The 57,671-nt window shown below is 38.8% G+C and carries 54 protein-coding genes and 1 pseudogene (1 of these 55 running past the window's edge); 31 read left to right on the forward strand and 24 right to left on the reverse strand.

Translation table 11 applies throughout. The features are described 5' to 3' along the window. The first annotated feature begins 180 nt into the window (after nt 1-180). Nucleotides 181-903 carry an ATP-dependent Clp protease proteolytic subunit gene (locus ACE1CC_RS06970; RefSeq protein WP_413269742.1) on the forward strand — a complete coding sequence of 241 codons (723 nt, stop codon included), beginning with the start codon at nt 181-183 and terminating at the stop codon, nt 901-903. Nucleotides 904-985: 82 nt separating this feature from the next. Next, complete coding sequence (locus ACE1CC_RS06975; protein ID WP_413269743.1) at nt 986-1,624, forward strand: type I restriction endonuclease; 639 nt, start codon at nt 986-988, stop codon at nt 1,622-1,624. A 174-nt stretch (nt 1,625-1,798) separates the two neighbouring features. On the opposite strand, the gene ACE1CC_RS06980 is transcribed toward ACE1CC_RS06975, so the two are convergent. After that, nucleotides 1,799-3,175, reverse strand: coding sequence for an NB-ARC domain-containing protein (locus ACE1CC_RS06980; protein ID WP_413269744.1), 1,377 nt, complete (start codon nt 3,173-3,175; stop codon nt 1,799-1,801). 324 nt (nt 3,176-3,499) lie between these two features. Between ACE1CC_RS06980 and ACE1CC_RS06985 the strand changes: the two genes are divergently transcribed. From ACE1CC_RS06985 to ACE1CC_RS07000, 4 genes are all read left to right on the forward strand, one after another. Further along, nucleotides 3,500-4,483, forward strand: a complete 984-nt coding sequence (locus tag ACE1CC_RS06985; RefSeq protein ID WP_413269745.1) for a methyl-accepting chemotaxis protein — start codon at nt 3,500-3,502, stop codon at nt 4,481-4,483. A gap of 112 nt (nt 4,484-4,595) precedes the next feature. After that, complete coding sequence (locus ACE1CC_RS06990) at nt 4,596-4,979, forward strand: hypothetical protein (protein WP_413269746.1); 384 nt, start codon at nt 4,596-4,598, stop codon at nt 4,977-4,979. 44 nt (nt 4,980-5,023) lie between these two features. After that, nucleotides 5,024-5,335, forward strand: a complete 312-nt coding sequence (locus ACE1CC_RS06995; RefSeq protein ID WP_413269747.1) for a hypothetical protein — start codon at nt 5,024-5,026, stop codon at nt 5,333-5,335. Between the two features lie 27 nt (nt 5,336-5,362). Further along, nucleotides 5,363-5,575: a hypothetical protein gene (locus ACE1CC_RS07000; protein ID WP_413269748.1), complete on the forward strand. Its 213-nt coding sequence runs from the start codon at nt 5,363-5,365 to the stop codon at nt 5,573-5,575. On the opposite strand, the gene ACE1CC_RS07005 is transcribed toward ACE1CC_RS07000, so the two are convergent. The 4 genes from ACE1CC_RS07005 to ACE1CC_RS07020 form a co-directional block, all read right to left on the reverse strand. Continuing rightward, nucleotides 5,576-5,974 carry a type II toxin-antitoxin system VapC family toxin gene (locus ACE1CC_RS07005; protein ID WP_413269749.1) on the reverse strand — a complete coding sequence of 133 codons (399 nt, stop codon included), beginning with the start codon at nt 5,972-5,974 and terminating at the stop codon, nt 5,576-5,578. Further along, entirely contained in the window at nt 5,971-6,216 is a 246-nt protein-coding gene (locus ACE1CC_RS07010) for a type II toxin-antitoxin system Phd/YefM family antitoxin (protein ID WP_413269750.1), read from the reverse strand. The genes ACE1CC_RS07005 and ACE1CC_RS07010 overlap by 4 nt, the downstream gene beginning before the upstream one ends. Before the next feature lie 303 nt (nt 6,217-6,519). Then, a complete protein-coding gene (locus ACE1CC_RS07015) occupies nt 6,520-6,957 on the reverse strand; it encodes a type II toxin-antitoxin system VapC family toxin (RefSeq protein ID WP_413269751.1) in 438 nt (145 codons plus the stop codon). Beyond that, nucleotides 6,957-7,229 carry a hypothetical protein gene (locus tag ACE1CC_RS07020; protein WP_459563815.1) on the reverse strand — a complete coding sequence of 91 codons (273 nt, stop codon included), beginning with the start codon at nt 7,227-7,229 and terminating at the stop codon, nt 6,957-6,959. The genes ACE1CC_RS07015 and ACE1CC_RS07020 overlap by 1 nt, the downstream gene beginning before the upstream one ends. 225 nt (nt 7,230-7,454) lie before the next feature. Between ACE1CC_RS07020 and ACE1CC_RS07025 the strand changes: the two genes are divergently transcribed. The 4 genes and pseudogenes from ACE1CC_RS07025 to ACE1CC_RS36720 all read left to right on the forward strand — a co-directional run bounded on the left by ACE1CC_RS07025 (nt 7,455) and on the right by ACE1CC_RS36720 (nt 8,911). Continuing rightward, entirely contained in the window at nt 7,455-7,793 is a 339-nt protein-coding gene (locus ACE1CC_RS07025) for a flavoredoxin (RefSeq protein ID WP_413269753.1), read from the forward strand. A 4-nt stretch (nt 7,794-7,797) separates the two neighbouring features. Beyond that, entirely contained in the window at nt 7,798-8,091 is a 294-nt protein-coding gene (locus ACE1CC_RS07030) for a hypothetical protein (protein ID WP_413269754.1), read from the forward strand. 243 nt (nt 8,092-8,334) lie between these two features. Further along, nucleotides 8,335-8,598, forward strand: a complete 264-nt coding sequence (locus ACE1CC_RS07035) for a hypothetical protein (protein ID WP_459563816.1) — start codon at nt 8,335-8,337, stop codon at nt 8,596-8,598. After that, nucleotides 8,582-8,911 (forward strand): annotated as a pseudogene (locus ACE1CC_RS36720) (type II toxin-antitoxin system RelE/ParE family toxin). Before ACE1CC_RS07035 ends, ACE1CC_RS36720 begins: the two are co-directional and overlap by 17 nt. 277 nt (nt 8,912-9,188) lie before the next feature. Here ACE1CC_RS36720 and ACE1CC_RS07045 read toward each other — a convergent pair. Further along, on the reverse strand, nt 9,189-9,578 hold the full coding sequence (locus ACE1CC_RS07045; RefSeq protein ID WP_413269757.1) for a type II toxin-antitoxin system VapC family toxin: 390 nt from the start codon (nt 9,576-9,578) through the stop codon (nt 9,189-9,191). Next, complete coding sequence (locus tag ACE1CC_RS07050; RefSeq protein WP_413269758.1) at nt 9,575-9,805, reverse strand: type II toxin-antitoxin system Phd/YefM family antitoxin; 231 nt, start codon at nt 9,803-9,805, stop codon at nt 9,575-9,577. Before ACE1CC_RS07050 ends, ACE1CC_RS07045 begins: the two co-directional genes overlap by 4 nt. A gap of 95 nt (nt 9,806-9,900) precedes the next feature. Between ACE1CC_RS07050 and ACE1CC_RS07055 the strand changes: the two genes are divergently transcribed. Next, nucleotides 9,901-10,035, forward strand: a complete 135-nt coding sequence (locus ACE1CC_RS07055; RefSeq protein WP_413269759.1) for a hypothetical protein — start codon at nt 9,901-9,903, stop codon at nt 10,033-10,035. Nucleotides 10,036-10,242: 207 nt separating this feature from the next. On the opposite strand, the gene ACE1CC_RS07060 is transcribed toward ACE1CC_RS07055, so the two are convergent. Next, on the reverse strand, nt 10,243-11,526 hold the full coding sequence (locus tag ACE1CC_RS07060; protein WP_413269760.1) for a valine--pyruvate transaminase: 1,284 nt from the start codon (nt 11,524-11,526) through the stop codon (nt 10,243-10,245). 573 nt (nt 11,527-12,099) lie between these two features. On the opposite strand from ACE1CC_RS07060, the gene ACE1CC_RS07065 reads away from it, so the two are divergent. Next, nucleotides 12,100-13,152, forward strand: a complete 1,053-nt coding sequence (locus tag ACE1CC_RS07065; RefSeq protein WP_413269761.1) for an AI-2E family transporter — start codon at nt 12,100-12,102, stop codon at nt 13,150-13,152. A gap of 20 nt (nt 13,153-13,172) precedes the next feature. Then, a complete protein-coding gene (locus tag ACE1CC_RS07070; RefSeq protein WP_413269762.1) occupies nt 13,173-14,000 on the forward strand; it encodes a Tab2/Atab2 family RNA-binding protein in 828 nt (275 codons plus the stop codon). Between the two features lie 411 nt (nt 14,001-14,411). On the opposite strand, the gene ACE1CC_RS07075 is transcribed toward ACE1CC_RS07070, so the two are convergent. Continuing rightward, nucleotides 14,412-15,797 (reverse strand): NB-ARC domain-containing protein, encoded by a 1,386-nt coding sequence (locus ACE1CC_RS07075; RefSeq protein ID WP_413269763.1) that lies wholly within the window; start codon nt 15,795-15,797, stop codon nt 14,412-14,414. A 290-nt stretch (nt 15,798-16,087) separates the two neighbouring features. Between ACE1CC_RS07075 and ACE1CC_RS07080 the strand changes: the two genes are divergently transcribed. The 3 genes from ACE1CC_RS07080 to ACE1CC_RS07090 are packed head-to-tail and all read left to right on the forward strand — an operon-like array spanning nt 16,088 to nt 19,484. Further along, a complete protein-coding gene (locus ACE1CC_RS07080; protein WP_413269764.1) occupies nt 16,088-16,840 on the forward strand; it encodes a vWA domain-containing protein in 753 nt (250 codons plus the stop codon). 39 nt (nt 16,841-16,879) lie between these two features. Then, nucleotides 16,880-18,256, forward strand: a complete 1,377-nt coding sequence (locus ACE1CC_RS07085; protein WP_413269765.1) for a hypothetical protein — start codon at nt 16,880-16,882, stop codon at nt 18,254-18,256. Continuing rightward, nucleotides 18,234-19,484, forward strand: coding sequence for a protein kinase domain-containing protein (locus tag ACE1CC_RS07090; RefSeq protein ID WP_413269766.1), 1,251 nt, complete (start codon nt 18,234-18,236; stop codon nt 19,482-19,484). The genes ACE1CC_RS07085 and ACE1CC_RS07090 overlap by 23 nt, the downstream gene beginning before the upstream one ends. A 161-nt stretch (nt 19,485-19,645) precedes the next feature. Here ACE1CC_RS07090 and ACE1CC_RS07095 read toward each other — a convergent pair whose 3' ends face one another. Further along, complete coding sequence (locus tag ACE1CC_RS07095) at nt 19,646-19,771, reverse strand: hypothetical protein (protein WP_413269767.1); 126 nt, start codon at nt 19,769-19,771, stop codon at nt 19,646-19,648. 26 nt (nt 19,772-19,797) lie between these two features. Here ACE1CC_RS07095 and ACE1CC_RS07100 point away from each other — a divergent pair, with 26 nt between their 5' ends. Then, complete coding sequence (locus ACE1CC_RS07100; protein WP_413269768.1) at nt 19,798-20,064, forward strand: hypothetical protein; 267 nt, start codon at nt 19,798-19,800, stop codon at nt 20,062-20,064. Then, nucleotides 20,061-20,381 (forward strand): type II toxin-antitoxin system RelE/ParE family toxin, encoded by a 321-nt coding sequence (locus ACE1CC_RS07105; protein WP_413269769.1) that lies wholly within the window; start codon nt 20,061-20,063, stop codon nt 20,379-20,381. Before ACE1CC_RS07100 ends, ACE1CC_RS07105 begins: the two co-directional genes overlap by 4 nt. A gap of 189 nt (nt 20,382-20,570) precedes the next feature. Here the strand turns inward: ACE1CC_RS07105 and hetR are convergent, their stop codons facing one another. After that, nucleotides 20,571-21,470: a heterocyst differentiation master regulator HetR gene (gene hetR, locus ACE1CC_RS07110; protein ID WP_413269770.1), complete on the reverse strand. Its 900-nt coding sequence runs from the start codon at nt 21,468-21,470 to the stop codon at nt 20,571-20,573. Between the two features lie 1,243 nt (nt 21,471-22,713). Here hetR and ACE1CC_RS07115 point away from each other — a divergent pair. The 7 genes from ACE1CC_RS07115 to ACE1CC_RS07145 all read left to right on the forward strand — a co-directional run bounded on the left by ACE1CC_RS07115 (nt 22,714) and on the right by ACE1CC_RS07145 (nt 30,741). Further along, nucleotides 22,714-23,760, forward strand: coding sequence for a zinc-dependent dehydrogenase (locus ACE1CC_RS07115; protein ID WP_413269771.1), 1,047 nt, complete (start codon nt 22,714-22,716; stop codon nt 23,758-23,760). 387 nt (nt 23,761-24,147) lie between these two features. Beyond that, entirely contained in the window at nt 24,148-25,515 is a 1,368-nt protein-coding gene (locus ACE1CC_RS07120; RefSeq protein ID WP_413269772.1) for an NAD-dependent succinate-semialdehyde dehydrogenase, read from the forward strand. 89 nt (nt 25,516-25,604) lie between these two features. Then, nucleotides 25,605-27,308, forward strand: a complete 1,704-nt coding sequence (locus ACE1CC_RS07125; protein WP_459563814.1) for an acetolactate synthase large subunit — start codon at nt 25,605-25,607, stop codon at nt 27,306-27,308. A 238-nt stretch (nt 27,309-27,546) separates the two neighbouring features. Next, on the forward strand, nt 27,547-28,338 hold the full coding sequence (gene xth, locus ACE1CC_RS07130; protein ID WP_413269774.1) for an exodeoxyribonuclease III: 792 nt from the start codon (nt 27,547-27,549) through the stop codon (nt 28,336-28,338). 2 nt (nt 28,339-28,340) lie between these two features. Next, nucleotides 28,341-29,084: a class I SAM-dependent methyltransferase gene (locus ACE1CC_RS07135; protein WP_413269775.1), complete on the forward strand. Its 744-nt coding sequence runs from the start codon at nt 28,341-28,343 to the stop codon at nt 29,082-29,084. A gap of 43 nt (nt 29,085-29,127) precedes the next feature. After that, nucleotides 29,128-29,913, forward strand: coding sequence for an SGNH/GDSL hydrolase family protein (locus ACE1CC_RS07140; protein WP_413269776.1), 786 nt, complete (start codon nt 29,128-29,130; stop codon nt 29,911-29,913). Nucleotides 29,914-29,943: 30 nt separating this feature from the next. Further along, nucleotides 29,944-30,741 (forward strand): DUF928 domain-containing protein, encoded by a 798-nt coding sequence (locus ACE1CC_RS07145; protein ID WP_413269777.1) that lies wholly within the window; start codon nt 29,944-29,946, stop codon nt 30,739-30,741. Here ACE1CC_RS07145 and ACE1CC_RS07150 read toward each other — a convergent pair. From ACE1CC_RS07150 to ACE1CC_RS07185, 8 genes are all read right to left on the reverse strand, one after another. Continuing rightward, on the reverse strand, nt 30,716-33,349 hold the full coding sequence (locus ACE1CC_RS07150) for a CHAT domain-containing protein (protein WP_413269778.1): 2,634 nt from the start codon (nt 33,347-33,349) through the stop codon (nt 30,716-30,718). The genes ACE1CC_RS07145 and ACE1CC_RS07150 overlap by 26 nt on opposite strands. 12 nt (nt 33,350-33,361) lie before the next feature. Next, nucleotides 33,362-37,342 (reverse strand): filamentous hemagglutinin N-terminal domain-containing protein, encoded by a 3,981-nt coding sequence (locus ACE1CC_RS07155; protein ID WP_413269779.1) that lies wholly within the window; start codon nt 37,340-37,342, stop codon nt 33,362-33,364. A gap of 171 nt (nt 37,343-37,513) precedes the next feature. Next, the gene (locus tag ACE1CC_RS07160; RefSeq protein ID WP_413269780.1) at nt 37,514-39,871 is read right to left on the reverse strand and encodes a two-partner secretion domain-containing protein; all 2,358 of its coding nucleotides are present in this window, start codon (nt 39,869-39,871) and stop codon (nt 37,514-37,516) included. 69 nt (nt 39,872-39,940) lie between these two features. Then, nucleotides 39,941-41,161, reverse strand: a complete 1,221-nt coding sequence (locus ACE1CC_RS07165) for a DUF7453 family protein (RefSeq protein ID WP_413269781.1) — start codon at nt 41,159-41,161, stop codon at nt 39,941-39,943. Between the two features lie 237 nt (nt 41,162-41,398). Further along, nucleotides 41,399-42,616: a DUF7453 family protein gene (locus ACE1CC_RS07170; protein ID WP_413269782.1), complete on the reverse strand. Its 1,218-nt coding sequence runs from the start codon at nt 42,614-42,616 to the stop codon at nt 41,399-41,401. 159 nt (nt 42,617-42,775) lie between these two features. Continuing rightward, on the reverse strand, nt 42,776-42,976 hold the full coding sequence (locus ACE1CC_RS07175) for a hypothetical protein (RefSeq protein ID WP_413269783.1): 201 nt from the start codon (nt 42,974-42,976) through the stop codon (nt 42,776-42,778). A gap of 177 nt (nt 42,977-43,153) precedes the next feature. Next, nucleotides 43,154-46,087, reverse strand: a complete 2,934-nt coding sequence (locus ACE1CC_RS07180) for a CHASE2 domain-containing protein (protein ID WP_413269784.1) — start codon at nt 46,085-46,087, stop codon at nt 43,154-43,156. Continuing rightward, on the reverse strand, nt 46,084-47,457 hold the full coding sequence (locus tag ACE1CC_RS07185; RefSeq protein ID WP_413269785.1) for an AAA-like domain-containing protein: 1,374 nt from the start codon (nt 47,455-47,457) through the stop codon (nt 46,084-46,086). The genes ACE1CC_RS07180 and ACE1CC_RS07185 overlap by 4 nt, the downstream gene beginning before the upstream one ends. Before the next feature lie 229 nt (nt 47,458-47,686). Between ACE1CC_RS07185 and ACE1CC_RS07190 the strand changes: the two genes are divergently transcribed. The 3 genes from ACE1CC_RS07190 to ACE1CC_RS07200 all read left to right on the forward strand — a co-directional run bounded on the left by ACE1CC_RS07190 (nt 47,687) and on the right by ACE1CC_RS07200 (nt 50,122). After that, complete coding sequence (locus ACE1CC_RS07190) at nt 47,687-48,793, forward strand: PEP-CTERM sorting domain-containing protein (protein WP_413269786.1); 1,107 nt, start codon at nt 47,687-47,689, stop codon at nt 48,791-48,793. Between the two features lie 273 nt (nt 48,794-49,066). Further along, on the forward strand, nt 49,067-49,402 hold the full coding sequence (locus tag ACE1CC_RS07195; protein WP_413269787.1) for a late competence development ComFB family protein: 336 nt from the start codon (nt 49,067-49,069) through the stop codon (nt 49,400-49,402). An 81-nt stretch (nt 49,403-49,483) separates the two neighbouring features. After that, entirely contained in the window at nt 49,484-50,122 is a 639-nt protein-coding gene (locus ACE1CC_RS07200) for a sugar transferase (protein WP_413269788.1), read from the forward strand. Between the two features lie 15 nt (nt 50,123-50,137). Here the strand turns inward: ACE1CC_RS07200 and ACE1CC_RS07205 are convergent, their stop codons facing one another. After that, the gene (locus ACE1CC_RS07205) at nt 50,138-50,269 is read right to left on the reverse strand and encodes a hypothetical protein (protein ID WP_413269789.1); all 132 of its coding nucleotides are present in this window, start codon (nt 50,267-50,269) and stop codon (nt 50,138-50,140) included. Nucleotides 50,270-50,333: 64 nt separating this feature from the next. Between ACE1CC_RS07205 and ACE1CC_RS07210 the strand changes: the two genes are divergently transcribed. Together ACE1CC_RS07210 and ACE1CC_RS07215 are read left to right on the forward strand one after the other, a co-directional pair. Next, nucleotides 50,334-50,579 carry a helix-turn-helix domain-containing protein gene (locus ACE1CC_RS07210; protein ID WP_413269790.1) on the forward strand — a complete coding sequence of 82 codons (246 nt, stop codon included), beginning with the start codon at nt 50,334-50,336 and terminating at the stop codon, nt 50,577-50,579. Between the two features lies 1 nt (nt 50,580). Then, entirely contained in the window at nt 50,581-51,453 is an 873-nt protein-coding gene (locus ACE1CC_RS07215) for a Cfr10I/Bse634I family restriction endonuclease (protein WP_413269791.1), read from the forward strand. 16 nt (nt 51,454-51,469) lie between these two features. Here the strand turns inward: ACE1CC_RS07215 and ACE1CC_RS07220 are convergent, their stop codons facing one another. The 4 genes from ACE1CC_RS07220 to ahcY all read right to left on the reverse strand — a co-directional run bounded on the left by ACE1CC_RS07220 (nt 51,470) and on the right by ahcY (nt 57,291). Then, the gene (locus ACE1CC_RS07220) at nt 51,470-52,660 is read right to left on the reverse strand and encodes a DNA cytosine methyltransferase (protein ID WP_413269792.1); all 1,191 of its coding nucleotides are present in this window, start codon (nt 52,658-52,660) and stop codon (nt 51,470-51,472) included. Between the two features lie 28 nt (nt 52,661-52,688). Next, complete coding sequence (locus ACE1CC_RS07225) at nt 52,689-55,310, reverse strand: pentapeptide repeat-containing protein (protein WP_413269793.1); 2,622 nt, start codon at nt 55,308-55,310, stop codon at nt 52,689-52,691. Nucleotides 55,311-55,334: 24 nt separating this feature from the next. Next, a complete protein-coding gene (locus ACE1CC_RS07230) occupies nt 55,335-55,940 on the reverse strand; it encodes a DedA family protein (protein WP_413269794.1) in 606 nt (201 codons plus the stop codon). Between the two features lie 79 nt (nt 55,941-56,019). After that, nucleotides 56,020-57,291 carry an adenosylhomocysteinase gene (gene ahcY / locus ACE1CC_RS07235; protein ID WP_413269795.1) on the reverse strand — a complete coding sequence of 424 codons (1,272 nt, stop codon included), beginning with the start codon at nt 57,289-57,291 and terminating at the stop codon, nt 56,020-56,022. Nucleotides 57,292-57,413: 122 nt separating this feature from the next. Between ahcY and ACE1CC_RS07240 the strand changes: the two genes are divergently transcribed. Further along, nucleotides 57,414-57,671, forward strand: the 5' portion of a protein-coding gene (locus ACE1CC_RS07240; protein ID WP_413269796.1) for a ShlB/FhaC/HecB family hemolysin secretion/activation protein. The gene runs 1,581 nt beyond the window's last position; 258 of the gene's 1,839 nt are visible here — the first part of the coding sequence; it begins with the start codon at nt 57,414-57,416; the stop codon falls past the right edge of the window.

The raw sequence follows: 57,671 nt of genomic DNA on the forward strand, positions 1-57,671 counted from the left end.
TTTTTCTAGAGTGTTCGTTGGCAAAAGTTCCAACGACACACTGAGAACGCCAGTAACTCTGGATACGCTGAGAAATCTTATGGTTTCCTAGCGCAAGAATCCCCAACTATAATCTCCGATTTAGTTGGGGTGCGTTCAAACACTGGATAATGATAAGGTTGCTTGTAAGAAATAAACTACATGAGTCTCAAAATTTTTGTGCCACTTCTATCTTCTATTTCTTTAACTCTTCTCACTACCACTCTTAGTCCGAATGAAGTGATGGGACAAACTTCTAAGGAAATTAGTTCAAAGCTTAGTTTACCTCAAGTTCTGGATGCGATCGATCTATCTTTCAAGAACAAACAAATAGATCCAGAAATTGATCGATGGTTACGCAGTAAAAGAATCGTCCTTCTAACTGGAAGAATAACGCCTGAATTAGCAGAAAGAATTACATCTGAATTAATTTTTCTAGATGCCAAAGCACCTGGGAAAGATATTTATTTGTACATTAACTCTAAGGGTGGTGAGATACAATCGGGGTTGGCAATATACGACACTATAAAATCGCTGAAATCTGACGTGGTGACGGTTAGTGTGGGAGAATGTAGCTCAATGGCAGCTATGTTGTTAGCCAGCGGTACTAAAGGAAAGCGCTTTGCTCTACCTAACTCAAGAATCATGATTCATCAACCTACAAGTGGTGTTGACGGACAAGCAAGTGAGATCGCAATTGAAGCTAAAGAAATCTTGTATTTAAAAAGTTTACTTAACAGCTTACTAGCTCAACTAACAGGTCAACCAATAAAAAAAATCGAGGTTGATAGCGATCGAGATTTTTTCATGTCAGCGCAGGAAGCTAAAGTATATGGAATAGTTGACAAAGTAATTAATCAACTCCCCTCAGCTTCTACCCGCTAAATGAACTATCGGTAGGGTGCGTTAGTGCAACGTAACGCACCATTCACCATAATTAAAATAATCCCCATAACAATTGAAACAAATGGCGAAGTTTGTTGCAGTTACAGAAGCAATAAAAACTCTGACTGAAGCTGAATCAAGGTTTAACTTAAGCCGAACTGAGGATGAAGCTTTTTTTACCGAATGGCAAACTGAATTACCAAGTCTGAGTGATTCTGAACACACTGCTTTAGATACTCTGCGACGTAGATTACTCTATCACAGATCCGATGGAGAATTGCTAGAAGGAGCAGTAACGTTATTGGTAGCATCGCCTTTATTAGAACTAGCAGGATTTTACGATCCACCATTTAAAATGAAAGCGGAAGCTGCAATTGAAATTGCGATCGATGATGGGGAAGAAACCTTACGCGGAAGAATTGATGTTTTGATTTTGCAAAATCAGCTTTGGGTAATGATTTTGGAGTCTAAAAAAACTACTATTTCTGTGCGATCGGCATTACCGCAAGCATTAGCATATATGATGGCAAATCCAGATTTGAATAAACCGCGATTTGGGATGTTAACGAATGGCGATGATGTGTTATTTGTGAAACTTTTAGCTCAACCAATGCCTCAATACGCATTGTCAAGGGCATTTTCAATTTATACTGTGGTGAGTGAATTGCGATCGGCTTTTCAAATCCTCAAACATTTAGGGCAAAGTATCATTAACACCTAAGTCAGATTGGGTATTTTTATCTTAGCAACTTCTCTATAAGTTTGAGCAACCAGATCCCCGACTTCTTCAAGAAGTCGGGGATCTAAAAGACATCTCCAAAAAACATTGTAGAGACGTTTCATGAAACGTCTCTACAAGATTTATAGGCGACGCACCTTTAATTTCTGGAGATGCCTAAAGAATATACTGCTTTAATACATCGGGCAAAATGTAACAGTTTGCTTGTTGTTCTATCAAACAGCGCCGACGTAAAGATTGCACTACATTCACTAAATCTGACGGGGGAATTTTGGTATTTTCTAGTAATTTTACCAATTTAATTCCCTCGCCTTCTCTCGCCATCAAAGAAAGAACTTCTTTTTCCCAATCAGATAAGCGGCTAATAGTTTGTTGTAAATTATCTTGCAATTCTCCCGGCAATAAAATAGTATCATCTTGCAATAACTCAGTTACGCATCCTCCCAACTCTTGAAACAAATTCCCGACGCTTTTTAACCAGAATGGGTTGCCTTGGTAGCGATGAATAATTGCTGAGTAATTCTCCATTTCTCCCAACCCGTAATTTCTGAGTAGTTCCCGTGCAGATTTAATATCTAAACCAGTAATTTGTAAAGTACAAATAGCAGGATTTTGGTTTTTAGCTTGAGTAACTTCTCTGGGTTGTTCCCAACCAATTAACAAAAAGCAACTTTGATGAGATAATGTTTCTATGTTTTTAAATAAATAGCGATATTCTTCATATTCTGGTTTATACTTTCCTGCTAATTCGCCGCTACTGAAAAGGTTGTGAATGTCATCCAAAACTACTAAACAGCGATGTTTTTGTAAATACTTAAGTAACGTTAAAGGTTTTTGGTTAGTTGCAGATGAATCTAGCTGTTCTGGTTGTGAGAAAAACTGGATTAGTTTATCTTGAAATTCAGCTAAGGTGGGAGAAGTTTCTAAATTGCACCAAATAACATACTCAAATTCATCTTTTATTTGTTGTACGAGTTGCGCCGCTAATGTAGTTTTGCCGATACCACTGATACCTGTTAGTGCTATTAAGCGACAGCGTTGTTCTAAGATTAATGTTTTTAGGGTTTCTAGTTGGGGAGTGCGATCGTAAAAAACACCCAACTCCGGCATTTCACTTAAATCTTGATGTGAAGTTTTAGTTTGTTTCGAGTTAGCTGTTTCCTCATTATGTGCGTGTGAGTTTGGTGTATCTGGCGGGTGTCTAGCTTCTGGACAATAATTAACGCAATTTATTCGCACAGACTCTTGTGGTGAAAAATATTTTGAAAATATGGAGACTTGCAATCTCTCGATTGTCGATCGAAAATTCGATTTACTAACCTCTTCCCCTAACTGTTCTGAAAGTATCCGCCATAATTCCGATCCTACTTCCCTAACCCGACTTTCAGAACAATCAAAATCCTTAGCTATTTCCTTATATGTCTCATGTTGTAGAGTACCCCGCAGTATCGCTTCTTGCAAATCATCAAGGTGCTGACCAGTTTTGGCAAACACTATGTCATCAGCGAATTTTAACATTTCTTTAAGATTCATCTGGTTAGGTAGATGGGAGCTTTTTCGGTATTGTAGCGCACATCTGCCAACATTTTCGCACATTTCCGTACATTTTCGTACAAAATTGGATTGACGAGAAGGAAAAGCACGGTAAAATTGGCGGCAAAATTGTACATTTTTTGGCTAGACAAAGTTTTGATTTAAAAAGATCATAAGAGAAGCAAAGCGTAATGTTAAAGATTCAACGCTTGCCATTTTATATCCTGTAATGGCCTTTTAGACCACATTTATGGTCTAAATTAGTAGTTCGACTGCTAATTGTAATTTCACAAATAAGTCTATATAGGTAATCGATTTTTACTTATGAGCCTAGAAAATACATGGACTTGGGCTGATATAGTTCAACTTCTCGCAGGCTTTATCTTGTTTATGGTGGGTACCTGGATAGGTAAGAATCAAGAGAAGTCAATTAAACAAACAAAAGGTCTTACCGAAAAGATAGATCAATCAGTTAGTGAAACACAAACGCTTACCCAAAAGATAAATAAGTCAGTTGGTCTAACAGAAGGTATTGCCCAAAAGATAGATAAGTCAGTTAGTAAAACACAAACGCTTACCCAAGATATAAACGGTCTTACCAAAAAGATAGATCAGTCAGTTAGTGAAACACAAACGCTTACCCAAGATATAAAAGGTCTTACCGAAAAGATAGATCAATCAGTTAGTCAAACACAAACGCTTACCCAAGAGATAAATAAGTCAGTTGGTCTAACAGAAGGTATTGCCCAAAAAATAAATAAGTCAGTTGGTCTAACAGAAGGTATTGCCCAAGAGATTAAATCTCTTCAAACTGGACTATCAGAATTGGAAATGTCTGAAAAAATTGGCGTGATTGAATGGGGATTAAACCGAGTTTCTCAGAGAGAAGCAGGTGCAGCGCCAGCATTACTTTATGATTGCTTAGCTGTATTGCCGATATTGGAGTTTTCTGGTGAACCTCTAGCCAATAAGTATGCCAATCTCTTGCTTAAATCTTTAGAATTATTAACTGAGCATTATTCAGTTGACAACAACCCAATGGCTGCTATTTTGATTGCGGATTCATTAAAAGCCATTGAAAAACTTAAGAGTAGGGGAAGACAAGAAATAGCTGAAAATATGACAGATGCTTTAGCAAGATACTTAGACAGCGTGAAATATAACGATAAACAAAAAGCAGAGGAAATTTGTTCTTACTTATTACAACCAGAAACAGTGAAACTAGTTTTGAATTTAGGAAAGGGTGAGACTCTAAAAATAAGCAGATTACTCGCACCATGTAATCAAATAAAGTTAGATAAATCTTAGTTTTATGATATCTACGAAGATTCCTTTTGTAATATTTAAATCATTTTTTAATGGTTCTATCAGAATTAAACTTGATTGGGAGAGTTTAATAAGTGAGCAAGTTACCATTAATATGAGTTTTTTTGAGGAATTAGAAAATCCTTCAAGTTGGTATTTGCCCTGGTATCTCAATGATGTAGATGAGGAAGTCAGCTACTTAGCGCCAAATGCACGTCAACTTACACTAGCTGATATTCCCAAGGCTATAAATCATCTTAATAGTAAGCGTAGAGACAAAATTCAAGAGCTATTAAGTCGATTCATAAATAGCACTCAACCAGTTCAACTTGTGATTGCAACATACGCATTACCAGATGGCAAACACTTGATAATGGATGGCAATCATCGTTCCTCTGCTCTCATTCTTGCTGGAGTTAAAGCTAGATTAATGGTTTTTGAGATGTTTGGGCCTCTCGACCCCGAATTACTTCCAGATTTGCGCCTCTGGAAAGACTAGAGTTCGTGTTGCTGAACCTAGCATATAGGAAGGAAAGAACAGCAATGTTGGAAACTAGAGTTAATGTTGTATATTCTACTAACTCTGAGCAGGTTGAATCTACATTTGAGGGCTTAATGCTTGATTTGAGATTGGCTGGAATCAATGTTGTTTCAGATGGACGCACATCAGCTTGGAAAGGTTCGACAATTCAGGGGATTAATATTTTTTTGGAACAACCTTCTGACTTAGAATATTCAGAAGAGGAAAATCTTTGGGTAGCACTTATTGATTCGCAGGTTATTAGAGAGGTAGAAGATATTATTCCGAGCAATTCTGGCATATCTGAAAGTGGTATATCTCTGCCAATATCCTAACAATCTAAATTGCAATATGATGATTGGATGGTTGCTGATATAGCAGCTTACATATTGAGCGATATGCAAGAGAGGACGCTTGGCGATACGCAATCTTGGCACGCTACGCGATCGCACTCTCTTTTTTCAGATCAGCGATCGCCTAAAATGAAACAGCGATCGCACTCTTATTTTTCTCAGGTGCGATCGCTGTTTTTTTGGAGTGCGATCGCACCATCTAAACTAAGTTGTAAAATCTAACTAATTGGCTGCCCAAAGAAGAGATAAATCGCTGTATTGTTGGAAGATTGGATCGGCACTCACAAGCGTCATGCCCTCTATTTTAGCTTGGGCAATTAGCATTCGATCAAAAGGATCTCGATGATGTAATGGTAACGCAGCTGCTTGTAAGGCATGAGGCGCTGTAATTTCCAGAAATCGCGCACCTAAATTTACCATGCGCGTCGAAATATAACTATCTATTGGTTCTGGCAATGACAACTTTCCGATCGCAACTTTGATACCGATTTCCCAGATACTAGCAACAGAAAACCATAATTCATTAGTTTCATCAGCAATTTGTGCGATCGCATCCTCACTCAAACGTTCTGGTTGGGCAAACCACCACAACCAACAATGAGTATCTAACAACAATTTCATTCTTCATTTCCCTCGAATGCTGCCAAAATCTCTGTTGGCAAAGGATCGTTAAAGTCCTCTGGCACGATAAATTTGCCTCGATCTTGCCCTAAACTAGATCGGCGATTGGATGAGGTACGAAATGGAACTAACTTTGCGATCGGGATGCCTTGATTTGCAATAATAATTTCTTCTCCAAGTGCCACACGAGACAATAGACGTGATAAATCCGTTGTAGCTTGATGGATATTTACAGTTTCCATGCTGGTTGATCAACTAAGTCCATAAACTTAAGTTTAATATGATTTTGATGGTTGTGTAAGAGTGAGTTCATTAGCCATCACAATACCCACTGGAAATTTGCTTTGCAATTTGATGATTGAATGGATGGCGAAGAGGCAGTAAAACAAAGAGGGTTATGCAAGAGATCCGGCGCAAGCGATACGCAAGAGAGCACACTACGCGATCGCACTCTCTTTTTTCAGATCAGCGATCGCCTAAAATGAAAAAGCGATCGCTCTTTCCATCAACATTTCAGGAAATTCCTCTTTTGAGTTGCATTATTATCAATCTTCTGGATTTATTTCTCCATCAACAACTACCAACTCCACACCACAGCGAGTTGCTGCTTGGGCTAATCTAATATCAAGTGTTGCGATCGGCAATTGTAATCGTAATGCTAACTCTAAATATGCTGCATCATAAGCTGCTAAACCTTCTTGCCTTCCTAACAACAAAGTTGATGAAAGTGCATAGTTATTAGTAGATTCGTCAATGTGAATTAACAGTGATTGTAACAAAGCAATAGCTAACTCCGATTGTTCAGTAGTGATGCGATTACGTCGTTCAGCAACCAGTAAAGTATTAGCAATTTCTAGCGACCAAATTCCCGGTACATAAGCTTCAGAATCCGGCATCATAGCCAATATAGCATTCGCATAATTATCATTTTCATCTACTAAGCACCAACTGATTGCTATCGAACAATCCAAGACAAACCGCATTAAAACCTGCGCCCCTCTTCAATCATTTCGCGAATAGAATTTTTATCTATTCCTACTTCTTGCCTTAGTTGTTGCATTTTGGCAACTGCTTCTTGAATAGATTGTTTAGTAGTTGGTTTTCCCCAAGCATTATACTGTGGTTTAGTTTCTTCAGATGATAACGGCTGTATAACTACCACCACTTCAACAGAAGTATTTTTAAGCTTGGTAGGCATCTGGAGAAGCAATATGCCATCTGTTCCAATTTGCGATCGCAGTTTCATTGTTTCCATATCATAGTAGAGAAGTTTTGCCAAATTATAGCTTACTTGAGAGCAATTTACCGAATAATAAACAACCAAAACTAAGAGCGATACGCAAGAGAACACGCTTCGCGCAATCGCGTAGCGCAGCGCCAAAAGCGATCGCACTCTCTTTTTTCAGATGAGCGATCGCTGTGAGCAGAAATTTTTGGTAAACTGTAGCGCGTACTTAAATCTAATAGCGTACATTTGTGTGTGGAAATAATTCCAAACGAAGCCTTTGTAGTTCGTGGTGGTCGTAATCGCCCAGAAGATATTCAACGTGCCACAGGAACCCACCCCAGCGGCATTACAGGAATTTCTGTAGAATGTGCAGTAAGATTGTCAGTAGCAGAGCTAGCATTAGCAATCCCTCATGGACAAGTTGGCGTAACGACAGTAGGCGAAGTTCGCGTCCAAGGAGGAGATGTGATCCGTACTTCTGGTAGAAGTTTAAATCATGCAACTCTGACTGGCTTAACGCCAGAGCAAGCAAGCTTTCTGCTAACACCAACAATTCCCAATCCAGCAAAGCAATCATCTCGATTAGAGTAAAATTATGAGTCACCCTAAAATTTTTGCAGACTTTCATAATGCCGATGAACAAGGTCGCCTTCGTCTAAATTGTGTGGGAACAATAGAAGACTTAAGTCGCCAAAATATTAAGTTGCAAAATGGTCAATTGCTCACCCTTTATAGCGAAGAATTAGAAGCTGATGGTGTAGTTCAATATTCAGAAGAGGAAAATCTTTGGGTAGCACTCATTGATTGGCAGGTTATTAGAGAAATAGAAGATATTATTCCGAGCAATTCTGGCTTATCTGAAAGTGGTATATCTCTGCCAATATCCTAACAATCTAAATTGCAATATGATGATTGGATAGTTGCTGATATAGCAGCTTGTATATTGAGCGATATGCAAGAGAGTACGCTATGCGATACGTAAGAGAGGCACGCTACACGATCGCACTCTGTTTTTTTCCGATGAGCGATCGCCTAAAATGCAAAAGCGATCGCTCCCTCTACACTTAGCAAGCAAAAAGATAATTTTATAGGATAAAATCTTGTCATATCCATGAATAGATTGCTACCAGCCATGCTCAGAACTATTGAAGGCATTTATCAAAATGGGCAAATCGAACTAAGCGAATTACCGCAGAACATGAGCGATCGCACTCAAGTTCTCGTCACCTTTCTGGAACCGGGCAAAATCGATCCAACTAAACTAAGCCAGCTGATTGAAAAACTAGAAACGATCGCAGGTATTCAGCAAGGTTTTGAGGAACTCAACGCTGGGCAAACTCGCCCGCTCGGGAATTTCATCCAAGAAATGCAACAGAAATATGACATTTCAAGTTGAAATTACCCCAATTGCAGAAAGCCAAATCGAGCAAGCTTACTGCTGGTATCGAGAACGGAATCCTGAGTTTGCCGATCGCTGGTTTCGCGGATTAATGAATGCGATTTCAACACTTCAAGAAAAACCCCAACGTTGTGCCAAAGCCGTCGAACAGGAAATTTTTCCTGAAGAAGTTCGACAACTACTTTAGGGAAAATCTAAAAATATGTACCGAGTGCTATTTACTATTCGAGAGCCGAAAGTTTACGTTTTGTATGTTCGCCATAGCGCACAAGCACCGTTGACTTTAGACGATCTAAAAGAGGAATTATAGAGAAGCTATCACACTACAAAAAAGAGCGATATGCAATCTTGGCACGCTACGCGAACGCACTCTCTTTTTTCCGATGAGCGAGCGCCTAAAATGAAACAGCGATACGCAATCTTGGCACGCTACGCGATCGCACTCTTATTTTTCTCAGGTGCGATCGCTAATTTCTAGCATTACCAATTTGATGATTGGATGGGTGGCAATGTAGCAGACAATATTCGATCTACAATGCAAATTTTTGTAGGCGTTAAAGTTGTCTAGCTGATGGGATATGATTAACCTAACTAAGTGTTTGTACTGCCGACTTGCCTGTAATATTAACATCAACTGTAGCTAAAATTAATCCATAGTAAATAGCTGTAGCGACAATAAATCGATCCGCAGGGTCTTGATGGGGAAGTGCAATTTGGCGACTTAAAATAGCAATGTCGTAATTCATTTTGGCTTCTCGAGTTTCCAGAGTTTTTAAAGCTAAGTTAACCCATGTAATAGGATCGGGCTGTAAAGATAGCCGTCCTTTTTCTGCAAGAATGAGAGTTTCCCAAATACTAATTGGACTAAGCCAAAGTTCAGTATTAGAATCAACGATTGCATTTTGTAGTTGCAGCGAAAGGCGTTGGTCGCCAAGTAAATACCAGAGCCAAATGTGAGTATCGAGTAAAAGTTTCATTGTAAAACTTCCCAAGGTTCAGCTACAGGAGCGATTAAATCTCCTAAGATTTCACCGCTTCCTTTCATCACCCCAAAAGTAGGTCGTGAAGCTTGGGTGGTAGCAGGATAAATAATCACTAATGGTTTTCCTTCATGGATGACGGTTAGCGGGGTTCTGGTACGTTCAACCTCTATAAATAGAGTCTGGAGGTTCTGTGGTAATTCTGTCGTGGTAATTTGTGTCATTTTTTGCTCGTTCACAATCCGATCTATTTCTATTATTATAATCCGATGCTTAGCAAGCAGAATGATAGGTTTTTTCCGATGAGCGATCGCCTAAAATGAAACAGCGATACGCAATTTTGGCACGCTACGCGAACGCACTCTTATTTTTCTCAGGTGCGATCGCTGTTTTTTGTAGTGCGATCGCCCTTTCTCTTAAGCTATTTTTAAACAAAGAAATTAAACATCTTTAATACTCACAAACTTATCCATCTTTATCATTACTATCGCTCTAAGCAGATCTGACTGTATTGTGAAAGATATCTTTAGCGGACATAATTAAATAATTAATGAAAACCTAAGATTAAAATAACTTTAAATACTATAACCTATTTCTGAAGATCGATCGCCCTATTAGCCAGAGATTTAATTCCCTGGCTAAACTGTTAAAGTCACACTAACTAAATCGCCACAGCCGACTTTTGATAAATTTCCGTTACAACTTTAGCTAACCGTCGCATTCCCTCGGCAATATCTCCATCAGTTGCAGTCAAACTAATGCGAATACATTGGTTTTTATGTCCCCATTCTTCTCTTAAACCGGGGAAGAAAGAACTACCAGGAACGACAATTACACCAACTTTTTTCAACAATTGGTACAATTCCCAATCAGTAATCGGTAAGTTTTCTAACCATAACCAAGCGAAAATGGCTCCTTCACCTCTATGTAAAAACCAAGGTAAATCTTGAGGCATTGACTCATCAAGAGTGGCTTCGACTATGACAAACTTTTGTTGATAGTAAGGGCGAACTACTGTTGTCGCGAGTTCTGCTAATTCACCAGATGCGATCGCTTTGGCGGCAATTGCTTGTCCATAGCGAGATGAATGAATACACATATTAGTTTGGAACGATTCCAAAATTTGTATTATCTTTTCATCTCCGATCGCCACACCAATCCTTTCTCCCGGTAATCCCGCTTTCGATAAACTCATACAATGGACAATATTTTCCCCAAATACCGGAGACATTTCCGTAAAATTCAAAGCCGGAAAAGGCGGCCCATAAGCCGAATCAATTAATACTGGAACATCATAAGGTTCTGCTAAAGTCGCAATTTTCCCAACCTCATCTTCACTCAAAACATTACCTGTCGGATTGCAAGGACGAGAAAATAATATACAACCAGTAGTTTCATTAATCTCTAACTGGCTGAAATCTGGGCGATATTTAAACCGATGTGCAGATGCGTCAATCTCTAATTCTGGTTTATAAGATACTAAAGCTTCTGGGATTAAAGTTACACCACCATAACCAGTATAATCTGGGCTTAAAGGCAAAACTATTTGCTTTAATTGACCATTTTTACTATAACCACCAAAAGCATTAGCTGCATAAAAGTAAATACTTTGACTGCCCGGAGTAATCAAAATATTTTGATGAGTTAAATTTAACCCATAGTGACGATTAAATTCATTAGCAATTGCATCAATTAAAGGTTCATAACCTTGAGATTGACCGTAGCGGCAAACTACCTCACCATAATCAGAGCTACTCAACAACTCTTCGGTGTATTTGCGCCATAGCTGCTCAATTTCCGGTAAAATCACCGGATTTCCGGGACTTAAATTAATAAATTGCTCTCCTATATTAGCTTTTAGGGTTTGTGCAATATCTTTCATGATTGCCCGCACGCCTGTAAGCTGGGACATTTGATTACCAAATTGAGTCAGGGCAGGATTCATAGGATTGAACTAAACTAAATTACAAAAGTTTACTAAGGTGCTAAGAAATTGGGAAGGGGTTGACAAGCATGAACAATTAGAAATTAACTATTGTCAATGGGTGAACCTTTAGGGAGTTCTGGGGTAAAAATAGCCTCCTACATCAAAACGACTGGTTTTTCTGTGAAAACTGAGCATCGATGGGTGCTTCCCAATCACTTATTAACCGATGCTAATCGATTACTTGACTTGTAGTACACTTCTATCTGTAGCAGATCGCTTCGGTAAATCGGAAAAAATGTGCTATTTTCTTCAAAATCATTAAATTTAGAGCCATTATAAATTGGGAAAAGTATGATAAAAAGTATTAAGTACAAAAGCGATCGCCCCCCATCCCCCCATTTTTAGCGTCAACGCCTAACGCCCAATAATTTTCTCAGGGCGAAGTTGGGGCACACACAAAAGGTAAAAAGACGAAGTTGGGTCTTGTGAATGCAACTTTGGATTAAACAAGGCTCCTATAGTGTGGTTGATTTGATGGTAATTTACCTCTGGGGACTAGAAAATGTAAAATTTATGGCGAATTAACGAAAGATGGCAGATTATCCTAATAAACATTTTTGGGATCACCTCAGCAATGCTAAATTATTGCGTTCTTCCTTAACCTTTTTAGCGTTATTTTGTTGTGGTTGTGCGATCGTCTTTGTAATTAATTATTTTTACTCATTGATTACCATCTTTACCATTGCTGCTACCTTAGCTGCTTTGTTAAATTATCCCGTCAAATGGCTGAAGAAATTCATCCCACGAGGATGGGCGATTGCGATCGTTTGTTCATTATTTTTACTGATTATTGTCACCCTAATTACCAGTTTGGGATTTGAAGTAATCACACAAGGGCAAGGATTAGCTAATAGCTTATTTAATTTTATTAGAGCCAACGAGATTACCCCAATAAGCAAATTTTTGCAATCTATTCAAATAGACAAATTTATTGCCACCCTGCAAACTGGGTTGCTTACAGGTATCGGATTTTTACAAGGAGTATTTTCCAACTTTTTAACGGCTGTTTTCATTGCCGTAATTTGTGTTTATATGCTCATTGATGGGGAAAAAATTTGGGTAGCTTGTTTAAAACTGTTACCTTTTGATGTGCGCGATCGCTTTAGTGTTACCTTTCAAAAAAGTTTTCTTGGTTTCTTTCGCGCCCAAATTTTACTAGTTCTTTTCCTGTCTGTTTCTTGCTGGATTGTCTTCACTCTAATCGGAGTCAAATACGCTTTATTTTTATGTTTGATTTTAGGGATAATTGATGCAATTCCGGGGATTGGAGGAACCTTGTGTGCGATCGTCGTTACCTTACTGGTACTCGTATCCCAAAACTTTTGGATGGCAGTCAAAGTTTTAATTACCTGTACAATTTTACAACAAATTCAAGATAACTTAATTGCTCCCAAATTGATGAAAGCCAACTTAGAAATTAATCCAGTCCTGCTATTTTTAGCCTTATTTTTGGGGGAACGAGTTGCCGGAATTCTCGGTATATTCTTAGCGGTGCCGATCGCTGCTATGATAGTAAGTTGGATGAAAGAACCAGTCAAATCAGAATCAATAGAACCCTTGGCTGACCAGCCGAAATCCCCATAAAATAAATCCTCATTAAACTTATGCCTTGGCAAGTTGATTTTTATCGTCGTCCCCTGAAAGATTCCACCGGACAAACTTTGTGGGAATTGGTAATTTGTGACCCCAAAAATAACTTGACATATCAAGCATTATGCCCCCAATCAGAAGCTAATGCTAATTGGTTAGTTGCCCAATTCCAAAAAGTAATAACTTCCCCGGAAAATCGACCCGAAAAAATCCAAGTATTTCGCCCCCAATCACTCAGCTTAATTCAAATTGCTGCCGATAAATTAGGGATTGCAGTGGAAGCAACCCGCCGCACCGAGAGTTTAAAAAACTGGTTAAAAGCACGGCAATATTCCCAAAATGGCGAACCTTTTGATCCAATAACTTTAGAAAAACCGCCACCAATTCCTTTACCTGAACAGCTTTGGGGAGAAAAATGGCGCTTTGCCACTTTGATGGCGAGTGATATTGAAGATAGTTTTGCTGGACAACCAATTCCCATTTTAGAAATGCCAGAATTTCTCTTACCAATCAACTTAGGAATAGCTTCAACTTTGCCAGTTCCGGGAGTAGTTATTGATGGAGGGAAACAATCTTTAAGGTTAGCACGTTGGATACAGGAATCTCGACCTGTGGCGCTGAATTATATTCCTGGTGCGCCTGATGGCTTAATTTTAGAAGCTGGGTTAGTAGATAGGTGGGTTGTCGCGACTTTTGCAGATGAAGAAGTTACTGTAGCAGCGAAAATATTTGAACAACGTAAACAAGAATCTAAAGGACTTCATTTTTTATTAGTGCAACCTGATGATTCGGGAATAACTTACAGTGGATTTTGGTTATTACAAAATGTAGCTGAAGGATAGACAACGATAACGCAAAAGTATATTTTATCAGCTAGTTCTCTCGTACTTGTAAGTAGGTAGATATAAATAAAGTGAAAACTAGGGTGGGCAGGGTGCCCACCCCACAAGAAATCTGACTCTTGTGGGGTGGGCATCCTGCCCGCCCCATCCAAAGATAACTATTAAAACTTTATTTATTTACACCTACTTAAGGCTTGCTGAATAAAAGTAAAAAGTAAGAAAGGCAATGGTGAAAGCGCCTTTTTTGCATAAACAAGTGCAAGTTTTCCAGACCTTTTGGTGCAAAATCCTTGCCTTTTTTCAGGAAATTGTAGGGACACGGCATGAAAGAGATAACGTAAGAGTTGCAAATATTAATGATGCCGTGTCCCTACCCCCACCTCAGCTTATTGCCCGCTAGATTAGAAAGAACTATCGATACATTGTTGTTATCATATACTGCTTTAATACCAATGGCAATGTATAAAAACTTTCTTGTGGTTCTATCAAACAGCGCCGCAACAAAGATTGCACTACATTCACTAAATCTGACGAAGGAATTTTGGTGTTTTCTAGTAATTTTGCTAAGTTAATTCCATTGCTTTCTCTCGCCAACAAAGAAAGAACTTGTTTTTCCCAATCAGATAAGCGGCTAACAGTTTGCTGTAAATTATCTTTCAAATCTTCCGGTAATAAAATAGGATCATCTTGTAATAACTCACTCACACATCCTCCCAACTCTTTAATCAGAGTCGCCACGCTTTTTAACCATAAAGGATTGCCTTGATAGATGTGAATCAGTTCTGAGTAGTTATCGATTTCTGCTAAACCTTTATCTTTGAGAATTTGCCATCCAGCAGCAATATCTAAACCAGTGAGTTGTAAAGTACAACTGGGAATATTTTGGCTTTCGATTTGAGAAAATTCTCTTGGTTGTTCCCAACCGATTAACAGAAAGCAGCTTTGATGGAATAATGTTTTTATCTGTTTGAATAAACTGCGATATTCTTCGTATCCTGATTTATATTTTCCTGCCAATTCGCCGCTAATGAAGAGATTTTGAATATCATCTAATATGACTAAGCAGCGATATTTTTGTAAATATTTAATTAGAGGTAATGGTTTTTGGTTAGTTGGAGGTGAATTTAGGTTTTCCGACTGGGAGAAAAACTGGATTAGTTTATGTTGAAATTCGTCTGGGGTGTGAGATTCATCTAGATTGCACCAAATTACATACTCAAATTCGTCTTTAATTTGTGCTACGAGTTGTGTTGCTAATGCAGTTTTGCCGATACCGCTGATGCCTGTGAGTGCGATTAAGCGACAGCGTTGTTGTAAAATCCAGGTTGTGAGGGTGTCGAGTTCGGAAGTGCGATCGTAGAGAACACCCAACTCTGGCATTTCACTTAAATCTTGATGAGATGTTTTAGTTGGTTTTGTATTAGATGTTTCCTCATTAGGTGGATGTGAGTTTGGTATATCTGGCGGTTGTCTACTTCCCGCACAAACGTTAAAAGTACTGCTCACTACAACGTCTTGTGCAAAGTTTACAACATTAGAGTTTTGCAATCTTTGCATTGCCGATCGAAAATTCGATTTACTAACTTCTTCTCCTAATTCTTCTGAAAGTATTTCCCATAATTCTGCTCCCACCTTTCTTACACTACTTTCAGAACAGTCAAAATCTGTAGCTATTTGCTTATATGTCTCCCGTTGTAGAGTTCCTCGCAGTACCGCCTCTTGTAAATCGTCAAGATGTTGACCTGTTTTCTCGAAGACTATTTTATCCGCGAGGTTTAACATTTCTTTAAGATTCATTGAGGTAGGTAGATGGCAGCATTTTTTGTATGATACCGCACTTTTAGCACAATTTTCTACTTTTTTGTACAAAATTAGATTTAAGAGAGTGAAAGTAGGGAAAAAATGGTGACAAAATTGAACATTTTTGGGGTAGACAAAGCTTGGATTTATGAAGGATCATAGGAAAAATATTCCAGCCTATATTTAGGTATTGAACACTATATAGCGTTCACGATTGGTTCATCAAATACGAAAAATTTATGTACTCAGAACTTTTAAGCAGTTCCAAGCCAGGATTGATAATCATAATGATTGATCAATCAACTTCAATGTCTGACAAATATGCAAATTCAACCAAGGCAGAATTTGCTGCTTTAGCAGTTAATCGAATTATAGCCGAAATCATTGAAGCTTGTGCAGTTGGTGATGAAATTAGAGACAGGTGCTATGTGGCTGTAATCGGCTATGGTGCAGGTGTGAATGTACTTTTTCTCGAAAAAGTATCGGATTTAGCAAAGAACCCCAATACAACCACTGTCAAGAAAAAACAATCTGATGGTGCGGGTGGATTAGTCGAGGTGGATGAAGTTATGCGAGTTTTTGCAAATCCTGTTGCAAGTGGAGGAACACCCATGGCACAAGCTTTTCGACAAGCTTATAAGGGAGCAGAAAAATTTGTTTCTAGCCATCCAAATACTTTTCCACCTATTATTATCAATATTACTGATGGAGAACCTGATAGTATTGACGACGCAATTGTTGAAGCTAACAAACTATCACAACTTAAAACTACTGACGGCAATGTAATTATACTCAATGCACATATTTCTACGGCATCAGCAGGTAAAGTAGAGTTGCCAAACAGTAATTCTGCTTTGAGCGCTAATAAGTTTGCCAACTTTTTGTTTGATATTTCAACTGTGCTACCAGATGTTCTTGCTAGTAAAGCTAAAGATGTAGGTTTTAATGTTCAGCCTAATTCCAGAGGATTCGTATTTAATGCAGATGCTGAGACACTTATTAGGATTCTCAATTTTGGTTCTTTAGGGGCATTACGCTAAAGTTCTTTATGCCTGAACATTTTAGGGAGTAATAACACTATGCCAATCATTCCTATTTTTAGGGGTAGGACACCTAAAAAAAATGAAAATATTACCGATTGTCAAGATTGTTTTGAAATTAACGAAGCAGAAAATTGTTTTGCAATTGCTGATGGTGCCAGTCAATCATTTTATCCAAATATATGGGCTGAACTGCTTGTAAACAATTTCTGCCAAAATCCTCAAATAAATGAACAAAATTGGCAGACATGGCTTGCCCCTATTCAAGATGAATGGCTGCAAGAGGTACAACAACGAGTAACAAAAGCTGAAACTGAAAAAAGACCAGTCTGGGTAACTAACAAAAATCGCTTAAATTTTCGGGAAGCGGCAACATCTACATTTATAGGCTTACAATTTCTTGACAATCAAGTAAAAGTATCTATTGTTGGTGACAGTTGCTTGTTTATTCTAAAAGGGAATGAACTAAAACAAACATATCCGCTAAAGAGTTCAAAAGATTTTAATGATAGACCAGCCTATTTTGCTAGTTACTCCAAGGACAATCAATATGTGCCTAGTTTTTTTGACATCCCTTTAGATTCTAAAAAATCTCAGGATTGTTTTTACTTTATTCTGGCAACAGATGCCCTATCTGAATACATCTTTCAGTGTAGAGAACAAGAAAAAAATATTTTTAATACTTTACTCAAAATTTCCTCACAAGAACAGTTTGAGAATTTTGTAGCAGAGGTCAGAAATGCTGAACATATAAGAATGAAAAATGATGATGTTACTTTGATAATATTAAAATTAAGTGATATGAGTTTAGCATTAGGATACACTAAGGTAAAACGAGAAAGTAATGGAGAAAATTTATCGGAAGAACCAAAAACAAAAAAGAGTGTTGAACAATTAAACAAAGAAAATAGAAGGTTGAAACATCAGCGCTTTGCTTTGGGTATTTTAGCTGTAATTCTTTTGGCTTTTGTACTTGTAGATAAAATAATCATTAATAATAACACTTTAGAACAACCAGAAAAAATTAAATCTCAGACTATTCAGCTTCTTCCACTTCCAAAAGGAAGTATTATCTACAAAAATTCTGAGTTGTCAGAGGTTCTGGTAGATTCGTTATCTAATTCATTTGAAGTAAAAATCATAGAACAACAAGGCGGATGGATTAAAGTTGAAATAGATCTGTATGCTTTTACGGAACTCCTCGTCAATAAAGAATGTGCTGATTGTGCCGATGGTGAAATGGAAATACTGTCTAACAAAAATCTTAGAGTATTCCCTTGCCAATCTGAACAGAATGTTTTTGGGCAACTAAAAGAACAATCAAAATTTAAAAAAATAAAATTTGATGGGCTGCCAAATTGGAGTAAATTCAAATTTGTGGGGTATATAAAAAATGAAGTATCCGCTCCGAAATGAATATAATACAGCCGTTAGAAATCTTGATAAGTTTGTATTTGACAGCATCATAAACAAAGGAACGCCTGTGAAGCAAACCAGCAATCAGAATTTTTTACGTTCATATAATGGTGGAAAAGCTATTGTTTATGAAATTCAGACAAATACAAAAAAGTATGCTCTTAAATGTTGGGTTGAGGATTTAGGTGATCTGAAAAATCGTTATCAAGAAATTGATCGCTATCTTCAAACCATTAAAATTTCTTATTTTGTCGAGTTTTCCTATAATGAAAAAGGGATTTTAGTAAATGGTGAAAAATTTCCGATTATCAGAATGGAATGGGTAGACGGTATTAGCTTTAAGAGATTTGTAGCTAATAATATCACCAACCCGGCTTATATTCGTGATTTTGCCGATCAATTCTTGGAAATGGTAAAGATACTGCATCAAAATAATATTTCTCATGGAGACTTACAACATGGTAATATTATGATGCGTGAAAATGGGAAGATATGCTTAATTGACTATGATAGTTTGTATGTTCCTCGATTAAGCAATGAAAGAGACAATATTAAAGGATTGCCAGGATATCAGCATCCAGGGAGAAACAAGCTGGCTAAACTTAGTCCTAAGTCTGATTATTTTTCCGAACTTATTATTTATTTATCATTACTTGTTATATCAGAAAATCCCAGTTATTGGCAACAGATAGAACAAGAAGAGAGGCTACTTTTTTCTGACAATGATTTGAAGAAACCGGATGCGTCTCAAATATTTACAAAACTGAAAAATCTTTCCCCGGAGATTCAGTATTTTACAAGAGAGCTAGAGAAATTTTGTCGAAAATCAGATATTGAAACATTACAACCACTGGAAAATTTAGTAACCGCTTACACAGGCTCAAAAGTAAGTTGGGATTTTCCTCCTATTAAGATTCCAAACTTGTCCCCACCACCACCAATTTCTATCGATTTGAATAATCCAGCTTGGGATATCTTGGCAATAAATACATCGAGCAACTCTAGTTCAGTCAATGTGAATATTTCAAATAATTGGGATAAGTTTGATGTTGGTTCGTCTGTTTGGGATAAATTTGATGTAAATAAACCAGCCGATGAGTGGGGTAAATTTGGGGAACCTTCTAAGCAACCAGATGACAGCATTTGGGATAAATTTGATCAGATTTGGAATAAAGTTTTCAAATCTGTATCATCTATTTGGAATAGGTTTGTAAATTGGTTTAATTAGTGACGGTATATTATTGTAATGGAACACTGCAATAATATGTCATGTTATAATTAATACTAAATACTCAATATGACTCAACAAGAAACCGGGTTTCTGCCATAAATTTTATCTTTTCCAGAGATTTGATTAAGAAACCCGGTTTCTGACTTCATCGCGATCGCCTACGGCACGCCGCGCGATCGCATTACCAAAAAAAAGATCGATCGCAGTTTGTTTTTTCGGATGAGCGATCGAGTCATGCCAAAGTAACTCCTTCGAGTAGTCCGATCGATACTCGTTATACTCAAAATATCAATCCTCCCCAGATGCCGTGATGACCATCAAAGAACTACTCCTCCAAGAAATCGATAGCACCCCTGATGAACTGCTCACCGATCTTCTTTCCTTGGTGCGATCGCTCAAATCCTCCACCCACCCCCAACTCAATATCTACGAACAACTGCTAGAGCGAATTGACTACCTGGAAGCGATCATCGGCATCCGCAAAGGACTCGAAAGCTTCGATCGAGGTGAAGGCATCCCAGCCGAGCAAGCCATGACAGCGCTACAACAGCAGTTCAACATTCCTCCCCGTCCATGAGTTATCTAGTCATCATCCAACCACCCGCCTTTGCAGAAATTGAAACCGCCTACCGTTGGATGTGCGATTATCTCAGTGCTGATGCGGCAAACCAGTGGTACTATGACCTCCAAGATGCGATCGCATCTCTGCAACAGTTTCCTTACCGTTGCTCAGTTGCACCCGAAGCTGCCATCATTGGTCGGGAAATTCGACAACTATGGGTTGGTAAAGGAAGAACCTATCGAATTCTGTTTGTGGTGGAGGGCGATACGATCGCAATATTACACATTCGTCACCGCCGTCAAGCCCCTCTAGGTACTGAGCCGCCAGAGTAATCGCATCAAATAGTCAATAAAAAGCGATCGCCCTTCTTTATAAATTAACTTGAAACAAATAAACCCAACATCTTTTTCCACTCACAAACTTATCCATTTCTATATTACTAATGTGATGATTTTTCCTAGTCTAATTTTTTAAATATCGCAATGTAGATTGCACCCAACACTTTAGTATCCCAGCCCTAATTAATCATCTTTAGGGCCAAATACCATTTGTAAAACCATTTGTTGACCGCCTTCTTGATGATGTCGATCGGCCCATTCGCGGATCACTTCATCTAATTCTTCCATTGCTCTGTCAAAGCGATCGGGTGGAATGTCCAATTCTTCCAAAACGCGCATCACATTTGGCTGTCGTTCTTGCCACCCCTTCATTAACCGGAAATATCGCGCCGTGTCCTCCACCATGATAAAAGTACGTTCCTCATCGTCCGAAGGCGAGTAGGAAGAACGGGTGAGGGCGTAAAAAGGCAACCCCCAAGGACAATCAATTCTCGTAACTGTGCCCGCATAAATTAAACGGCGTTTGATGTGTTCTGCCAAAGCTTCGCTCAAAGGAACTCGTTTATCTTTTGGCAAAACTTCCTGAGAACGGTTGTGGAGAAATTCAATTAACTCCATAAATTGAAACGAGTTAATCAGTTGAGCATCTGGCAGCAGGGGAGGTAATTTTTCCTCAATCTGCCGTTTCTCCTCTGACGTGAGACTGGTACCGGAAATGCGCGATCGTCCCGGCATCCAAGGATAATGTTCTAGCCAGACATAAGGAAACTGAATCAAATAACGTGGTTCCTGAGAACCCAACATTTTTAACAGTTTGCCCTCTGTGAGCGCTTGTCTGACTTCTTCAACGATCGCCTTTACCCGCTTTGGCTCAATATGGTGCAAATGACCAGTCATGCGGAGGTTCTGACCCTGCTCCAAATATGTCATGTAAATGGCGCATTTGGCAGCTGTGGCTGCTGCATCCAGAAACGCTCCGTGTCGGTGTCCGCTTGTTCTCATGGCACTAAATGCCAGATAAAGCATGATCTGATCCATTGCACTGGGACTGAGGCGTTTGATCAGATCTAGGTCGTTACTCATAAGTAGAAGAGATTGTATCGCATAAATTCAAAATTTCAAGTTTTTCGAGGATCAAGCCACTGCTGAGGATATCTAGCGCAACCAGGCAGAAATAACTATACAGTTAAAAACCCACAGAAAAGCTTTGTACAAGCTTTCTTTCCTTAGAGCCTTCTGGCACTAGCTTTTTTCAGCTTTATGCCAGAAGCTGTTAGCTTACGCTATAATCCATCACCAATGGAATGATTACTATGATTGCACCCATAATTTCTGCTGTAGACAGTTTTAAGTTAAGTTTCCGAGCCACCCTGCTTATCAAAATTTAGCCGATCGGCAGCCATAAATACCACTTATACTGGCTAAAAAATAAAAAAAAGTCAAAAACCCACGCTAAGATTATCTTGGCATGGGTTGGTAAGGAAATAGGAAGTTTACCTAGCCTATTGTTCACTTACCGTTGTATGATAATGGTAAGATAATTGGCTTATTTGTCTTTAGAGAAACAAAAGCCGAATTAGCAGAATAGCTCAGCGGTGAAAGCCTAGATTATTAGCAAGGTTTCGGGTGACAAATATTCTGTTTCTCTAACCTCTGCGTCCACTACCTCGGTGATCGTCCTTAGTCTTAGCCCAAGGGTATGAGATAATGGATTCTAAATTAACAGATTCCTCTGAATTTTCCCTAGTAATAGCTTGTGATTGAAGGTTGAAACTTTGGCAAGTAATTGTAAGGAAAACCAAAAGTAAAGAGTTAACAGTAAATTTGAGATGTCCCATATAAATTTTTGAATCTCCTGCATTTCTATTCCTTCTTTCAGGGACTTGAAGGAGCCATCAGGAAAATTTGTTTAAGTAGTTTAAGAAAGAAAATTAACTAGCGATCGCCTTTCATCTGGGAATAGCAAATCCGACGATTTTTCAGGTATGGGAAGATTTTTGGCTCAAAATCAACAGGCAAATTTGCCGCTCGCATTTAGTAGAATCCTGTAGCTTTTGATCTAAATGCTCAAGGATTAACTATATAAACTAGTGAATTCGCGGTTGACAAATTTTGATAACTATTGTTTAATCAGTGAAATTACTGACCTGTTACCTTTAGACATCTCCAACAAACCTTGTAGAGACGTTGCATGCAACGTCTCTACAAGGTTTGTTGGTAATGCACCTTTAATTTCTGGAGATGTCTTTTCATGAGCCGAGATTGACAAATAACCGACAACAAAGCACAAATGACATGGAAACTTATTAGCGACAAATAACTAAGGATGAAAGCACAGGTCTTTAGAGGGGTCAATCAACTAAGCTACGAAGAAGTGCCAGTACCGACATTAGCAGCGGATGAGGTATTGGTGCAGGTGCGGGTAGTGGGTTTGTGTCAATCGGATATTAAAAAGATTCTTTATCCGCTTTATCAACCACCGCGCATTTTTGGACATGAGACTGCGGGAGTAATTTCTGCGGTGGGAGAGGCGGTAACAGACTGGCAAGTGGGACAACGGGTGGTGGTGATGCACCATATCCCTTGTATGCGTTGCGAGTATTGCTTAAACGAAAATTTCTCGATGTGTGAGGTTTACAAAAACATCACTACAACGGCGGGTTTTGCGCCTAGTGGTGGGGGTTTTGCGGAATATGTGAAGGTTCCGGGACATATTGTTCGCAGTGGTGGGTTAATTCCGATTCCTGATGATGTAAGTTTTGAGCAAGCGAGTTTTGTGGAACCAACTAACTGCTGTTTAAAGGCGGTGAAAAAGGCGCAAGTTAAACCGGGTGAGACGGTGCTGATTACTGGTGCAGGGCCGATCGGGTTAATGTTTATTATGTTGGTAAAATATTTTGGGGGGAGAGCGATCGCCACTGACCTGTTACCCTCCCGGATTGAAAAAGCTTTAGCTGTGGGTGCAGAGGCGGCTTTTGATGCTCGCGATCGAGATTTACCCCAGAAAATTCAAGCTTTAACTAATGGTTTGGGAGTTAATACTACTTTATTAGCCGTTCCCAGCGATAAGGCTTTCTTCCAAGCGTTAGATTGTACTCGCAAAGGTGGAAAGATCCTGTTTTTTGCTGAGTTTCCCGATGAGTTAGAAATTCCGATTAACCCGAATATCTTGTATCGTCGGGAAATTGATTTGATGGGTAGCTACAGTTCGTCTTTTAGATTGCAATCTCTGGCTACTGACATTGTATTTAATCGGCGAATTGATGTGGATGCGTTGGTGAGCGATCGCTATCCTCTCCAAGAGTTACCCCAAGCCGTAGCTAAAGCCGTTTCCCCAACTCCAGAGACTTACAAGATTCTTATCTATCCCTAAGCATAACTATTCGTAGGGTGCGTCAGAACTCTCACACCTGATATTGTCGATCGGATCTAGAGTCTGACGCACCCTACAACTTGATTCAACTCAAAACTCAACACTTACCCAGTCCCCAGTCTCTAATCTTAAAAATATCCTTAGATTTATGAAGATTTACTAAGTTAAAAAACGATATATTTATAATCGTGAAAATTTAGTAAATTCCGCTAGTAAGTATAGTGAAACAATATATAAAGATAATGCAAAACTGCAAGATTTAAACTTTTAATTGCTGATTTTAACTGAAAAATAAATCTAAGATTAAAGGAAGGCTGGAGTAGCAATTTAAGTATGTAAAAAACTAAAGTGCTACCCCAAGGTATGATTGCAGAACTGGAGAATAAAATGGGTATCGCCACTATTAACCCAGCAACAGGAGAATTAGTCAAGTCCTTTGAGGCGCTAACGGATGCGGAGATTGAATCTAAGCTGGCACAGGCGCAACAGGCATTTGAGAGTTACCGTCAAACGTCGATGAGTCAAAGGGCGCAATGGCTAATTAAAGCGGGGGAAATTTTAGAGCGCGATCGCGAACGGTTTGGTAAAATTCTCACCTTAGAAATGGGGAAACCGTTAAAAGCAGCGATCGCAGAAGTCGAAAAATGCGCTTCGGTATGTCGTTATTATGGGGAAAATGCGGCTCAGTTTTTGGCAGATGTTCCTGTAACCACCGATGCTAGTAAAAGCTTTGTCCGTTATCAACCATTGGGAGTTATTTTGGCAGTAATGCCTTGGAACTTTCCCTTTTGGCAAGTGTTCCGCTTTGCTGCACCTGCGTTAATGGCGGGAAATGTGGGAATTTTAAAACACGCTTCTAATGTACCGCAATCAGCTTTAGCAATTGAGGAAATAATTCAAGCTGCGGGTTTTCCTGATGGGGTGTTTCAAACCTTATTAATAGGTGCAGATAAAGTTGCCCCAATTGTAGCAGATGAAAGAGTCAAAGCGGCAACTTTAACCGGAAGTGAAGGGGCAGGAATTAGTTTAGCAGCGGCAGCTGCGAAAGATATCAAAAAAACGGTTTTGGAATTGGGAGGAAGCGATCCGTTTATTGTTTTGGAAAGTGCGGATATTGAAGCAGCAGCGACTACCGCAGTTACAGCGAGAATGATTAACAATGGTCAATCTTGTATTGCGGCGAAACGGTTTATTGTCGCGGAAGCAGTCGCCGATAAGTTTGAAAAGTTAATGGTAGAGAAATTCCAAGCTTTAAAAGTAGGCGATCCGATGTTACCAGATACAGACGTTGGCCCTTTGGCAACTCCGTCAATTGTGCAAGAATTGGATGATTTAGTGGAAAAATGTGTCCAATTTGGCGGAAAAGTTTTAACAGGTGGGCATTCTTTTAGCGATCGACCAGGGAATTACTTTCCTCCCACTATTTTGAGCGAATTGTCTCCCGGATCGCCAGCAGACAAAGAGGAATTTTTTGGCCCGGTGGCACTATTATTCCGAGTCAAAGATATTGACGAAGCTATTAGAAAAGCAAATGACATACCCTTTGGACTAGGGGCTAGTGCTTGGACTACAGTAGAAGAAGAACGCGATCGCCTGATTTCAGAAATTGAAGCAGGTGCCGTATTCATCAATGGCTTAGTGAAATCTGACCCGCGTCTACCTTTTGGGGGTATCAAGCGTTCCGGCTACGGCAGAGAACTAGGCATCCAAGGCATTCATGAATTTGTCAACGTTAAAACCGTTTGGGTCAAATAAAACTCACATCTTGCAGCATTAAGAGGTAGAACCTCCAGCAATCTCGTTCCCGGGTTTAATCGGGGAACGAAAAATAGAGGCTCTGCCTCTTGCTGCCAGATCTAAACTATCAGTCTAATTACCAATTACTATCAACCAAGGAGTCAAAAACCAGAATGAATACCGCCGATTTATTGGTTAAATGTTTGGAAAATGAAGGTGTTAAATATATCTTTGGTTTACCAGGAGAAGAAAACCTCCATGTTTTAGAGGCAATCAGAAATTCCAGTATCCAATTTATCACCGTCCGTCACGAACAAGGTGCCGCTTTTATGGCTGATGTTTATGGACGTTTGACAGGACACGCTGGAGTTTGTCTTTCGACTTTAGGCCCTGGTGCAACTAATTTAATGACAGGTGTGGCTGATGCTAATCTAGACCGTGCCCCGCTAGTAGCAATTACGGGACAAGTGGGGACTGATCGGATGCACAAAGAATCGCACCAATTTTTAGATTTAGTGGCAATGTTTTCGCCCGTAACTAAATGGAATGCCCAAATTGTTCGCCCTAGTATTGCCCCGGAAGTTGTCCGGAAAGCTTTTAAATTAGCGCAATCAGAAAAGCCTGGTGCAGTGCATATTGATGTGCCGGAAAATATTGCGGCAATGGAGGTGACAGGGGAACCTTTAAGTAAAGGAGATTTGGAGAAAACTTTTGCTTCTTTCCGCAGTATTAAACACGCATCAGAAGTAATTTCTCAAGCGAAAAATCCTTTGATTTTGGTGGGAAATGGGGCAATTCGCGATCGCGCTAGTGCTGCTGTAACTGAGTTTGCCACCCGATTAAATATCCCGGTTGCTAATACTTTTATGGGTAAAGGTGTGATTCCCTATACTCATCCTTTAGCATTGTGGGCGGTAGGTTTGCAACAGCGAGATTACATCAGTTGTGGTTTCGATCATGCTGATTTGGTAATTGCCATTGGTTACGATTTAATTGAGTATTCTCCGAAAAAGTGGAATCCTGATGGCAAAATTCCGATCGTTCACATTAATGCTACTCATGCGGAAATTGATAGCAGTTATATTCCCGAAGTGGAAGTAGTTGGGGATATTTCTGATTCGCTGGATGAAATTTTACAACGGGCCGATCGCACTGGTAAACCAGATCCATACACTTTGCAATTAAGAGATGACATTCGCGCAGATTACGAACGTTATGCTAATGATGATGGTTTTCCGATTAAACCGCAAAAATTGATTTATGATTTGCGGCAAGTAATGGGTGAAGAAGATATTGTAATTTCGGATGTCGGCGCACATAAAATGTGGATGGCAAGACATTATCATTGCGATCGCCCTAATACTTGTATCATTTCTAATGGTTTTGCGGCAATGGGGATTGCGATTCCGGGTGCGATCGCGGCAAAATTAGTGTATCCTGACAAGAAAATTGTTGCTGTCACAGGCGATGGCGGTTTCATGATGAATTGTCAAGAATTAGAAACTGCTTTGCGCGTTGGTACTCCTTTTGTAACTATCATTTTTAATGATGGTGGTTACGGTTTAATTGAGTGGAAACAGCAAAATCAATTAGGTCGATCGGCATTCATTAAATTTGGCAATCCTGATTTTGTCAAATTCGCTGAAAGCATGGGATTAAAAGGGTACAGAATTGAATCAACTGCTGATTTTATTCCAACTCTCAAAACTGCTTTAGAACAGGATGTCCCCGTAGTAATTGATTGTCCAGTTGACTATCGGGAAAATCTCCGCTTTACCCAAAAAGCAGGCGCTTTGAACTGTGTCATTTAATTCGTAGTGTTGGGTGTGTGATTAGGATTAAAATCTTACTAATCATGCACCTGAAAAACTGCTGATTTGGAAGAGAAACACTGAAGTGTTTACAACGAACTCTGAGGTTTGTTGTAAACACTTCAGTCGGTTTTTTCTGGAGTGAAACACTGAAGTGTTTACAACAGACCAGATTTATTATAGGTGCTTTTGGGCTATTATTAAGCAATGACTAATGATCAATGACCAATGACTAATAATGAAAATTGCTACTTGGAATGTTAACTCAGTTCGCACTCGCTTAGAACAAGTAACTAATTGGTTACAAGCAAATCCAGTTGATGTTTTATGCTTGCAAGAAACCAAAGTTGTAGATGATTTATTTCCTATAGCAGCTTTTGAAAGCTTAGGTTATCAAGCTTATATTTTTGGGCAAAAATCATACAATGGTGTAGCATTAATTAGTCGTCAACCTTTACAAGAAGTTAGCAAAGGTTTTGCGCCAATTTTAGGGGAAAATATGGTGGGAAATTTTGACGAACAAAAGCGAGTAATTACTGGTATAATTGGTGATATTCGTGTTGTTAATCTCTATGTTCCCAATGGTTCCGCAGTGGGTAGCGAGAAGTACGAATATAAGCTAAAATGGCTGATTGTATTGCGAGAATACTTACAAAATTTGTTACAGAAAACGCCTAATAATCTTTGTGTTTGTGGTGATTTTAATGTTGCTTTGGAAGATGTAGATATTCATAATCCCAAAGGTAGAGAAACTAAGATAATGGCGACAGATGTAGAGCGTCAATCGCTACAAACTGTATTAGAATTAGGATTAATTGATGTGTTTCGGAAATTTACTTCCGAAGGTGGACATTATAGTTGGTGGGATTATCGAACAGGTGGTTTTAAGCGTAATTGGGGCTGGCGAATTGACCATATTTATCTTACTCCTAGTTTGTGCGATCGCGCCACCAATTGCACAATTGATATCGAACCAAGAAAATTAACTCAACCCAGCGATCATACTCCCGTAATTGTTACCCTGGAATAGCTATGACTAGAACAGATACCGCTTGGCAAAATGCCGAATTAGCTCAAACTTTTCTCGAAGGAGTACGCGGAGGTATTCCCCTGGCAGCAGAGCAAATTAATTTGATACTGAAAATTATAAACTTAGCTTTGCCAAAAGTCGAAACTTTTTTAGATTTAGGCTGCGGCGATGGCGTTTTAGGGAGAGCAATTTTGGCTAAATACCCAACGGCTAAAGGGGTATTTTTGGATTTTTCCGAAACAATGTTAGCAGCAGCTAAAAGCAAACTGGGAAATAATCAAAATGCTGAGTTTATTTCTCAAGATTTTGGCGTTAAAGATTGGGTAAAGGCGGTAAAAAATCAAGGTGAATTTGATTTAATTGTTTCCGGTTTTGCGATTCATCACCAAACTGATGAACGAAAAAAGGAGATTTACCAAGAGATTTTTAGTTTACTAAAACCAGGCGGTTTATTCTTGAATTTAGAACATATCCTATCTCCTAGTCAATGGATAGAAACCGCTTTCTCTGAAGTTTTTATTGACTCGTTGTATGAGTTCCATCAACGTAATCAATCAGGGAAAAGCCGAGAAGAAATTGCTCAAGAATTTTACCACAGACCTGATAAAGTAGCGAACATATTAGCGCCTTTAGAAGTTCAGTGTGATTGGTTGAAAGAAATCGGGTTTATCAATGTTGATTGTTACTTTAAAGTTTTGGAGATAGCTTTGTTTGGAGGAATGAAAGCAACTCAATTGTCTATATAATTTAATGATACATTGAACCAAACAGAGGAAAATACTTGAATCTATGAAACGCGCTTTTCGTATTGCAACTGTTGTCATCAAAGAATGGATTTTGTTCAACTGGATTTCTCCTGCTTTGTCTCGGCTGCCAATACGAAAACTTGAGAAACTAAACCATCGATTAACTGATTGGGCTGAACTGGGCTTTTATCATCAAGCAAACGCATTACTTCCGCCTCCGAAGATGAATGAAAATCGGATAGTTTTTTTTGGAGATTCGATTACTGAATTTTGGGATTTAGCCAAATATTTCCCTGACAAACCTTACATTAATCGGGGGATTGCTGGGCAAACTACGCAGCAAATGTTAATTCGTTTTCGCCCCGATGTGATTGCGCTTAAACCAAAAGTGGTGGTGATTTTAGCCGGAATAAATGATATCGCAGGTAACACAGGTTTGGTGACATTGGCGATGATTGAGGATAATTATGCTTCAATAGCAGAACTCGCGCAAACTAACCAAATTCAAGTTATTTTTGCTTCAGTTTTACCGATTAATGACTATAGTTCGATCGCGCGATCGCAAACACATCTACCCACTAAAATTCGCGCCCTCAATGATTGGCTACAACGCTACTGTCTAGAACACAATCACATTTACCTCGATTATTACAGCCAAATGCTCGATCGACAGGGAATGCTAAGGGCAAATCTAGCAGATGATGGCTTACATCCTAACACTAAAGGATATGAAATTATGGCTCCACTGGCTGAATCTGCAATAGAACAAGCACTTGATCTAGATCCCCGACTTCTTGAAGAAGTCGGGGATCTGGGCATATCATTTTAACAGTATAGATCGCTACTTTAAAACTAGCCTATGTATAGCGAATTGAAGCAAGTATTTTTGATTAGCTGTGTACTAATAAGTACAGCAATTAGCCAACCGCCATCCCTTGCCCAAACGGAACAAGTAAGTACAAATAATGCTGACAAAATAAGAATTCGTTTTATCTTAGCAAATCCAGATCCGCCAGATAGGGGAACTCCGCGAACTAATCAAGGAACTGGTAGTCGGGGAAATTGTTTATACAAACAAAACAGTCCTCCACTAACGGCTTTAGTAGGTGCTAACAATTTGGAGTTAACTACTAAAGAACGCCCTACTTTTTGGGTTTATATACCCTATACTTCAGAAGAAGCACCTAGCGGGGAGTTTTCCTTGCAGGATGGGGATGAAGATGTATATCGAACTCGCTTTCAATTAACAGCTACCCCAGGAATTGTGAGCGTCACTCTGCCACCAGCAGTAAAACCTCTGGAAGTGGGAAAAACTTACCGCTGGTACTTTGAAATTAATTGTCCTAACACCCAAAGAACCGCTAGATCTGCTCCTGCTTCTGTGACTGGAGTAGTGCGACGGATTTCACCTTCTAGCAATCTGGAAAATGCCTTAAAATCTGCACAAAATCCTTTAGAAAAAATTGCGGCTTATGCACAAAATAGTGTCTGGTATGATGCTTTAACTGAATTAGCTCAACTGCGATTAAATCAATCCCAAAATGCTGAAATTGAGAGAATTTGGGTTGAGTTGTTAAGCGATCGCAATATCGGTTTACAAAGTTTGGCAAAAGAACCGATCGCTGGCAATGTTACAACCAATTCCCGACAAGAGTAAAAGCCGCCCAATGATAAGGGCGATCGTAATCTGTATCAGAGTACTTGGTTAAAAAAGCAATTTGGCTATTTCGCAAAGCCGAAGCTTTGCTAATTTGTGGGTTATTTAATTGTTGGTAAAACAAAGCCATAAATTCAGCTGTAGAAGCATCATTAACCTGCCATAATGTGGCTAAAGTACTACTTGCTCCGGCTCTAATTGCAATTCCCGCTAATCCTAAAGCCGCTCGTTTATCACCTGCGGCTGTTTCACAAGCGCTGAGAATAAGCAAATCAAGAGAATTTGGTTCATTTGACTTTTTTAGTCGCAGTAAATTATCGAAATCTTTAACTTTAATCCGCTTGTTCCAATCTAAAAGAAAAGTATCTTCTGGATTGGAACTAAATTTGCCGTGAGTGGCAATATGTACTAAGTTAAAGGGAGCAGAATTAATTACACTCTCAATTTTTTCTTGTTGGAAATTTTGATTTTCTAACTTCTCACTTTCCCTGATTTGTTCTCTGATTGTAGCTAATTCTATAGTTACGTTATCTATGGGGCTAAGTCCTTCTGCCTGAAAACTAGGGGCATTAGAAGCTCCGGCAATAATTGCTTTGAGATTTGTTCTAGATAAAGGTCTGGGATTAATTAATTGTAACCCAGGAGTAACAGCTACAGCATATTTTTCGATTAAATATTGTTCACCATCAAAAAGAACAGCAGGGGGAATATTTCTTAATGAGCCATCTAAGACAAATACTAAAGTTTTGATTGATTTTTGATTAGCAGTATTTTCTAAGTCAGTTACCAAAGGTTTAACTAACCAATCATAAATTTGTTGGGAATCTTTTTTAATTTTACTCAAGCTGGTACTGCGTTTAGTTAGAGAAGTGAGCAGTTGTTCCACTGCATTATCCACTTGAATTTCAGATATATTTGTGCTGTAGTGCCGTAAGTTGTCTCTTCCGGGCAATTTAACAATAATTTCTAACCTTTCTTTGAGAATAATTGGATAAATAATTGCCGCTTGTCGATCTAATTCATCAATATTTACTGGTTCTGCTGTAGCACAAGCATCTCGAAAGAAGTTGTTAATTTCGGCTAATTGAAGCGCTTCCATTACATTGCGAGATTTAATTAGATTATCAATACTTGGATTGGGAGAAAGTAAAAGTAAACTGGCTAATTCTCGATAAACTGGTTCAATGTTTTCTCGGAAAGAGAACTGAATTTCGGGATTGAGAGAAACTAAGTCGCTGCGTAAATTGTTTAAGGTGTTAAAGGCTTCTGTATAGTAAGAAATCGCTTCTTTATTTGGAGCATTTTGGTTAAAGCTACTTTGAAATAAACGCCCTAGTTGCCATTGCCATTGATAAGTAATATCTGGAGCGTTAATCTGTTGGGCGAGTAGTAATGCTGTTTGAGTAAAGTTTTTGGCTTTTGCCCAATTTTGCTCTTTTTCGGATAGTTTACCCAAGGTTCCCAAAACGTAGGATTGAGCTTTTTTGTCTGATAATTTATCGGATTGTTTTTCGGCAGTTTCTAAGATTGTTTCAATAGATTGGGAGTTGACTAAAGTTGCAAATTCATTTTTTATTTTTAACCAGTTTTCTGCTAAGTTGACAGCAGCATAAATTGATTCTCGGCTAGGAGGTAAGCTGTTAATTTGAGAGAAAATTTGAGATAATAATGGTTGCAGATTAGATGTTTGATTGGTTTCGATCAGTAAACTTAGTTGATTAAGTTTTGCTTGGATTTGGGTGAGAGGTAAAGTTGCGATCGCACCAACTTTTTCATACTTCTCTAACGCAGCTTGAATATATTTTTGAGCAGTTTCAATATCTTTTAAATTTTCGGCTCTTTTGGCTAAAGTTCGTTCAGTATTTGCTAAACTGAGTAAGGTTTCGCTTTGGGCTTGAGTGGAGTTAGGTAGGTTTTGGGCGATCGCCAAACTTAAACCCAAAATTCTCTGAGATTCATCAAGAGATCCTCCCAATCGTAGCACCTTTCCCAAATTACGTAAACCAGTCGCTTTCAGAAAAGAATCGGGTTGTGCTTTTAGGGTTTTTTCAATTTCCGCAAACAGTTTTTCTGCACGTCTATGCAATCCCAAAGCTTGCATCGCTTCCGCTTGATTAATTTGGCTACCCAGTACCCCCATTTCATCACCAACTTTGGCATATAAAACCGTCGATTTCTGCCAAGTTTCTAAAGCACTTTCAGCTTTTCCTGTAGCTAATAACAAACGTCCTTGAGCATTCAAAACTTGAGCCTGAACTTGTTCGTTTTTGTCGCTTGTTGAGTTTAATAATGCAAGACTTTTCTCGATCGCATTGGTAGCGGATTGCCAATCTCCTAATTTTTGATAACTTAAAGCCAGCCAGCTTAAAGTTTGTGCTTGTTTGATTTTATCCCCATTCCGTTCATAAATTTGGGCAGCTTGTTGTAAGTTGCGTACTGCTTCCGAAAATTGCCCTGCATCATAATGATTTTTGCCAGCTTGCACCAAGGTTAAAGTTGAATTCTTAGCCACAGTTAGTTGAGCTTTTGCAGGAAAACCATGATGAATACTTAGGCTCAAAATTAATCCGAAAACTGCCAAAATAACTAATCGTAAAAACCGTTTCATATTTCACTTTTCCTATGGCAATTTAGAAGAGTAATCTTTAGTTGTTGCTGGGCAATTGGGAGACTTCAACCAACTGCCTTGAGGCGTTACAGAAGTAGTTTGTGCTGTCAAAACTATATTCCCTTTAACATCTTTGTACCATCCTTGGGCTTCGACAATTGTTTCTAGTTTTTGATTGGTACTTTCTAAATTTTTACTAGTATTTGAATTTAATTCTCTGGGAATTTGACTATCGGATGTAATCCGCCAATCTTCCCAAATACTATCAGCATTAAGGGCTTCATTTGGGGGAGTTGGTAAACCACCACGCCCAGTAACTATAAATGTACTTTGTGCTTGTTGAGGAGTACAACTTTTGTCTACTAAAAGACTCGGATCGATCAAAGTTTCGGGTAATTCAACTAATCCAGAATTGGGATCGATATCAGGGGTGTTAATGGCGATCGTACCCTGTAAATTTGGCCCTTCGCGTTGGGAAAAAGCAGTAATATCGCTAGAAGCAAGTCGGCTGGGATCTAAAACGGTATCTGAACCTAAAAGTTGCTGTAATTGCTCTCTAGTGCGAGTTTCTGTACCAAAAATACCTAGAGTTTCAATTTGAATTTTACCTCCTTTTGCATCCTCAGCATTAGCAGTAATATCACTATTTTCTAAACCGATTAATACACCGGAATTAATATTAATGTTACCACCGGGTATTTCAATTCCGGTAGCATTAGTAGTAATGTTGCTACCTCGGCGCAATATTAAAGTTGTAGAATTCAAATTAATTTCACCTCCGCCTCCTGAAGTATCAGCTTTTAAGTTTGCTTGATTATCTAAAAGAACTGAATTAGCTTTAACATTAATTGAACCTGCTTTTCCCTGACTAAAACTACTTACAGTTATTCTACCTCCATCCCTGACAATCAATCGTCCAGTTTCAATATTGATGTTTCCAGCAGTTCCTTTCCTAATAATTTTTGAGTTATTGGGCAACCTAAATCCGCTAGATGCACCCAATTCACTAGGAGTTAAATCTTCAGATGATTTTCCCTTAATTTCTATAGAATTTGCTTTTATAGTTAAATTTCCTCCCGCACCATCGCTTTTAGTTTCAGCTATTATTTGTCCTCCGTTTTTGACTAGCAAATTTCTAGTTTGGATTGTTAAATTTCCAGCCGATCCTTTGGTGCTAGTAGAAGTTAATAATTTAGATTGACCTTCTAATACTACTTCTTGTGAAGCATTGATTGTTAAATTACCCGCTTTACCGGGAACAGAAGGATCGCCTGTAGATGAAGCTGTTGTTGTGATTATTGCAAATTTATCTAATGCTTGAATCAACAATTTACCAGTGTTAATAGTGATATTTCCGCCTTGTGCTTCAGTGGGAAATGTTGAAGGATTATTAGCGATCGTTTGAGAAGAGATTTTAGTTGAACCAATTAATTCCACAGATTTTGAAGCATCAATTTGGATATTTCCCCCTTGCCGATCTATATTCAAAGTTGATATAGCAGTGGGTTCATCTCCTCCTATAAGAGTCAGCTTTCCTGTTTGGATACGGATGTTTCCTCCACTGTTACGATTGTCACCTAGAGTGCTTTCTTTTAATTGCACTGACTCTAAAGCATTAATAATTAAATCTCCTGTTTTACCATCCGAACTACCACCAAGGATAACTGCAATTCTAGATTTATCGACAATATTTACAGATTCAGAGGCATTAATAATAATAAATTCTCCTGGTTTATCTGTGGAAAATTCGATCGCTGAATCAGAAAGTTCAATTTGCTTACCCGTAACTCGAATAACGCCAGTTTCCTTACTACTTAAGTTGTTATCAACTCTAATTTTTGCTTGATTCAGAAATACATTTGCTAAAGCTACATTAGGAAAATTTAAGCGCAGATTATTATCATCGAAACTTAAACCAACTGTTGCTGATTCTGCTACTCCTCCCAATTCAATCCTGCCATTTATAGCTTTTAAATTACCGCCATCTAATGTGACGTTACCGCCGATTAATGCTAAACTTTCCTCGATTCGCACGCGGAAACCATTGTTACGAATACCAGTTAACTGATTAACTACTTCTCCTGTAGATTGATGGATAATTTCCCCTGGATTGTTACTAAATTGTAAACCTGTTGGGATGCTAATTGATAGGGAAGGCGTGGTTTGAGTAGCAGTTGCACTAAACTCTTTACCATCAGCAAATAAAAACTTGGTTGCTGTAGTTGCCAAAAATGAACCGCCAATATTCAGCGAGGCATTTTTCCCAAAGATAATTCCGTTGGGATTGAGTAGAAATAAATTAGCGGTTCCATTGGTTTGAATCGCACCATCAATGTTAGAAATTGAATTACCTGTTACTCTAGTGAAAATGTTTTGAATATCTAAATTGTTGTTAAAATAAGCGGTGTTATCTCTGGATAAGGAAAACTGTTCAAAGCTGTGAAATAGGTTATTTCCTACTTGTGTTCCTCCCTCAATTAAGGTGGCATTGAAACCTGCTTTTACGGTGGAGTCGATCGGGAGAGTGCGATCGGGAATAATTCCTGTTTCTATTACCTCTGGCAAAGGTTCTACAGTATTGATAGTCAATTTTCCGGCAAAACCTTGTCCGTAGCTTTGGGTGGCGATCGCAGTTCCTTCTAAACGCCGAGTTTCAATTGTTAAATTCCCTCCATTCCCTGTAGATTCGGGTTCAGTTAAAGCAAAAATCCCGCCTCCTTCACTCACTTTTACAGAGTCAGTTGCCTTAATAATTATATTTCCTGCATCTGTCCTACCAAAAGTAGAAGTAAGAACTTTTCCTCCGTTTTTTACAGTTAATTGTCTAGTTGTAATCGTTAAATTTCCCCCAATAATCTCACCAGAAGTATTAGTTGATAATCTGCTAAAATTATTGTCTTCACCTAAACCGTTTACTTCAACAAAATTGGAAGCATTTACGGTTAAAGTGCCGCCTAAACTAGCAGATACAGTTGCTCCATCACGAATAATTAGGCTTCCGGTTGCGATCGTCAAACTTCCCACAACTTGCTCATCAACATTAGCAGAACCAACAATACTTTTGCCGCTAATTTCCACTGATTCTGAAGCATTTAAAGTTAAATATTTTTGATAGCGAATCTGTGAAGAATCGAGAGAGTCAGGACTATTTTTAAGTATAATTTGTCTACCTTGTAACTGGATATTTTCGCCAAATACCGAAGAATTTAAACTTGGCGATAATAATTGGATATCTTGAAAGTTTTGCACATTTTCATAACTTAAAGCAAAACCTTGGTCGATCGCATTTAAACCAACCAAACTTGAGTCACCAACGCTACCCAACTCAACGCGCCCATTTAGTACCGTCAAACCTCCATCTTCCAACGTTATCCCATTTCCCACTAACGCTAAAGTTTTGCCCGGTTGTACCGACAACCCAGGAAAAATTAAAGCATCATTTCTTGGCGTTTGCGATCGATTAACAATACTTCCCGCATTAGTTCCAAATTGTAAACCTATCGGCACACTAACAGTTAGTAAAGGTGAAGATTGCGGGTTTTTAGCACTCCAAAAACTGCCATCTGCAAACCTTAAACCACTCGCAGTAGAAGCTATAAACGAACCACCAATATTTAAACTAGCATGAGGGCAAAAAATAATTCCATTCGGATTAAGTAAAAATAAATTAGCAACACCATTAGCCCGAATCAACCCATCAATATTAGAAATTGTACCCCCTGTAACTCGACTCAAAATATTTTGCACATCCACAGCATTGTTAAAAAACACTTTCCCACCAGTGGGCACAGAAAATTCGCTAAAACTATGGAATAAATTGCCACCCGCCCTCGTTCCTCCTTCAATTATGCTGGTATTACCCTGTTGGATAACTAAAGAATTATTCGGCAAAGTGGCATCTGGAATAACTTGTGCCATTGTTGGCATTGAAGTTATCAGATAAAGTAATGTATTGCTACTAAAAATCCTAATTACAAGAAGGTAGTTGTTCATAGATTTATTTCATAAATTTAATATTTTTCTTTATATCATAAAGAGTGGTTTTCTATCAAATTTTTATACTTTTTTCTGAACTTCCTGTAACTTTCTGTAACTTTATCTATCGACAGAAAGTAGACGATAAATCAAACTAAATATCAGACAAATCCCGAACTAGTTTTTAGTTCAAGGTGGGCAAAAGGGAGAATTCAACCAATTTCCGTGAGGCGTTATTGAACTTGCTTGTGCTGTTAATATAATATTACCATTGCCATCTTTGTACCATGCTTGGGCTTCGACAATTGTTTCGGGTTTTGGCTTGATACTTTCAGGATGGTTTCTATTAGTTAAATTTAATTCCCTGATTTTGGGATTATCAGAACTAATCCGCCAATCTTCCCAAATACTCTCAGCATTGAGGGCTTCATTCGGGGGAATAGGTAAGCCGCCACGCCCCGTAATTATAAATGTACTTTGTTGTTGTTGAGGAGAACAACGTCGATCGACTAAACGAGTAGTATCTACCACATTTTCGGGTAATTGAATTAATCCCGAACTGGGGTCAACTATTGAGGTGTTAATTTGCACTATTCCTCTTAATTCCTCTGTGCCACCACTAGCAGTAATGTCACTTTCTGAGGTAGGTGTCAGCCGAGATTGAGTGCCAAAAATTCCTAGCGCATTAATGTTAACTTTTCCTCCTTTAAATTCTTGAGAATTAGCATTGATATCGCTATTTTCTAAGGCGACTAAAATGCCATTTTTTAGGTCAAGAGTGATATTGCCACCTTCGATCGCACTCCCAGTAGCATTAGTAGTAATTCGGCTACCTTGACGCATTAATAAAAAAGGAGAATTTACAGTAATATTACCTTGCCCAGCTTTAGTATCAGCATTGAGAGAAGCTTGATTTTCCAATCTGATAAAATCCGCATCAATGAAAAGGTTTCCCGCTGCTCCTCTCCCATCACTAAACACCGAAATTTTGCCTCCATCGCTGACAATTAATTGCCCAGTTCTGATCCTAATATTGCCTCCCGAACCTGTGGAATTAGAACCTGTAGCATTAGCAAATAAGCCGCTACTTAATCCGCTATTAATTATCGATCGACCAATTCCAGAGATAGTAATAAAATCAGCAACAATATCGATATTTCCGGCATTTGTATTTCTAGCGGTACTGGCATTCACTTGAGCACCATCGGTTAAAAAAAGCGATCGCGCTTTAATATTAATATTGCCTGCTCTAGCTGTCCTATCAAGAGCAAAGTTAGTTAAAAGGCTGTCGGAAATACTAACAGAATCAAGAGCGTTAATGTTAATTGTTCCGAAAGCTCCATCGCCTAGCCCAAAGGAACTGATTTGAGAGCGATTAGTGATAGAAATTGACCGAGCTTGAATGTTAATTTCACTGGGCACTTTTCCCGAAGTATTGCTGACCATAAAACCGAAATCTATAAATATACGATCTTTAGCTTGTAAAGATATCTTGGCAGTTCCCCCTTCTCTAAAATTATTGACTTGCAATGCAGAGTCAATCAAGGAAATCGATCGAGCTTGCATATTAATAACACCATCAATCCCATCTGCAATCAGAAAAATAGGTGATAATGAGATGGATTCTGTAGCGTTAAACGTAACCTCTCCGGCTTTTCTGTTCCTAGATAAAGGATTGCGTAAAGTTTCGACAAAAACTATGCCTGTGACGAAATTTATATTCCGAGCATTGATGGCTATTTTACTCGGAGGTTGCATCAAATCAGTATTATTAAAATCAGGTACTACCGAAAGACGAGCCATATCGATCAGCGAGACATCTGAGCGTGCTACACCTTCTGGAAAATCCAAGTTTAAACGATCGCCAACTAAACTCAATCCAACTGTTCCCACATTAGATAAACCTCCCAATTCAATTTGACCTCCCGGTGCTTGTAAAACCCCACCATTAAGCATTACATTACCACCCACAAGTGCTAAACTTTTTCTCGATCGCACTTGCAAACCATTGTTATTAATATCCCTAGCTTGATTGACAATATTGCCTGGGTTACTCGCAAATTGTAAGCCGATCGGTACACTAATAGTTAGTAGCGTTGTTGATTGCGGATTAGTTGCACTAAAAAAAGTGCTATCCGTAAAATTTATGCTGTTAGCTGTACTTGCTAGAAACGACCCACCAATGTTTAATCTTGCCTGAGAGCCAAAAATAATTCCATTGGGATTAATTAAAAATAAATTAGCTGTACCATTGGCTCTAATTAATCCATCAATATTACAAATTGAGCTACCTGTTACCCGACTAAAAATATTTTGAATATCGGTTGCATTGTTAAAAAAAGCTTCGCCGTTTGTAGGAATGGAAAACTCGCGAAAGCTGTGGAACAAATTTCCACCTACTTGTGTTCCTCCCTTAATTATGCTGATATTTCCCTCTTGGGTAACTAAGGAATTGCTTGGTAAAGTGGTATCTGGGACAATTTGTGCGATCGCCGGAGTACAAGCAATTAAATAGAACACAGAAAATCCCAACTGCTGCGCCTTCATTAAATCAAACCCCAATAAAAGCTGCTATTTGTCGTCTTTAATGCAGTATATTGCAGGTTGTGATTCAGGCTAAATAATATTGCCTTGCGATCGCTTCACATTTAAACCATCAGCAACCATAGTTAACAAAGAGAATACAGATACAGGTTCGGAAATAGACTTAAGTCTGGGGTTAGCAAGGAAAAATCCTTTAGTGCCATTTTCTAATTCGGCATAAAAAGCGATCTGACCCAAATTATTTAACCCTTTACCAGAAAAGCTTAGTTTTTTAACTTTAGAACCAAGCAGATCGTCGCCAACAGCTATTACTTTATCAGTTTCCGGGTTTGAGCCAGTGAAAATACCTTGATAAGAATTATCATCACTAAAGCTTTGTTCGGCAAAGAATGCTACAGTACCTTGGTTATTAATTGCTGGGTTAGAAAGGCTAAAATCTTGAAAATAACTGCCTTCATTGTTGTTAGCAATTTCAATTATCTCGTTACCGTCATAAAGAAAAATGCCTTCGTTTCCTGAAGCTAAGTCAGCACAAAAAACTACCTTACCTTCATCATTAATTGCCAAATTAGTGAAACGATCAAACTTGTCGATGTTATCTGCGATCGGATCGATCGAATCATTAATATACAAAGCAGAATAACCAGGCAGAAAATCAACAAATTCCCAATATGTAAAGGCAACTGTACCAGGATTATTAATAGCAACCCTGGTAATCATGGGGTCGTAAATACTGAAATAATCTTTTGCGGGTAACTCAGCAATCTGTTTAGTATAGCCGCCGTTAGATTTGAATATGCCTCGGTTTCCTGTGTCCAATTCAGCTACAAAAACCACAGTACCATTATCATTAATTGCCACAGATGATGGGAAACAGAAGAAGGAAGTTTTACTATCAGCAATAGGCGTAAAAGATTCACCGTTGAAAGTGAGAATAGCTTCTCCTCCCCGCTCCAATTCCCCATAGACAGCTACAGTATCCTGGTTATTGATGATAGGATCACCTGCTACTAGGAAAAATTTAGCCCCTGAAGAAGTGCGATCGGCAAGAAGATTTCGCGAGCCATTATTGGCAGTGTAAAGAGCTTTTGAGGAGTCTTGGTAATAAACCCAGAAGGCGATCGTGCCGCGATCGTTGAGTGAGGGTGCTGCTCCCAGTTCCTTAAACCAAGGATTTGAGCTTTCGCTAACAGTAATAGGAGTGAAAGAATATGTCAATGCCTCACCCATACCGATAAAATCTAAGGAGAGGCTCATAGATGTTGCTGTTGGCAATTCTGCAAGCTTACTCATAAACTTTTCGCTCCTTTTGAAACTAGATGTTGCTCTGGCGTTTACTTAGTTATTAAGTTTCCTGAATCGGCTTGATTAAGTAAATGGATAAAGTTACAGGAAAATTTGTGCGAGTTTCTGAAATTGCAGTCAGATTGTTACAGGAAGTTACATAAATTCCCAGCTATCCGTAGGGTGCGAAGCGTGATAACGCAACGCACCATTACTCTATATTTGACACTGCTATGCAGAAATACATTAAGCTTTCTTGTGTTGCGATCGCTTCAAGGTTAAACCATAAGCACCCATAGCCAACAAAGAGAATACAGATACAGGTTCGGGAACAGACTTAGGTGTGGGGTTAGCAAGGAAGAATCCTTTGCTGCCATTTTCTAATTCGGCATAAAAAGCGATTTGATTTAAATTATTTAGCCCTTTACTAGAAAAGCTCAGGTTTTTCACTTTAGAGCCAAGTAGCTCATCACCAACACCTATTACTTTGTCAGTTTGCGGGTTTGAGCCAGTGAAGATACCTTGATAAGAAGTACCATCATTAAGGTTCTGCTGGGCAAAGAATGCTACAGTGTCTTGATTATTGATCGCTGCATCATAAAAATTAAACCCTTTAAAATAACTGTTGTCATTGTTGTTGGCGAAGTCAATTATCTGCTCACCATCATAAAGAAAAATGCCTCCGTTTCCTGAATCTAAGGTAGCGAAAAAAGTTAACTTACCTTGATCGTTAAGTGCCGGACTACCGAAGAGCTCAAACTTGCCACTGTTATCGGCGACGACGGAATCATTGAGATATAAAGCAGAGTAGCCTAGCTCAAAATCGACATTTTGCCAGTATGTAAAGCCAATCGTACCTGAGCTATTAATAGCAACCCTTGGAGCGAAGGGATCGTAGAAACTGGAAGGGTTCCTGGAAGGTAACTCAGCTACCTGTTTAATAGTGCCTCCGTTAGATGTAAAAATGCCTCGATTTCCTGTGTCCAATTCAGCCCCAAAAGCTACAGTACCACTATCGTTAATTGCAACAGATGGTGGGAAGCTCAAGAAGGAACCATTACCATCAGCAATAGTCGTCAAAGATTGACCGTTGAAGCTAAGAATACCTCCTCCCCCATTATCCAAGTCTGCATAGACAGCTACTGTGCCCTGGTTATTGATCGCAGGTGTACCTGCTCCTCCTATAAAAAATTTAACTGGAGAGGAAGCGGTATCGGCAAGAAGATTTCGCGAACCATTATTGGCAGTGTAAAGACCTTCTGAAGAATCTTGGAAATAAACCCAGAAAGCTATTGTGCCATTATCATTAAGTGAGGGTGAAGTTACCGAATTCCTAAACCAAGGATTTGAGCTTTCGCTAACAGTAATAGGAGTGAAAGAATATGCCAACGCCTCACCTGTTCCGATGAAATTTAGGGAGAGACCAATAACTGTTGCTGCTGACAATTCTGCAAGTTTATTCATAAATATTTCGCTCCTGTTTAAACTAAGTATTTACTTATTCAGTTTCTTTAATCGACTTGATTAAGTCGATAGATAAAGTTACAGGAGAATTTGTTCGAGTCCATGAAATTGCAGTCAGCTTATTACAGGAAGTTACAGGAAAGTCATTACTGTGATAAATTAACCTTCTCGTAGTTGCCAAAGTAATTTTTGTGCTTCCCAGGCGCGATCGAGCAATTCTAAAGCTGCATCGGTGGGAACATTTTCACCTGAAGTTGTTTGCAATACCCACTGAACAAAACTACTCAGATGCGCTTCCGTATGTTGTAAAGGTAAGAGCGCAGATTCTACTTTTTGATAGCTGAGAAATTGATTATTCATAGTGGAATCCTTCATCATTAGTAATTGCTTGGATGACCTCTTGGGGTTAACCTAATATTTAGCTTGTCAGATTAATTTAGGGCTGTCGATAGATAATGTTTCAGGAAACTGAGAGGGAATTTTACAGGTACTTACAGCTGCTCAGATCCCCGACTTCTTCAAGAAGTCGGGGATCTATTACAATCTTTTTTGGAGATGTTTATTGTAATTTTTCAGGAGAAACATTGCTCCTCCTCCACTAATTGCTAATCCTAAAATTGCGGGTAATAAAGGTATCCAACCACTTGGAAAAGTTAGAATCAAAAAGCAAGTTACCCAGAGGATAGCAATAGCAATTCCTCCTTTAATTATCAAACTCTGCGATGAATAAGAAATTTTGGCTAAGATTGCTCCTAATAATGACCAGCAGAAAATCCAGACAATTTCTACAGGTTTTGGCAACCACCAAATCAAAGGTCGATGATTCAAAACAGCACTGAGAATTTGGCTGATCTTATGTGCTTGAATTTCTACTCCTGACATGGTTTTAATTGAGCCTTGAGTGCTGCTGTAAGGTGTTCGCCAATCATGATCGTTAAAACTGGGAGCGGTAGTACCAATGAGAACTATTCGATTTTTTACTAATTCGGGGTTTAATCGATCGCTCAAAGCTTCTTTCAAACTAATTGTTTTAGCAATCTGATTTGTAGCACGGTAATTTAACATGATTTGATGACCGCTTGCATCTATATTATGATAGCCACCTGTGTTACTTTTTAATGTTTTAAATACAGTTGAACCAATCTGAAGATAATTATCTGGAGTTACTTTAGCTTTAACTTTTTGTTTGGTTAGATAATGGGTTGCTATTTGCCAGCTAAAAGAGTATTTATTTTGGCAAGGAGATGGTAAACTAACAGCTAATAAATGACGGCGCAGAATGCCATCAATATCGGTTGCTACATTATTAAAACCTTGGCGAGATGGGGGAATTTCTGGTGGGGGAATAACTCCTGGGTTTCCATAATGACAGATGGCAAAAAAGCGATCGCTCTTTTTCATCCAATTAGCTAAATTCTGATAATCTTTGGCTGTTGCGCGATCGCGATAAATGTCCAATCCAATCGCTTTTGGTTGAGATTTTTCCAGTTTAGTTATTAGTTGCAATAATGAACGATCGGATAATGAACTACCTACTCTTTCTTCCGCAGGTTGAGATTGCACATCTTCTTCGGTAATAGTTACTAATAAAAGCCGTTCATCTGGTTTTTCTTGAGGTCGTAATTGCATTAATAAATCAAAACTTTGTAATTCCCAAGTTTGCAACCAACCGAGCGATCGCACTCCTACTGTTAAACTAGTTGCGATCGTACTCACTAACATCACTTTTAACCAATTTATTGCCCGCCTTTTTAAAGGATTTAATTGTAATTTAACTCCCGTTTCAGTTAGCGAATAAAAAGTAGGAATGTGATAAACTGGTACGGGATTTGAAATTCCTTTTAGCTGGCGCTCTCCTACATAATATGCCTGTTTTTGCAAGTCAGGTTTCGTTGCTTTGTAGGCATCTTCAGAGATACAAATACCCCCTGATTCTGCCTCTGATTGCAGACGTGCTGCCAAATTTACGCCATTTCCCATCACATCACTACCACTAAAAAAAACTTCTCCTAAATGAATGCCAATTCTGTGCAATAAAACATCATTTTTGGGTAAATTAGCCGCAGCTAAAGCTAATGATTTTTGAATGTCGATCGAGCAAGCAACAGCTTTTTCCACACTCGTAAAATACATGAGAATTCCATCACCTAGAGATTTGAGTATTTGTCCTTCGTATCTCTGACAAATCTCTTTCATTAACTTAAAGTCACGCTCGATCAAAGCTAATGTATGACTTTCGTTCGCTGCCATTTTTTTAGTAAAAGAAACCACATCCGTAAAGGCTATAGCAGCTAAAACTTTCTTGTCTCTCGAAGTAGGTGGTAGAGTGGAATTATCTTCAGTTAAATTAGGCTGGAAAACCTTAAGTTGTGCGATCGTCCAATCAGCGTTAAATATAGTTTGGTAAATCCGATTATATACAACTAAATTGCCTTGTTGTTTGGTGACTAATCCAGATAATCTTAACTCTAGATGTTCGTGACTATTGTTAGCTGCGAGTTTTCCTTGGCGTAAGATTTGCTGATATAGTAGGAGTAGGTTTTCGGTAGAACGAGCATTTCTGAGAATGCGATCGCGAATTGTTCTTAAATGTTCTGGTTCATCTTGAGATTCCCAATTTTCCAAAATTCGCTTTTGCACCAACCGCTCAACCAATGCTTTTTCCTCACCATCAGGAATCATTTCATCTTCAGAACAATTAACTACTAACCAACAAACTTTTTGAGTTAAAAATGGTTGTCCACCACTCCAACTTAAAACCTCTTTTAAAACCGCTTGAGGATTTCTCGCTTTTCCTTGTAATCCTGACGCTAAAGTAACACATTCCTCTAATTGGAAACCTTTTAATTCGATCGCTCTCCCAATATTAAAAGGAGTAGAATTTTTATCTTGAATTAAATCCGAAGGCGTTGCAACTCCCAACAAAACAAAAGTTAAGCGTTGATATTCCGGTTTAGTTGCGCGTTTATCGTAGCAGTTCCGAATTAAAGCAAAAAACTCATCTGTAGGAAAACTTAAACTTAAAACACTATCAATTTCATCGATAAAAATTGCCAGATTTCCGCTGACTTGATCCAGCAACACAGTTTCAATAAACTTTCCCAAACGTTGTACAGGTGAAAGATCCTCATGTTCGCGCAACCAATTGCGTCGATTTACCTGTAAATCAAAGCCACTAATTAACTCTTGAATTATCCCTCCGTACCATTGTTGCGCTGTAATTTGCTGGCTACCAATTCCACTCAATTCAATTTCAGTGCAACTAATTCCTTGTGCTTGTAACTTGCACATTGTCTGAATTCGGAGGGAAGATTTTCCCATTTGGCGGGAATTTAAAACATAGCAATATTCCCCACCTAACAAAGCATTATAAAGGTCTAAATCTGCTTGTCGAGTTACGTAAGTGGGAGCGCTAGCGGGTAAGCTTCCCCCAATTTGATATTTATAGATAGTATTCCGTTCAATGTTCATTGAATATCCTCTAAATGTTGGAGGAAATACTGGCAATATAATTTACAGCGAGGCTCGATTTCATTACCAGCAAGTTTGACTAAACCCATACTTTGTAACTGGTAAGCTTGGATAGGTTGTAGATGCACGGGTTGGTTAGAAGTGATGACTTTTTTAAACGCTTCTGCCAAATCTGGGTTTGATTGTAAATTTAACCAATATTTTCGCAAATGACTAGCGTAAATTCCCCGATCTGTAGGAGCGTCTGCTAACATCTGTTCTAAAGTTATTTCGGGATGATTTTTCAGGTAGAATAACGCTTGTTCTATTAAATAAGGATGACCTCCTAATAATTGCATTAGCGCTTCGATGATATCTTTTGTTGATTCTAATCCCTGTTGCTTTGCTAATTCTACTACTTGTTCGCTACTAAATTCTGATAGTTCTATGGGTAAACCAACATTAAAGGGAGATTGATTGATATTTAAGCGGATATAAACATCTGTGGAATGGACGATAATTAAGCGTAATTTTTTCCAACGTTGGCGACTTCTAGCTTTTTCATACCACGATCGCAACAAGCCAAAAAAATCTTCGTAAATTTCAGGATGAGGAAAGAGTAAATCTACATCATCTAAACATAATACAACTGGACTATCATCTTGAGACAAAAGATAATCTTCAAAGTAAGTAGTACAGCTTACTTTGGAACCCATATCTTCCTCATCCCAATAATCATCTAATTGCGGAGGAATTTCTAACTCTCGGCTAACGTTAATACAAAACCAACGTAAAAATTTATCGAGATTAGTTAAATGAGTTTTGCGATCGGCTAATTCAAAACTTAAATTACCAGTTCGATAGCCTCCAGTTGCTAATTTTGCCAAAGTATGATTTACAAGCAATGTTTTTCCCATTAAGCTAGGAGCTTTAATGCGAATTAAAGAACCTGGTTGTAAAAGAGTTTCATAACAGATAGTTTCGATTGGTTCGCGCTTCACATAGCGATCGACAATTGGCGTTTCTTCTGCGCGATCGCTATTACTAACAGGTTGTAAAACCGGGGTAGGATTGTTTGCCGAAAGAAGTACTTTTGACTCCTGATTTTGTTGTCTGATTTGCTCCAAAGCCAAACGAAAATTTGACTTACTAACCTGTTGCTCCAACGCTTCAGACAGCATTTGCCACAGTTTTGGCCCTACGTGCCGCTTCAGATAACCAGCCGAATAGTTAGCTGCGTCGGCAATAGCTTCGTAAGTCTCACCTTCCCACGCACCTTTAAGAATCGCTACTTCCACCAGACTTAGCTGCCTACCTACTTTCGCCAGTAATGCCTGGTTAATCATTTCAAGTCCACATTCCCAGTCCATAGATTCAGAAAGCTTTTTCATTTGTAGCTGTCGAAAGGCATATTTTATTGATATTGTACTGAACCAGCTGTAACTTCCTGTAACTTTGTCCTATCTATTTAACTGAGAATTAACAAATTTAATCAAAATTGTCTTGTAACTTTGTCTATCGACGCGAGTGAGTGCGATCGGGGAAACTGAATACAGGTTAAACAAACAAAACCTGATTAATTCTAAACAATTGCAACTCCAAAAAGTAAAGGACAAAGATATGTTTTCTCAAACTTGGCAAAAATTATTTTTATCTGCTACCAGTACCACTCTAGTAGCTTTAGGATTGACGACCCTTTCCGCTGATGCTGTCACTTTTAATTTTAATGGAAACCGAATTAAAGGCAGCTACACGGTGAGCGACTATCTTTATAGTAATTGGCTTTTTAATATCTCTAACCCTCAGTACGATCAAAATGGGATAGCTGATTCGACTTTATATGGAGGAAATGGTGATATCACTGATTTTAAGCTGTTTTTAGATGGTACAGCAGTAGACTTCAAATTGGATTCAACTCAAAGAGAATTTTTGGCTTTAAATAACTCCAACCGTAACGATCCAAGCAAGAACTACAACTATTTCGATCTGCTCGTCAAAAAGGATGACGGAACCCCAACTCAAAGCCGATTTTCTATTGCCTCTGACATCATAGCAAGCAAAGAAACCATGCTAGAATGTATACTTTCTGGTAAGTCTTGTGCGATTGGAGCGAGCTTTTCTGAGTTAGCTTCAGGGGGAAATATTAGCGAAACAGTTACTCATTCAGTTGTCACAGGTTCCTCTCGACTCGTGCCAATTTCAGCCCAACAAGTCGGCGATTCTTTAATGTTTGATAATGCCCAAAGTGGTTTTTGGTTCGCTACTCCATCCAATCTATCAGGTAATAGTTTTGAATTGGAGATGGCTGGAGATGCGAAATTTAATGCAGTCTCTAACTTTTTGGCTGGTCTGAATGACAGTAGTTTGTTTACTATTTCTGTGGGAGATGCGATCGTTGGTCAATATAAATCTGGTGATAATATTGACTTCATTAAACTGCTAGGTAGCGGGGTTTCTAAATTTAAAGTTACTAGCAATCAGGGTTTCACTGCTAGTGATTTAAAAGCACTTTCAAGTCCAACTTATTCAAGTCAGTTCATCTTTGACAGAGAAACTGCTAGTTTCAAGATGACTTCCTCATCTCAACCAAACCCCCAACCTAAGCCAGTTCCCGAACCGACTTCCGCCTTAGCTTTGTTAATCTTTGGTGGTGCTTGGATGTTGAAACGTCGCACTTCCTCTTCCCCAAAAGAGCAGTTAGTTTCAAAAGCTGATTCTCTGGCTTAATCTCTCATTTCTCTCTTACTTCATAGCTAACAACTTCAAAGCTCACGTTGGTGGGCTTTTTCTTTATAGCTGTTAGCTTCTAGCCTCATCAGCTGTAACTTCCTGTAACTTTTGCTCTACCTACCTGACTCGGAGTTACTATTCTGCTGTAACTTTAGCTATCGACGGGAGTAAGTGCGATCGGGCAAACTAAAGATAGGTTAAACAAACAAACAAACCTAACTAATTCTAAACCGATCGCCATTCAACTATCATCATTCAGGTTTTTAAGCTATGAATTCCCTACCTAAATCACTCTCAAATTATCGTAACGCAATGGAACTCTTGGTAATTGAAGAAGTAGAGCAGCAACTCCAAAACCTACCTGAAAATGTCGCTAAATCTATCAATATAAATGATGCTATAGCTTACGCTCTCAATCGTCTACCTCCTTTATATGCTACTTCTTTAGATGGCTACTTTTGGCAACAAAAACAAGCCAGAAAGACTTTAAAAGATTTAATTTCTAAAGCTACAAGCTGGGGAATAAAGGCGGCTCAAAGGAAAAAGGAATCGCGCCCTTATGGAGATGAAATAAGCTTCACAGCACGCTACGCAAACGCTAGTTAATAAGCGTAACTCCATTGAGAAGCTAATTAAAATCTGATTTACTCTTCAACTAAACCCATGCAATCTGAGGTCAATAATTCAATGAGTACATTATCATTATCACTCAGAACTTCTCACCCTTCCACTAGCTCTCTCTCTAAACGGTTGATAGATATTATCGGTAGTTTAATCGGATTATTAATTTTAGCTTTAATTTTTTTCCCGATCGCCATTGCCATCAAATTAGATAGTCATGGCCCAATTTTCTACTCTCAAAAACGCTATGGTCTTTATGGTAAAACTTTCCGAATTTACAAATTTCGGACGATGGTGCAAAACGCTGATGCACTAAAAGCATCAATTAAAAACGAAGCCAAAGGATTAATATTTAAAAACGAAAATGACCCCCGTATTACCAGAGTTGGACGCTTTTTACGCCGCACCAGTTTAGATGAATTTCCGCAATTTTGGAATGTTTTCACAGGGGAAATGAGTTTAGTTGGAACTCGTCCTCCCACAAGAGATGAAGTTGTTCATTACACTGCACATCACTGGCAAAGATTGAATGTAAAACCAGGTATAACAGGTGAATGGCAAGTCAATGGTCGATCGAACATCAAAGATTTTGAAGCTATTGTTGCTCTCGATTTGCGTTACCAAAAATTATGGAATCCTTGGTATGACTTAGTAATTATTTTTCAAACAGTTTTTCTGATGCTGAGACAAACAGGTGCTTATTAAGTAAGCTGATTTTTTTCACACCAAATTAAAATATCTGTATCTAATGCGATCGCACTCTGTTTTTCGCAGGGAGAGGGAGCGATCGCTTTTTCTTTTTTGCGGTGGGGTGGGGGTGGGTGCGATCGTACTTTTCCTTTGTCTTGCCATTTCCAGCTTTAATGTCACTTATAGTCTGTAGACTTATAAACTACTATTCACTCAACATTAGACTGTGACAAAAAAGGGTGAACTAAGTATTAAACAGCGCTTTGGACTTGCTATCAAGCAACGTCGAGGTGAGCTAGGTATTTCCCAGGAAGAGCTTGCTTTTAGATCAGGACTCCACCGTACTTACATTTCTGATATTGAGAGAGGTTCCCGCAATCCTTCGTTAGAAAACATTGAAAAGCTGGCAAAGGCACTAGAAATTTCTCTCTCTACCCTCTTTGCCAACTATGGAATTGAGGGAGATAAATAAAATGGTTAGTGATAGCGAATGGTTTACACAGAAGTCAAACGGTAAAGTTCAAATAAATAGCATAATAATTTATAAAAATCTGTCATCTGAATTAGTTGAAAAACTTGACAATAATCAATCTGTTAATGAAATCATCAACTGGCTTAAAGAAATAACTATAACAGCTTTTAGATCTAATTACGGCAAAAATCCTGAAGTAGGCGCTCTGAATAATGCAGCTGGAAGATGGAATGAATTTATAGCAACTAGCTTATTATCGGAAATCCTTTTCGAGATCAATCAGCAAAATAATAGCTGTATTGTTATATTTTCACTGCCAAACTCTCAGTTACAAAGTGAAGGAAGAGAAGAAGTTTCTTCCAAATTTCTTAGCTTGTTCAATAATAATCAATTCATTGACGGAAATGATTTAGCTAAAATTGCGCCTTTTAAAGATAAAATCTTTCTCCCAAGTCCAGATTACATTATTGTTGATGTGAGTAATAGTAATAATTTTTCATCTATTCAGGCGCTTCTAAAAGATCAAGCAAAAAATCCAGACAGTTTGGTGTTCTACAACCGTTTTAAAGGTACATTACAAGCAACAGAAGTAAAAGCAGCAGTTTCTCTAAAAACCTCAAATCGTCCCGATCGTAGATATCAACCATTGTTTGAAGCAGCAATGATCAAAGCAATGGGATATATATTAAAGCAAAGTTGGAAATATTATATGGTTGCTAGTGAGTTAACCTCTGCTGATAGAACTATATTTAGCACAGCAGTTGCCCCTCATGGTATCGTGATGGAACAAAACTTTAAACTAGTAGATGGGACATATCTATATAATAGAAAACAAGATTTAATGCCGTTAATTGAAGATGTTCTGAAACCATAGTATAAGCAGGTAAATATTATCTAAATATTAGTGGTAACTCCAATTGCTGATTAACTGGTAGTTCATCATCCCATTCTCTTGTTTCTAAAAAATCAAGCATGGTTTTAGCAATAGCTTTTGCAGCTAAGTAAGGAACACCATTACCAACTGTTTTAAACATATTAGTTAGTGATATATTAGCAGGAAGAATAAAGTTTTTAGGTAAAGATTGGATAGCCAGTGCTTCGGCAACTGACAATCTACGTATTTTATAAGGATGTAAGTGTACTTCATTATTTCCGTAGCAAGCTGTTGGAGAATATCTCCATCTATGAAGCCGCTTAAATGATTTTTTGGAAACATCTCCTTCATCAACCGAAGCAAATTTCTTAATTCCAGCTTTTGGTTGAAAATGGTGTTCAGCATTTGGATGATTAAGCACATCATTTTCTTTAAACCAGTACTCTACTGTTAAAGGTAGTGATATGCTATCAGGATGAGGCAAGAGAGAATTTTCTTCAAATAAGTTGGTAGTAGGCCAAGGTAAAGAAAAAACTTTATTGTTCGGATGTATTATATATTTATTCCAAGGAAAATATGATTCTGGTAAGATTCCGATATTGCTATTAATTTTAATTCCTAATTCCTTAAGTAAGCTAGTTCTAAAACCAATCAAAATAATTCGTTCTCTGTCTTGAGGAACACCGTACTCTATAGCATTAATTAGACGTTCTATCAACACATAACCTGATTGAATTATCTTAGTTTTCAGTTCTTCAAAAAAAGCCCGGTGTTTTTTAGTTTTCCACAATCCCTTGACATTTTCAAACAAGAAAAAATCCGGCTTCTGTTGGCAAATTAATTCAATATAACAGGCTGAAAGCTTACCATTATCTCCTTCCTTACCTCGGTTTTTTCCCCCAATTGAAAAATCAGGACAGGGAGGCCCACCTATAAAACCAATAATACTTGCATCTTTACGAGCATCCTGTATTAAGTAACAAAGATTTAATGCTTCTTCTCCTTCAATTAAGTTAGTTACATCTTTTTCATGATAGCCATATTTTGACGTAGGTATTTTAAGATATTCTCTTGAATAACGATATGCTTGCATAAATGGGGAATAAATTTCGTTGACATATACGATGTCAAACCCATTTAATTCAAACCCTAAATCGAGAAACCCTGAACCTGCGAAAAAAGAAAAAATTTTTGGTTTATTGCTCATTGATTTAGCTTTAACTTTAAATAATACTCTATAAATATACCTTACTATCTCCCAACTCAACCCCTGCAATATTCGCCCCTGTCAAATCTGCGTTAGTCAAATCAGCAGCACTCAAATTTGCCCCCAACAAATTCGCGCCAACTAACTTTGCATTTCGCAAATCTGCATCGCTTAAATCTGCACGACTTAAATCTGTGCCGCTTAAATTTGCCTCTCTTAAAATTGCGCCCATTAATTTAGCTTTTCGCAAACTGGCGTTACTTAAATCAGCATTACTCAAATCGGCAATTACCAATTTTGCGCTATCCAATTTGGCATTACTTAAATTAGCATTGTTCAACTTAGCACTAATTAAATTTGCACTTCTTAAATTAGCACCAGCTAACTGAATTCCTCGCAAATCTGCATTTTGAAAGTTTCTTCCGCCTGCTGCATATCTTTTTAACAATTCTCCGGCCTCGGTGACGCTAATTTCCCGTTTTGGGCGATGATTGAAGGTAAAGGTAAAAGTGTCGCCACTGGCAATTACTCGGCGCATTTCTTCATACATTTGATAGTTACCAACGCCACTCAATTTCACCCAAGCGCGAGTTCTGGTTAAAGCAATAAAAAGTTGATTTCTTAATCTAATATTACTTTCGTCTTTGGCAATATTATCTAAACCAATTACATAAACCATGTCTGCTTCGTTACCTTTGGCGCGATGAATGCGCGAGACGGTAACGCCGCCTTCACACCAGAATTTGTTTCGATCGCTATTCTCCCCCTCCCCCCTTAAAATGTTACAATCAGTTGTCCCCGGAATAAATATATCGATACCTTCCGACATTAAGAATTCAGCGACATGATTTTCTAATCGCATCGCCTCGAAAAACGAACCTAAAACTATTACCAAAATTTCTTTGCTGGGTTGGAGGCGATCGCACAACACATCCCTTACAATACTATCAGCTAAAGCCCTTAACTCCGCCTGTCTAGAATTATAAGTTTCAAACTCTAAAACTGGCTTTTCCCAAAGTTTTGTGATAATATTAGGAGAGTCTTGGGTCAATCTTTTGAGAGTAACTTGTTGACCGCGAGTAAACCGACCTTGCACTTCATAACCTAACGCTTGCCAATCTTCCGTTCGGGTAATTCCTGATACCATTCCCCCCCGACGTAGCAAACCCATACTCATCGCATGAGCAGCAGTTACAATAGGATCAGGAGTACGATAACATCGGTGAATAATCTCCGTTTTTTTGATACCATCAGGATATTGACCTGTTACTAAATGCGCTAATTCATCGCCAAACAATTCCCCTGCTGTAGGAATATTTAAACAATCTAAACTTTGCGCTTCGTCATACGCCCAAATTAAGCGGCGTTGTTCGGGATGGTGTTCATCAAAAGGTCGTAATGCTTGGTACGCCATCCAATAAAAAGGTTGTTTATCTTGATATTTAAATTCATCATCAACCATCAAATCTTGACCTTCATCAATTAAAATAGCATCAAAGATTTGGGGGATTTGGGTTTTTTCTAAAAGAAAACTACAAACTTCTGCTAAAGATTCATTTGGTTGTTTATTTTCCGTATCAAAAACAGTTAATTTCGGGGCGTTTGCTGCTTCACAAATGATGCTGTACAGTCCTGGTTGATTTTTTGCACCCCACGCATGAAGGACGCGCAACTTTTCATTGTTGGGATTATACTGAACTTCGTTATGACTAAAGCGGCGTATCCATTTATCTATTTGGTTAATTATTTGTTCGTATAAACTGCGACTAAAAAACACTAAAGCAATATCCCATTCGGGATATTTTAAGTGCATATTCGCCGCTTTTTGGCATAGTAAAACGGTTTTTCCTGAACCTGCAATCCCACGAATTCTTTGCATTCCGGGGGGAATTTGTTTTCCAATATTTTCTTGTTGTAAGTCGAATTCGGATAAGTTTTGTCTGACTTTTTCTAGGGTACTGGTGCGAAGACTTTTCTTTTCTAGTTCTGCTTGGTTGTGGGAAAGGTTAGTTTTACGTTGGCGGAAAACTGGGTTTCCTCCTAATACTGATAAAAGTAGTTTCCATTGTTCTGGGTTTAGTTTTCTGCCTTTAATTATGGGAGAGGTTTGACGAATTTGAGCTAAAAATGTGGGGTTTTCGGTTTCTAAAAACAGATTTTCTTGGAAGAGGATAGGCGGCGAACTGGGGAGTTTGGCGAAACCTTTGTTTTGCCATTGCTGGTGGGAAATGAAGGGTAAGGCTACTATAACTCTACCACTGACTTGGCTGCGGAGGTTGGGTTCGCGATCGCAATATCCCAACAACCCAAACAATTGATTTTCCGCTTGTTCGTAAGGGTTGCTACTATTAGTATAAAAGTTGCGTAACTCCCAACGATGACCATTAATAGCGAGAATTTGGTCTATTGTTATTGATTTTACCTCAATTACAATTAGACCAAGTTCGATATCAGCTATTAATATGTCTGGTTCTTTGCGAACTTTCCTCACCGCACAAAAAATGGGATAACGCCAATAAGCAATACATTCCCTTTCAGAAAATACGCTTTTGACAGCTTCCCAGACTTTGCGTTCACCCTTCTGACCACTTTTTCCTAGTGGTTCTGTGGCAATGAATTTGTAATCTTTATCTAGGAGATTACCTCCCATTTTGCCCTTTGATTTATCTCTTGCTTACATTTGATTTCTCGTTCTTTTTCTCACAATCCAAATAATTAAAGCAACTACTAGAATCGCAGCGACAATTTTAGAAACCGGGGCGAGATATTCATCTACTAATTCGTAATGTTCCCCTAATTTATAACCGGCAAAAGTGAGTAAGCTTACCCAAATCGTCGTGCCGATCGTAGAATAAATTAAAAATGGGATTAACTTCATATTGCTGATACCTGCTGGCAAAGATATCAGCGTGCGAACTCCCGGTACTAAGCGACCAAAAAACACGGCTTTTTCGCCGTGTTTGTGAAACCATTGGTCTGCTTTTTCAATATCTTTTCTACTAATGGTAATCCACTTGCCGTATTTATCAGCTAACCGTTTGATGTTCTCCTCTCCGACCAGTTTACCTACATAATACCAAGGCAAAGCACCCAACATTGTTCCCAAAACCCCGGCGAAAATAGCGGGGAAAAATTCCATCTGTTTTTGGGAAATTGTAAACCCTGCTAAGGGCATGATTAATTCCGAAGGTATGGGGGGAAATAGATTTTCTAAAAACATCAATAAGCCAATTCCCACATAATTGAGGGAAGTCATGATTTGCAGTATCCACTCTTTCATATTTTTGGTGTTCGGTAGTTGGTAGTTGGTACGTAGTTGCGCTTCAGCGCCAAAGCGCTAAAGCGCAACTACGTACATATTATGTTCCTGAAGTCCAGGAGTTCATGTATTCGATTTGGTCGGATGTTAGGCTGTCAATGCTAATACCCATTGCTTGTAATTTTAGACGGGCAATTTCTTTGTCTAATTCTACAGGAACGGAGTGAATTCCAGCTTCTAATTGACCTTTGTTTTTCGCTAAGTATTCACAAGCTAATGCTTGGTTAGCAAAACTCATATCCATTACGGCGCTGGGGTGTCCTTCGGCGGCGGCTAAATTCACCAAACGACCTTCACCAATTACTACTACTGACTTACCATTGTTTAAGTGATATTCTTCAGTAAAGTTTCGTACTGTGCGAACTTCGGTGGATTTTGCTGCTAATGCTTTGAGGTCAATTTCAATGTCAAAGTGACCGGAATTACAAACAATTGCACCGTCTTTCATGACATCAAAATGTTCGCTACGAATGACGTGCTTGTTACCAGTAACGGTGATGAAAATATCGCCTAAAGGTGCAGCTTCCGCCATTGGCAGGACGCGGAAACCATCCATTACGGCTTCGATCGCTTTTGTCGGATCGATTTCAGTCACAATTACATTAGCACCCATGCCTCTGGCGCGGAGGGCGCTACCTTTACCACACCAACCATATCCGGCAATAACAATGGTTTTTCCGGCTAATAAAATGTTAGTGGCGCGAATGATGCCATCTAGGGTAGATTGTCCAGTACCGTAGCGGTTATCAAAAAAGTGTTTCGTGTCTGCGTCGTTGACGTTAATGGCGGGGAAACTTAACACGCCATCGCGGAACATCGCACGCAAACGCACAATTCCTGTGGTAGTTTCTTCGGTAGTACCGATGATTTCGGCAAGTTGATGTTGCCGTTCTTTGACTAAGGTGGCTACTACGTCGCAACCATCATCGATGATAATATTCGGACGGTGGTCTAAAGCGATGTGGACGTGACGAGTATAGGTTTCTGCATCTTCACCTTTGATGGCAAAGACGGGGATGCCGTATTCTGCAACTAAACAAGCTGCTACGTCATCTTGGGTGGAAAGGGGGTTACTGGCAATTAGCAAGGAGTCTGCGCCAGCTGCTTTGAGTGCAATGGCGAGATTTGCAGTCTCGGTGGTAACGTGGCAACAGGCGACTAAGCGAATCCCAGCTAGGGGTGTTTCTTTGCCAAATCTTTCCCTGATTTGCTTTAATACTGGCATTTCCCGTCCCGCCCATTCAATGCGTTGTTTGCCAAGGGGGGCGAGGGAAAGGTCTTTGACTTCGTGCTTGATTTGAGTTGCAACCATAAATTTAATTTCTTCTTACCTAGAACTTTCTAGCATAGTATTTTTCCCTTGTCGCTAACTCAGTGATTTTCGGGAATAACACGGGTAAGATTTATGACGAAATACAGGAAATTTCGCAGCCGATGCTAAACTTTATGGACGGAATTACTTTTGCGATGGATGGTTGTGTTGTCCGTTACTTATCCCTAACTTTTATGACGTTGCCTAAGTTAGTTGCTATTCCGGCTTCGGCTGCGTTGCTGAATTTGATATGTTTTGTCAGCAACACTAGTCCATTATTTGCTCAACAGATTAATCCTAACCTACCTTTTCCCACTCTTCCTTTACCACCAACTACGCCGCCGCCTCCTTTACCTACGCCGACTCCTTTACCGCCTCCG

Origin of the sequence: Floridaenema aerugineum BLCC-F46, assembly GCF_041929345.1 — a bacterium.
Taxonomy (GTDB): domain Bacteria; phylum Cyanobacteriota; class Cyanobacteriia; order Cyanobacteriales; family Aerosakkonemataceae; genus Floridanema; species Floridanema aerugineum.

Coding starts and splice junctions, on each gene's coding strand:
- ACE1CC_RS06970 (WP_413269742.1), top strand. CDS start 181: ATGAGTCTCAAAATTTTTGTGCCACTTCTATCTTCTATTTCTTTAACT.
- ACE1CC_RS06975 (WP_413269743.1), top strand. CDS start 986: ATGGCGAAGTTTGTTGCAGTTACAGAAGCAATAAAAACTCTGACTGAA.
- ACE1CC_RS06980 (WP_413269744.1), bottom strand. CDS start 3,175: ATGAATCTTAAAGAAATGTTAAAATTCGCTGATGACATAGTGTTTGCC.
- ACE1CC_RS06985 (WP_413269745.1), top strand. CDS start 3,500: ATGAGCCTAGAAAATACATGGACTTGGGCTGATATAGTTCAACTTCTC.
- ACE1CC_RS06990 (WP_413269746.1), top strand. CDS start 4,596: ATGAGTTTTTTTGAGGAATTAGAAAATCCTTCAAGTTGGTATTTGCCC.
- ACE1CC_RS06995 (WP_413269747.1), top strand. CDS start 5,024: ATGTTGGAAACTAGAGTTAATGTTGTATATTCTACTAACTCTGAGCAG.
- ACE1CC_RS07000 (WP_413269748.1), top strand. CDS start 5,363: ATGGTTGCTGATATAGCAGCTTACATATTGAGCGATATGCAAGAGAGG.
- ACE1CC_RS07005 (WP_413269749.1), bottom strand. CDS start 5,974: ATGAAATTGTTGTTAGATACTCATTGTTGGTTGTGGTGGTTTGCCCAA.
- ACE1CC_RS07010 (WP_413269750.1), bottom strand. CDS start 6,216: ATGGAAACTGTAAATATCCATCAAGCTACAACGGATTTATCACGTCTA.
- ACE1CC_RS07015 (WP_413269751.1), bottom strand. CDS start 6,957: ATGCGGTTTGTCTTGGATTGTTCGATAGCAATCAGTTGGTGCTTAGTA.
- ACE1CC_RS07020 (WP_459563815.1), bottom strand. CDS start 7,229: ATGGAAACAATGAAACTGCGATCGCAAATTGGAACAGATGGCATATTG.
- ACE1CC_RS07030 (WP_413269754.1), top strand. CDS start 7,798: ATGAGTCACCCTAAAATTTTTGCAGACTTTCATAATGCCGATGAACAA.
- ACE1CC_RS07035 (WP_459563816.1), top strand. CDS start 8,335: ATGCTCAGAACTATTGAAGGCATTTATCAAAATGGGCAAATCGAACTA.
- ACE1CC_RS07045 (WP_413269757.1), bottom strand. CDS start 9,578: ATGAAACTTTTACTCGATACTCACATTTGGCTCTGGTATTTACTTGGC.
- ACE1CC_RS07050 (WP_413269758.1), bottom strand. CDS start 9,805: ATGACACAAATTACCACGACAGAATTACCACAGAACCTCCAGACTCTA.
- ACE1CC_RS07055 (WP_413269759.1), top strand. CDS start 9,901: ATGAAACAGCGATACGCAATTTTGGCACGCTACGCGAACGCACTCTTA.
- ACE1CC_RS07060 (WP_413269760.1), bottom strand. CDS start 11,526: ATGAATCCTGCCCTGACTCAATTTGGTAATCAAATGTCCCAGCTTACA.
- ACE1CC_RS07065 (WP_413269761.1), top strand. CDS start 12,100: ATGGCAGATTATCCTAATAAACATTTTTGGGATCACCTCAGCAATGCT.
- ACE1CC_RS07070 (WP_413269762.1), top strand. CDS start 13,173: ATGCCTTGGCAAGTTGATTTTTATCGTCGTCCCCTGAAAGATTCCACC.
- ACE1CC_RS07075 (WP_413269763.1), bottom strand. CDS start 15,797: ATGAATCTTAAAGAAATGTTAAACCTCGCGGATAAAATAGTCTTCGAG.
- ACE1CC_RS07080 (WP_413269764.1), top strand. CDS start 16,088: ATGATTGATCAATCAACTTCAATGTCTGACAAATATGCAAATTCAACC.
- ACE1CC_RS07085 (WP_413269765.1), top strand. CDS start 16,880: ATGCCAATCATTCCTATTTTTAGGGGTAGGACACCTAAAAAAAATGAA.
- ACE1CC_RS07090 (WP_413269766.1), top strand. CDS start 18,234: ATGAAGTATCCGCTCCGAAATGAATATAATACAGCCGTTAGAAATCTT.
- ACE1CC_RS07100 (WP_413269768.1), top strand. CDS start 19,798: ATGACCATCAAAGAACTACTCCTCCAAGAAATCGATAGCACCCCTGAT.
- ACE1CC_RS07105 (WP_413269769.1), top strand. CDS start 20,061: ATGAGTTATCTAGTCATCATCCAACCACCCGCCTTTGCAGAAATTGAA.
- hetR (WP_413269770.1), bottom strand. CDS start 21,470: ATGAGTAACGACCTAGATCTGATCAAACGCCTCAGTCCCAGTGCAATG.
- ACE1CC_RS07115 (WP_413269771.1), top strand. CDS start 22,714: ATGAAAGCACAGGTCTTTAGAGGGGTCAATCAACTAAGCTACGAAGAA.
- ACE1CC_RS07120 (WP_413269772.1), top strand. CDS start 24,148: ATGGGTATCGCCACTATTAACCCAGCAACAGGAGAATTAGTCAAGTCC.
- xth (WP_413269774.1), top strand. CDS start 27,547: ATGAAAATTGCTACTTGGAATGTTAACTCAGTTCGCACTCGCTTAGAA.
- ACE1CC_RS07135 (WP_413269775.1), top strand. CDS start 28,341: ATGACTAGAACAGATACCGCTTGGCAAAATGCCGAATTAGCTCAAACT.
- ACE1CC_RS07140 (WP_413269776.1), top strand. CDS start 29,128: ATGAAACGCGCTTTTCGTATTGCAACTGTTGTCATCAAAGAATGGATT.
- ACE1CC_RS07145 (WP_413269777.1), top strand. CDS start 29,944: ATGTATAGCGAATTGAAGCAAGTATTTTTGATTAGCTGTGTACTAATA.
- ACE1CC_RS07150 (WP_413269778.1), bottom strand. CDS start 33,349: ATGAAACGGTTTTTACGATTAGTTATTTTGGCAGTTTTCGGATTAATT.
- ACE1CC_RS07155 (WP_413269779.1), bottom strand. CDS start 37,342: ATGAACAACTACCTTCTTGTAATTAGGATTTTTAGTAGCAATACATTA.
- ACE1CC_RS07160 (WP_413269780.1), bottom strand. CDS start 39,871: ATGAAGGCGCAGCAGTTGGGATTTTCTGTGTTCTATTTAATTGCTTGT.
- ACE1CC_RS07165 (WP_413269781.1), bottom strand. CDS start 41,161: ATGAGTAAGCTTGCAGAATTGCCAACAGCAACATCTATGAGCCTCTCC.
- ACE1CC_RS07170 (WP_413269782.1), bottom strand. CDS start 42,616: ATGAATAAACTTGCAGAATTGTCAGCAGCAACAGTTATTGGTCTCTCC.
- ACE1CC_RS07175 (WP_413269783.1), bottom strand. CDS start 42,976: ATGAATAATCAATTTCTCAGCTATCAAAAAGTAGAATCTGCGCTCTTA.
- ACE1CC_RS07180 (WP_413269784.1), bottom strand. CDS start 46,087: ATGAACATTGAACGGAATACTATCTATAAATATCAAATTGGGGGAAGC.
- ACE1CC_RS07185 (WP_413269785.1), bottom strand. CDS start 47,457: ATGAAAAAGCTTTCTGAATCTATGGACTGGGAATGTGGACTTGAAATG.
- ACE1CC_RS07190 (WP_413269786.1), top strand. CDS start 47,687: ATGTTTTCTCAAACTTGGCAAAAATTATTTTTATCTGCTACCAGTACC.
- ACE1CC_RS07195 (WP_413269787.1), top strand. CDS start 49,067: ATGAATTCCCTACCTAAATCACTCTCAAATTATCGTAACGCAATGGAA.
- ACE1CC_RS07200 (WP_413269788.1), top strand. CDS start 49,484: ATGAGTACATTATCATTATCACTCAGAACTTCTCACCCTTCCACTAGC.
- ACE1CC_RS07205 (WP_413269789.1), bottom strand. CDS start 50,269: ATGGCAAGACAAAGGAAAAGTACGATCGCACCCACCCCCACCCCACCG.
- ACE1CC_RS07215 (WP_413269791.1), top strand. CDS start 50,581: ATGGTTAGTGATAGCGAATGGTTTACACAGAAGTCAAACGGTAAAGTT.
- ACE1CC_RS07220 (WP_413269792.1), bottom strand. CDS start 52,660: ATGAGCAATAAACCAAAAATTTTTTCTTTTTTCGCAGGTTCAGGGTTT.
- ACE1CC_RS07225 (WP_413269793.1), bottom strand. CDS start 55,310: ATGGGAGGTAATCTCCTAGATAAAGATTACAAATTCATTGCCACAGAA.
- ACE1CC_RS07230 (WP_413269794.1), bottom strand. CDS start 55,940: ATGAAAGAGTGGATACTGCAAATCATGACTTCCCTCAATTATGTGGGA.
- ahcY (WP_413269795.1), bottom strand. CDS start 57,291: ATGGTTGCAACTCAAATCAAGCACGAAGTCAAAGACCTTTCCCTCGCC.